Genomic DNA, 51,700 nt, shown 5'->3' with positions numbered 1-51,700 from the left:
CAACGTCTTGTGGGCGATGCTTCGTGACGGACAGTGCTATCAAGGTTCACCTCCCGTCACGGCTGCGGCTTGACATCACGATTGGGAAGTCCTTTCTCCGTGGGCGCTTGGCATCACGGTGCGATGCCTCGCGCCGCACATCGTTCTGGCGTCTTGAAGTTCGGATGGATCCATCTGGCCGCACAGCTGGGAATGTCGTCCCCCACCGCCCACGTAGGGGTGGGATCGCCCTTTGCGAGGTCAGCCCATGTGGACGGGTGCAGCGCCCTCCGCGTGCTCCTGCTTGCCGGAGTTCATGGCCAGGGCTGTGACCGCTGCGCCCACCAGGAACAGGGCGCCCGCGCCGACGAAGGCCGTGGTGTAGCCGTGCGTCAGTGCCTCACTCGCCTTCGACACCAGCCCGAAGTCCTTGGTGGCGAGGCCTCGGTAGAGACGGGAAGCCGCCTCAGGCAGCTTGTCGTCGGCTGCCGAAGTGGAGATCGTCGACAGAACCGCGAGACCGAGCGCGCCGCCGATCTGCTGGGCGGTGTTCAGGAGCGCCGAGGCGACGCCCGTGTCCAGGTGGTCCACGCCGCTGACCGAAGTCACCGTCAGCGGGACGAAGGCAGCCCCCAGTCCTGTGGCGGTGACGAACATCGCGGGCACCAGATGAGCTGCGTACGAGGAGTCGGTCTCCAGGGTGGCGAACCAGAACATGCCTGCCGCCCCAACGGTCAAACCCAGTGCGGCGATCAGTCGCGGTGCGAAGTGGGTAACCAGCTTGGAGCTGAGGCCTGCGGCTGCGGACATGCCGATGCTGAAAGGCAGATAGGCGAAGCCGGTTTGGATCGCGCTGTAGCCCAGGACCAGCTGCATGTACAGCGTCAGGAAGTAGAACGTGGCGAACATGCCCGAGCCGATCAGCAACATCGCGGTGTAACTGCCGCTGCGATTACGGTCCTTGAACATACGCAACGGCATCATCGGGCTCGGTACGCGGGACTGGAGGAGCAGGAATACGGACAGCAGCACGGCGGACGTCACGAAGGAGATCAGTGTCAGGCCGTTCGTCCAACCGTGCTCGCCGCCCCGGGTGATGGCGTAGACGAGGGCAATCAGGCCACCCGTGCCCGTGATCGCGCCGGGTACATCCAGGCGGCCGGGGTGGCGTTCGGCCTCGACCAGGGTCTTCGTTCCGGCGAGGACGGCCAGGCCGACAGGGATGTTTACGAAGAACACCCAGCGCCAGCTGAGAGCGTCGGTCAACGTACCGCCCAGCAGCATGCCGACCGTGGCGCCGATGCCGCCCATGGCGGCGTACACACCCATGGCCGTGTTGCGTGACCTGCCCGCCGGGAAAGTGGTGGTGATCAGAGCCAGCGCGCTGGGAGCGGCAAGCGCGGCGCCGACACCCTGCAAGACTCGGGCGCCGAGCAACAGCCCTTCGTTCGGGGCGAGTCCGCCCGACAGGGAGGCGAGGGTGAATATGAGGATGCCGACCTGGAACATCCGCAAGCGTCCGAACAGGTCGCCGGCTTTGCCTCCGAGCAGGAGCAGGCCGCCGAAGGCGAGGGCGTAGGAGTTGACGATCCAGGCCAGGTTCGCGTCGGAGACGCCGAGGTCGGTCTGTATGGAGGGCAGGGCGATGTTGGTGATGGTGTTGTCAAGAACCATCATCAGCTGAGCCGCGGCGATCACGCAGAGCGCGATGCCCAGGTGTCGGTTGCCCGGGGAGGCCTCAGCCGCATCGGCACCCGTCTGAGTGGGAGTGGTGATCGTGCTGTCGGCAGACAACGGAGAACTCCTTAGGAGGGCCGGAAGACGCGGTAATTCCATTAGAGCGAGAAAGGGAAGTGGAACATCAGGTTGAGTTCCGGGACGATCGAGACCGCAGGCAAACCCTGTTACCCATTGCTGATAGAGCTGGATGCGGCGCACAAGCCTGTCTCGAGGTCGAATGAAACATAACACCTCGGCTCTCGGCGACGGGCACCCCCAATTATGTGATTGTTTTCGCGCTTGACGTCGGTGACAGATTTGTGATCGAGCGGAAGGATATCGAAATTCCTTCGAGCGTTGATTGGTGACGCTGTCAAATCCAGGATCGTTTTTTGGGCGTTCTTGTATACGGAAATCGGCGACCGGAGTGCTGAGGCCGCCCCGGTCGAGGGAGAGCTGGACCGTGCGTGCGGCGCAACACGAGTGAAGCCGAAATCCGCTGCTCCACAGGGGCGAGCCCCCGGCTCGCCGGCTTCACCGACCTCGACCACCTCAGCGTCGGCATGCGGATGTCGTCCGTCAAAGTCCGCGTCGTCCCTCACCGCATGCGGTCCGGCGCGATGACGGACGAAGACTGGATCAAGCCGGCCCAACCGGTGCCGGATGCAGCGGCCGTCCTGGTCACATCCAGGACGGCGCCCCGTGCGACCTCCGCGGCTGACGTCTCGTCCTCAGCGTGACCTGGCTCTCATCGGTGCCGAGACCCGGTGTTCACTGAGGGCTCCGACACCGATGAGGCCTGTCTCGTGCCTGTCGCGTGCTGAGCGTGGCTGCGCGAGGGCTGCTTACGCGGGCAACGGTAGGTGGCCTATCACCTTCTCGCCCACCGCTGCGGACCTCCGGAGAGCCTTGTACCCGTAGTCCCGCATGGCCTCTTCGTAGGCGCCGATGCCGGCTATGACGTCCTTGTCGCCCCGCACGGCGGCAAGCAGTTGCCCTCCGAGAACGTGTGCGTCGCGCAGTGCGGTGTTGGCGCCGATGCCCAGGGCCGGGCTCATGGCATGGATGGCGTCGCCCACCACGGTGACGTTCGAGGGTTCCCAGGCACTGACGGGCAGACAGCTGCGCAAGGTCAGCGGCTGCACCGTGGCGGTGTCCCACAGACGGACCGTCTCCACCAGGGCCGGGTGCCAGGAGGCCACGCGTTCCAGCGCATACGCCTTCAGCTGCTCAGGGGTCGCGGTGAACAGTTCGGCGTCGGGCATCATGAGGCTCTCCACCGAGTTGAAGATGCTGAGCGCGTAGTTCTTGGTGGCCTCGTCCTGGAAGTCCGGGTGTTGTTCCTTGATCAGCGGAGAACCGGGGTTGCTGCGCTCCAGTGGGCCGAGCGTGAGTCCGGTCCAGTCGGAGGAGTAGGCCAGCGAAAAGGTGTTGAACAGCTGGGCCGGCAGCTTGGCCTTGGTCTCCTCGGTGATCGGGACCTTCGCGGCGATGTGCCGGGCGGCCAGGTCGACGACCTCCACCTGCGGCAGCCGCTGGGCCCGCACGCCGGAGTGGATGCCGTCCGCGGCGATTATCACGTCGGCCTCGACGCTCTTTCCGTTGGCCAGGAGCACAGTCACGGTGCCGTCCGGGTTGGAGCGGTATCCCGTGACCCTCATACCGAAGTGCACGGCCTTCTCCAGACCGATGTAGAGGATCCGGCGCAGTGTCGAGCGGCACACCACCAGGTGCTCGGGGATGTCGGTGGGCACCCCGGTGCCCTCGGTGGCGGATTTGTCGCGGCCCGGGCGGAGGTTGAGCTGTTCGTCGAACAGCAGCATGTCGTCGTCGGGCATGCCGGAGGTCGCGAGGAACAGCTCCCACAGCCGCGGTTCCAGGGCTGCGTGCAGGGCGGACGTGCCGGTGGAGTTGATGTGGATCCGGTAGCCCGCCTCACGGGCGGCGATGCCGGTGTCACGCTCGTAGACGGCCACGTCCAGGCCGTGCCGGTTCAGGTAGTGGGCCAGGGTCATCCCGGCAAGACCGCCGCCGGCGATGGCGATACGCGTCCCAGACAAAAGTACTCCCAGTGCAATTGGTTTCGTACGAGGGAGCACACTGGGCCTCTCCGAAAGAGAGAGCAGTTGACGCAGCCAGACGTAACAGTGAATGGCTGCGCCCCGGACTACCGACCGGGATGCAATTTTGTGTGCGATGGAGTTGTTCAGCGGAATTTCACCGGTGGGTGCCGGACCGAGTTTTTGCCCGCGGCACTTCTTCGTCGCGTCAGAGCGTGCGGGCGAAGAGGTCCAGCAGCGCCGCCCAGTGGCGTTCCGCGGCCTCGGGATCGTAGGCGGCGGTGTCCGCCTGGGTGAAGCCGTGGTGTGCGCCCGGGTACACCACGCAGTGATGGCGTACGCCCGCCGCGTCGAGGGCCTCGCTGAGACGCTCGATCTGCTCGGGGGGCAGTGCGCGGTCCTGGTCGGCGTGGCCGAAGTACAGCTCGGCCTTGATGCGGTCGGCGAGCAGGTGCGGGCTGTCGGGCGCGGCGGAGGCGAGGTTGGCGCCGTGGAAACCGGCCGCGGCGGCCACTCGGTCCGGATAGGTTCCTGCCGTGCGCAGCGCCAGGCCGGCACCCATGCAGTAGCCGGTGACACCAATCGGTCCACGCACGGCCATCGGGCATTCGGCCAGCCAGCGCAGGTAGGAGTCGGCGTCCCGCATCGTCGACTCCGGCGTCAGGGACTGGATGAGCGGCCCGAGTCGCTGGAAGAGCTCCTGGCGCTCGGCCGGGTCCACGAAGTCCGGCAGGTCGATCACCGGCGCTCGTCCGTGGCGGTAGAAGATGTTGGGTACCAGGACCACATATCCGGCCGAGGCCAGACGGGCGGCCATCTTCATCAGATGCGGGCGAAGCCCGAAGGCGTCCATGTAGAGCAGAACGCCGGGAAACGGGCCCACCCCATCAGGGTGTACCAGGTAGGCATCAGCTGTGCCGTCCTGCGTCGCGATGTTCACGGTCATCCCCTGCGTAGTACTCATACGCATCTCTCTCCCTTTCTTTTGATCGGAAATTGACGGATATTCGCAATGGGTACAGCTCGGCATTACGGCTCGGGGTGTCAGGTGGTCCCGGCGCTCGATTTTAGCCCGGCCTGGGACCTCTGCAGCGCCCATGAGGAAAGTGACGCTTCCCCTACTCTCTGGCCTTGACGCAGTACGGGAAACCTGGTCAGGGAATACTTGAATTGACAGAATGCCTGCAATCTGCTCACGGAAATGAAGTCTGAATTGAGTCGGCGCGGATTCGCGCCTGTCCGCACGGGGAGAGAAAGGGGAGTCGATACGCCTTCCAGGCTGTCCGTCCCCTCGCTGAGGCGGGTCGCGGTGTATGGATGTCGGCGCCCAGTTCGCGTTGCCGGAGTGCGCGCTGTCGCCGACGGCCGAGCAGGCGATGGGGCAGGTAATGGCGGTCGCCGGACGCCTTCAACCCATCCGGTCCCGGGCTTGCCGGCGTTCCGCAGTCTTGCGGTCTCGGTGAACATCCGTGGTACGTGTCCCGACGAGTACACCCACAGGATGCGCAGAGGGCGGTCGCCGATGTTCCGGAACAGGCGGGGAGCGGGGAGGGGCGTATGCGGTGTCGGACCGCTTCAGCTTGGTCACCTCACCGTTCACCACGACAGCCGCCTCGCCCTCAGGGATCGTGACGTGCTCGTCGCAGTTGTGCGAGTGCGGCGGCGCTCCTGAGTCCGGCGGGGTAGATGCTCATCCTGTTGGTGATGAGGTTCTCTCAACCCGCTGAGGACATGGTGATGAGCGGCGTCGTCACGACGAGGCCGCCGTGGTCCAGCGGGGTGCGGACGCGGCCTTGATGAAGGCGGTGATCCCCGGTTTCTCTCCGGTCCACGGTCCTGCGCCCTTCGACAGTAGGTTGCGTCCCGGTGAAGGGATGTCCTCCGCCGTGCAGCTTTACCTTGCAGTCCTGGAGGGGTGAGCAACCCCCTACCGGGCTGTACTGTCACCTGGCACTGCACGGCGTCGTGTTCCGTGCCCGTAAGCGCCTGCAACGTGCCGGGAAGAAAAGGCAGGTACCGGCCCAAGGACTGGCGACAAGCACGCCGGTTCGGCCGACACACCATCGACTCCAACGCCTTCCGCTTCCTGCGCGCCCCCTGCGGCGGTCGGGTCGAGCACGTCGCCGACTTTGACCGCGTCAACGAGCCCTACGGAACCTGCGTAAACGAGACGTCCCCGCCTCACTTCATCTGGGTGCTGTGTACCAACCGCTATCAGGAGAGCCCCGCCTCCTGAATCCTCAAAGCCTGAGAGGGCATCCAGCCATGACCAACGACCACGGCTACCCCGCCGTCCGCATGTATAGCGGGCAAGTGGTGCCAATGTGCCACCGGACCTACGGCCCCGGTCGTGAACCCGGTCGTTGGAGAGGCACCGATCGCCACCACCGCCGACCTCGGGCGAGCCCTCGATGGCGAGCGGCACCCCGCTGCCCGAGGGCACCGCCGCGACGGAAGGCGGCAGGCCCACCACTGACCCGGAGAAGGCAGTCATGTCCTTCCTCCGGGCGGCGCCAAGGGTTCCGGCATGTCGCTGGTCGTCGAGCTCTTCACCGGCGCGCTGGTCGGCGCGCCGACCTTCCCCGCGTTCCACTCGGAAAAGCACAGAAGCCGCAAATAGTTCCAGAACTCCGTGCTTTTTGCCTTCGAGTCGGCGCCCTCGACGACCCGAGCGCCTCAGCTGCGGCCGTCGAGGGCACTCTGAAACACCCTCCAGGGGCTCCCGGTCGCCGACGGCGCGAACGGCGTGTACTACCCCGGCGAGCGCAGCGCCAGCGTGGCCGGACCCGAACCGCGGGCCGCGCAGGGAGTACCGGTGGCGTCGAAGGCCCGGCGCGAACTGACGGAAAACGCGGCCAAGTTGGGCGTCACCCCACCGGAGCGGGGCCGGCCGACAAAGCCGCACGTTTCCGACGGTCTGGCAGCCCGGCAGCCCTTGGGTCATAGCCCATACCCCATAGCCCGTAACCCCATAGCCCATGAGCGGGAGGATGACCCGTGGACATCACCGAAGCCCAGCGCGCCACCTACGAAGCAGTCCTGCGACTGAAAGACGCACCCTTCGTTGCGGAGCGGCCGGCGTACTTCAGCCCGGCCGCCGCAGCCCAGGCCGAGAGCAACAACCTTCAGGCCTATGGCCACTTCGCCCAGACCCTGCTGCCTCTTGAGTACACCGGCTGGATCGACGAGTGCGGTGCGCACGTCGCTTCCTGCTACATCGGCGACTGGTCGCCGCTGCACAAGCTCGTCGTCCGGGGGAGCCAGGCGCAGGACTTCCTTGCCTGGCACGGCATGAGGGACCTGTCCCGCTTCGAGCACGGACAGATCAAGCATCACGTCCAGCTCGACGAGAATGGCTGGGTGGCGTCCGAAGGGGTCCTGTGCCGCGTGGGCGAGGAGGAGTTCTTCTACTCGGCCGGAAGCGGGGACTGGCTGCTGTGGCAGGCGAGTCAGGGCAGTTGGGACGTGGAGATCCAGGACGTCAGCCCCGAGCAGTTCATCTTCGGGATCCAGGGTCCGGCCGCCCTGAACACGATGGAGAAGCTGACCGGGGAGAGCCTGCGGGACATCGCGTTCAGCCGGAGCCGGATGTCCAGCGTCAACGGAACCCCCGTACGCATCCTCCGTACGGGCATCTCGGGCGAACTCGGCTATGAACTGCACGGCCCGGCCGGGCATGCCAACGAGATCTGGTCGGCCGCGGTCGAGAGCGGCGGCCAGTTCGGGATCCGCCAACTCGGCTTCCGGTCCCAGCCCGTCCAGCACATCGAGGCGGGCATCGCCACCAACGGCCTCGACTACATTTCCTCGTCCGTCGTCACCCCCGCCGTGCCCAGGCAGTTCAGGATGGCGTTCCCCGGAGGCAGCTTCGTACCGGAGAACGGCGTCACCGACTACTTCCGCAAGCCCGCCGAACTGGGCTGGGGCTTCCGCAAGGGTGTCCCCGACCGCGACTTCCTGGGCCGCGACGCGCTGGTCGCCGATGCCGCCAAGGCAGAGCCGTACAGGACGCTCGTCGGTCTGCGCTGGAACGCCTCCGACGTCACCGCCATCCTCGCCGCGACGCTGGGCGAAGGCGACCTGCCCGACGCCATGGAACTGCCCCGGGGGCGCGGCCCGGTCTACGACCAGGTTCTCGTCGGCGGACAGTGTGTCGGCGTCTCTACGGGCAGGACGATCAGCGTGAACCTGCGATCGACCATTTCCCTCTGCGTGATCGACCCGGCCCACGCGGCGCCCGGGACGGAGGTGGTGGTGGTGTGGGGGAAGCCGGGAACCTCGCAGCGCGAGATCCGGGCGACGGTGGCCGCACTGCCCTTCAAGCCCGACAGGCGGCGAACGGACGTCTCCGTGCTGTAGCCGAGGGTCCGTGGACGCGCGTCGCCGTGGCCCCGCACACGGCGCGCTGCGTGTACAACCGCAGGATGCGGGACGCGCGGTACGGTTCGCCGCCGGCGTGATCGGCTTCCTCTCGGTGGCTACGAGCACAGCGGCGGCTACGGGCACAACTGCCTCGGCGGCTCTGTGCGAGCCTGCCGAGGCTCTGGTGAACACTGGCCGAGGCCGATGCTCAACAGTCATCAGGCATGGCTGTACTGCCTGAGTCCGCGCCGTCTCCGACACCTCCGCAGGAGGCGGATGGGGCCTGGCTCCCAGCGGTTGGAGCCCGAGGATCCCGGTCCCCAGGAAGCAGGTGCCGACGAAAGCACCGATCGGGTTGAAGCGCCCGGATCGGAGGACACCGGGAAAGACCGAGGCGAACGTCGGGAGGAGCAGGGTGTCGGACGTCAGCTTTTGCCCGGTGAGTGTGACGTCCTCTCTGCGATCAGCTCCCGCCACGGGAGCCATTGACCACCCTCGCCCTTCACCAGCAGCTCGGTGCAGTCGGCACCCCGATGCGGCTTGTTGCTGACTCGAGCGGGGCGAGACTCCGTTCCACGCCCTCTCGGAGCGGGATCCGCAGGCCTCTGCCGGGCAGCTGACCAGAGCTTCAGCGCCGGGTCAGTCGCAATGCGGTGTCGACTCAGGTCGGCCGCCTGTGTCCCCCCGAAGCAGTGCTAGAACGATTTGGCAAACTCTTGCCCTCGCCAACAAAATCGATTTAGTATCCCGTCCCCGCAACAAGGTGCGGGACCAAGGAGGTTGCCGCCGATGTCGACCACGGAGAGTGCCGCCGCCCGGCCGTTGAGGACATTCCCATGGCCGGAGGGCCTGCCTCGGGCGGACCGATGTCTGGTGATGGGCATTCTCAACGTGACGCCCGACTCCTTCTCCGACGGCGGCCTGTACGCGCGGACGCGGCAGGCGGTCGACCGTGGGCTGGACCTGGCCGCCCAAGGCGCGGATATCGTCGACGTGGGCGGTGAGTCCACCCGGCCGGGAGCGCGGCCCGTGGCCCTGGCCGAGGAACTGGCCCGGACCGTCCCGGTGGTGCGCGAACTCGCCCGCGCTGGGGTGTGCGTGAGCGTCGACACCATGCACGCGCCTGTGGCCCGGGCCGCTGTCGAGGTGGGAGCGTGTCTGATCAACGACGTCAGCGGTGGCCTGGCCGACCCGGGCATGGGACCGGTGGTCGCCGCGGCGGGTGTCCCGTACGTCGCCACGCACTGGCGTGCGCCCAGCCGGGAGATGGACCGCCATGCCGACTACGGTGACGTCGTCGCCGATGTCACCGTCGAACTCGACGCGCGGGTACGGCAGTTGACCCTCCAGGGGGTCGACCCGGCCCGCATCGTCCTCGACCCTGGACTCGGCTTCTCCAAGCGGACCGAGCATGACTGGACCCTGCTGGCCGGCCTGGGGACTCTGCGGCAACTGGGTTTCCCGCTGCTCGTCGGTGCGTCGAGGAAGCGGTTCATCGGTGCGGCCCTCGCGAACGGGGGCGCCGGTGATGTGCCGCCCGGAGGGCGCGACTCGGCGACGGCCGCCGTCTCCGCGCTCGCTGCCGCAGGGGGCGCGTTCTGCGTTCGCGTGCACGACGTCCGCGCGAGCCTGGACGCGGTTCGCATGGCCGCCGCGTACGCGGCGTCTCGACTGTGACGGGCCGCCCGTGGAGCCCATGAGCGCCTGTGGCGTGCATGTGGCGCACGCAATGCATTCGTAACGCCGTAGTCACCGGAACGAGGGTGCTGCGCTAACGTGCTTAATCGATCTAGTTTGCTTCGGGCATTCCGAAAAGGAGCCGCAAATGACCATCCCCTCCCTCCAGGACGGCATCGACAAGGCCGGATCGGCGATCAATCTGCTGTGGAAGCCGGACGCCGAGCCGTGGACCCCCGAGGTGGTCGCGCGCGAGTACGTCGGCTGGCGTCAGGAGCAGACCGCCTGGCACGAGGGCGTGGCTCTGCTCAACCTCTCGCACCACATGTACGACATGTGGATCGAGGGCCCGGACGCCACGCAGGTGCTGGCCGACCACGGCGCCAACAACTTCGAGAAGTTCGCCATCGGCCAGGCCAAGCAGTATGTGCCGGTCACCCGCAACGGCCACATCGTCACCGACGGGATCCTCGCCCGTGAGGGCGAGAACAAGTACCTGCTCAGCGGCATCCCGGCCGCGCAGCACTGGGTGCAGTACCACGCGGAGAAGGGCGGCTACGACGTCGGCTTCGTCACCGACCCGTCCTCCGCCTTCCGCCCGGGCGGTGGCGACCCGAAGCTGTTCCGCTACCAGATCCAGGGCCCGCTGGCCGCGGAACTGGTCGAGCGCGCCTTCGGCGGGCCGCTGCCGGAGACGAAGTTCTTCCACTCGACCGCAGTCACCCTGGACGGACGCCCCATTCGCGCCCTGCGCCACGGTATGGCCGGCCAGGCCGGCTTCGAGTTCATCGGCCCCTGGGAGCACGCCGCGTACGTCCACGAGAAGTTCCTGAAGACCGGCGAGCCGCTCGGCCTGATCCAGGTCGGCGCCCTGGCGTACGCCACGCCCAGCGTGGAGAGCGGCTGGATCCCCTCGCCGGTGCCCGGCATCTACACCGACCCGGACCTGCTGGAGTACCGCAAGCAGCTGCCCCTGTTCGGCATCGAGGGCAAGCGTCCGCTGAACGGCAGCTACTTCCGCGAGAACATCGAGGACTACTACGTCTCCCCGTACGAGCTGGGCTACGGGAAGATGATCTCCTTCAATCACGATTTCCTCGGGCGCGACGCCCTGCTCAAGGCCAAGGACGAGCCGCTGCGCACCAAGGTCACCCTCGTCCTCGACGCGGACGACGTCCGCACCGTGATCGGACAGGGCGAGGACCCCGGCTTCGTCCTCTCCTACGCCCGTCAGCGTGTGGAGAGCGCCGCAGGTCTGGTCGGCACGACGATGCAGAGCGCGTCGATCGACCCGGTGGGCACCGTCCTGGCGCAGACCCTGATCGACGCCGATCACGCGGCGCCGGGCACCGAGGTGACGGTGGTCTGGGGCGAGCACCCCGGTGCCGGCACCGACCCCGAGGCCGACCTCGGCTTCCCCCGCATCCGTGCCACCGTGCAGCCCTCCCCGTTCAACCAGCACGCGCGCACCCTCTACCGCCGCGACCGCTGACGACAGCCGACCGCACGCGCATCGCGCCGGCCCTCCGCGCCCTCGTGACGGCGCGGGGGCGGCGCAGGGCCCTCACCTCTGCCTCAGCGGTGCCCCGGGTGCCCAGGAGACGCCCCCGGACGAGAAAGCGAGACGAAAGACGATGACTCCCGCCAGTACGGCACGAACAGCGGTCAGCACATCACTACTTGAGGACTTCTCCCTGGAGATGACGGGGAAGGACGTCCCCAAACTGGAGGAAGCCGGCGACTCCATTCCCCAAGGCACCCGGATCAATGTCACCTTCCTCGGCAACGAGGACCTGCAGATGCGCCTGGACGCGGCCCGGGTCGTCAAGCGGCTCGGGTTCGTGCCCGTACCGCACATATCCGCCCGTCGCCTCGGGTCGAGCGACGACTTCGAGCGCTTCCTGGCCGCGCTGCACGCCGACGGAACGTCCGACAACGTGTTCGTCGTCGGCGGGGACCCGGCACACCCCGAGGGCCCCTACGCCGACTCCCTGTCCCTGATCGACACCGGGCTGCTGCAGGAGTACGGAGTCCGGCACGTCAGCATCAGCGGATACCCCGAAGGGCACCCCGAGATCGACGGCACCACGCTGTGGTCCGCGCTGTGCGACAAGTACGCGGCACTCACCGCGCAGTCCCTGGAGAGCGGCATCATCACGCAGTTCGGGTTCGACGTCGACCCGGTGCTGGCCTGGGTGGAAGAGGTTCGGAGCCGCGGCATCGGGGCCCCGATCAGGATCGGGGTGCCCGGTCCCGCCGGGGTGCGCCGGCTCATGTCCTACGCGGCCCGTTTCGGGGTCGGGACCAGCGCCTCAGTCGTCAAGAAATACGGCTTCTCCCTGACCAACCTCATGGGTACCGCGGGGCCGGACCGTTTTCTGCGCGACCTCGCCGCGGCCCACGATCCTGGCCGCCACGGCGAACTGAAGATCCACTTCTACACGTTCGGCGGACTCAAGGCCACCTCTGAGTGGGCCGCCCGCTTCCGGAAGGAAGGCCTGGCATGACCCTCACGCAAGACGCCCCGGCCCGCACCGCTCCGAGCAAGCCGCACACCCAGCAGGCCTCGCTCATCGTGCAGGGCGCCGACGCGACAGGCATCGTCGCCGCCGTGACATCGGTCCTCGGCGCCCACGGCGCCAACATCGTCTCCCTCGACCAGTACTCCGACAACCCGCAGGGCGGCGCCTTCTTCCAGCGCACGGTCTTCGGCCTCGACAACCTCCGGGTCGCGCTGCCCGCTCTGCGGACGGACCTCGACCAGCACCTCGTGAACGCGTTCGGGCTGAGCTACACACTGCGTGATCTGTCCGTGCCCAAGCGGGTGGCGATCTTCGCGTCGAAGTCCGACCACTGCCTGCTCGACCTGCTCTGGCGCCACCGGCAGGGCCAACTCCCTGTCACCGTCGCCATGGTGGTCTCCAACCACCCCGACGTGGCCGAGGAAGTCCGCAGTTTCGGCATCCCCTTCTTCCACGTGCCCTGCCAGGGCGCGGACAAGTCGGTCGCCGAGGCGGAGCATCTGCGGTTGCTGCAGGGCAACGTCGACTTCGTCGTCCTCGCCCGCTACATGCAGATCCTCTCCGGCGACTTCATCGAACAGGTCGGCGTGCCGATCATCAACATCCACCACTCCTTCCTGCCCGCCTTCATCGGTGCCGGTCCCTACGCCAAGGCCAAGCAACGCGGCGTGAAGCTGGTGGGTGCCACCGCCCACTACGTCACGCAGGACCTCGACGAGGGGCCGATCATCGAGCAGGACGTCGTCCGCGTCACCCACGCCCACACCGCGACCGACCTCACCCGTCGTGGGGCCGACGTGGAACGCGCCGTCCTCTCCCGCGCCGTGCTGTGGCACGCCGAGGACCGCGTCATCCGCGACGGCAACCACACCATCGTCTTTGCCTGACGGCGGGACTCGGGACATCCCGCGGACAGGGATACCGCCCGGTGCAGGGAGTAGGCGGTCTTGTCGTGCGCCGCATCCCGTTCGGCCGAGCCGGCCGTTGCGACGGCCGGCCGGTCACGGCGCCGTACAGCCGCAGTCATGGTGACAGCACACCAGCCCCCTTTTCACCCGGGCGAATCGTTCCTCATCACAAGAAAGCGGTTCGCCACCATGACCACCACGATCAACGGCATCAGCATCGCTCAGCGGATCCGCTCACAAGTCGCCGAGGAGGTCGCCACAGCTGCGGGTTCGGGGAGGATTCCCGGGCTGGCGACCATCCTCGTCGGCGACGATCCGGCCAGCGCCGTGTACGTTGCCGCGAAACGGCGCGCCATCGAGGAAGCCGGCATGCGCGACTTCCACCGCCACCTGCCCCAGCACGCCACCCATGACGACGTGGCCGCGGTGATCGACGAACTGGCCGCCGACCCGCAGGTGTCCGGCATCCTGCTCCAGCTCCCCCTGCCCCGGCAGCTAGACGCGGCCGCGCTGATCGACCGTATCCCCGTCACCAAGGACGTCGACGGCCTCACCACCGCCAGCGCGGGCCTGCTGGCCCGCGGGGAACGTGGCCTGCGCCCCTGCACACCCAGCGGTGTCATCGAACTCCTCGACGCCGAGGACGTTCCCCTCAAAGGCGCCCGCGTCGCTGTGGTCGGCTGGGGCGAACTCGTCGGCAAGCCCTTGACCCACCTGCTGCTGCGGCGCGGAGCGACCGTGACGGTCGCCCACGAATTCACCACGGACCTCGCGGCCGTCACCCGGCCCGCCGACATCGTCGTGGTCGCCACCGGCGTCCGCGGCCTCATCGGTCCCGAACACGTCAGGCCTGGCGCTGTCGTCATCGACGTGGGCATCCACCGCACTCCCTCCGGTCTGAGTGGCGACGTCCGCTCCGCCGAACTCGACGGCATCGCCGGTCGCATCACTCCGGTCCCCGGCGGTGTGGGTCCCATGACCATCGCCATGCTCATGGTCAACACGCTGCGCGCGGCGCAATGGGGTGCCGAACACGAGGCCGTCGTGGCCTGAGCGCTCCGCGCGGTGAAACCCCACCGCTCGCTGCACGGCAGGCCACATCTCAGGAGGTGAGGAATGGAGCGGTTCCCTCCCATGGCGCTTCTCGGCGGGCATCTCGCAACCGGTCTCGTCGACGTCACCAGCGATCCCTCGGCGCTGGATTCCGAGGGCTTCTGGGCTGTCGCGGCCACTTTCGAGGGTCGCCTGACGTGCGCCCGGTTTCGCGACGTGCGACCGGTCGAGGGCCGCGGTCTGCCGGCGTCACGGTGGCGCGGGCCGGATGCCCGGACATGGTCCACTTCGCTCGACCGCATCGCATACACGAACGGGGTGACACGTATCCGCGAGCACATCGCTGCGGGTGAGGTCTACCAGGCGAACCTCTGCCGGGTCCTGTCCGCGCCGGTCACGGCGGACGCCGATGTCACAGCGCTGGCCGGACTGCTGGTGCGCCACAACCCGGCACCCCACGCCGGCGTCATGCGCATCCCGCGGTACGGCATCGAGGTGGCCACCGCCTCCCCGGAACTCTTTGTGCGGCGGGCCGGCAGAGACATCACCTCGGGCCCGATCAAGGGAACCGGCCAGACCGAGGCGGACCTGCTGGAAAAGGACTACGCGGAGAACGTGATGATCGTCGACCTGGTCCGCAACGACCTCGGCCGCGTGTGTGTTCCCGGTTCCGTGACCGTCCCCGATCTGTGCGCAGTGGAAAGGCATCCAGGGCTCGTGCACCTCGTGTCCACGGTGAGCGGGCGACTGCGCGACGGTGCGGGCTGGCCCGAACTACTGGCAGCGACGTTCCCGCCCGGATCGGTCACGGGGGCTCCCAAAGCGAGCGCCCTGCGGATCATCGCCACACTCGAGAAGTCGGCGCGCGGCCCCTACTGCGGCGGAATCGGCTGGGTCGACGCCGACCGCGGTCGCGGAGAGCTGGCCGTCGGCATCCGCACCTTCTGGATCGACCGGTCCGAAGGACTCCTGAAATTCGGCACGGGAGCCGGAATCACCTGGGGCTCGGAGCCCGAGCGAGAGTGGCAGGAAACCGCGCTGAAGGCGCGCAGGCTGCTTTCCATCGCATCAGCGGAACGTCCGGGCACGTTTTCACGGCACGACCTTCGGACGGAGTGGCCTTCTTTCGGACAATCCACCGGCGCCGACTCCCTGAGCAGGGGTTGGCGCTGACGGCAGATGCGGGATCCTGAGGCAGGCTGCGTTCAGACGCGCACTCGGACTGGGTGCCTCCGGCCCGAGTGCACCTGGGGCTGCCCTGCCCGGATCGACGACGTACCTCTTCGCCATGATCGCGGGTGCCGCTCTCGGCACGTGTCTGGGGCCCACGACGACCTGGACGGCGCGCTGCTCCTCTTGGCGGTGGTGGAGTGCTCGCCCTTGTGGCATCAGCGGGGGAGTGGGTGCGGCCTGCTCGGCCCTTCCCGGTCAGATCGAGGTGAACGAGGTGAACCTGCCGACGGCCAACCTCGGACGACCTGCCCAAAGGGGCTGTCGGCACGAGCCGGGGTCGGCATCTCTTCCGCAACCCCGGTAACCGGCGCCGCCCACGCAGGTGCACGGCGGGCAGGTGCGGGCCGACGGACGACGTGGGCACACGGGGCCTTTCGAAGGGAACGGATCCTCAGCCCTTGACGGCGGAGCTGGCGACGCCCTGGACGAACCACCTCTGGAAGAAGGCGAAGACGATCAGGACGGGCAGGACGAGCAGGACGCCGAAGGCGAGCGTCTGGCCGTAGTCGGGGGGCAGTTGGGCCTGGAAGACACTCATCTCCAGGGGAAGGGGGCGTACCGAGGGGTCGGAGACCATCAGGACCGGCCAGAGGAACGAGCCCCACTGGGTGAGGAAGGTCAGGATCGCGACGGAGGCGAAGGCCGGCTTCGACATGGGGACGACGATCGCGAAGAAGGTGCGCCAGGGGCCCGCGCCGTCGATGCGGGCGGCTTCCTCGATGCTCGGCGGGATCGAGCGGAAGAAGGTGTGGAACTGGTAGACCGAGAAGGCGTTGGCGATGAACGGGAGCGCCAGGATGTAGAGCGTGTTGCGCTGGTCGTTGAACATGTAGAAAAGCGGTACGGCCACTGACTCGAACGGGACCAGCATCAGTAGCAGGACGAGGGTGAAGACGGCGTTCCGGCCGCGCCACTTCAGCCGTGAAAGTCCGTACGCCGCCATCGAGTTGACGAACAGGCCGCCCGTCACCACCACGAAGGCCAGCGTCACCGAGACGCCCATGAAGCGCCAGAAGTAGCCGGTGCTGTCGGAGTTGAGACTGTCGAGGACGGCCGTGTAGTTGTCGAGGGACAGGTGGGTGGGCAGGAAGCCGGCCAGGCCGTTGAGTACTTGGTCGGACGGCTTGAGGCTGCCGACCAGCAGGTAGAGGACAGGCAGCACGAAGATGAACGCCAGGACGGACAGGACGGCGTAGTCGAGGAACCGGCGCAGGGGTGTACGGGTGAGGCCCGTGTTGGTGCTCATGGTCAGTCCTCGTTGTCGGGCCGGACGACGCGGCGCTGGACGATGGTCAGGGCGACGACGATCAGGAAGAAGACGACGGTGATCGCGGACGCTTGGCCGATGTTGTTCTGGTCGAAGGCGGTGGTGACGGCCTGGTACATCACGGTGCGGGTGGCGTCCTCGTTGAGGCCGCCGCCGCGGATGAGGACGTAGACCTGGTCGAAGACCCGGAAGGACAGCACCGAGGTGAGCATGGCGACGAAGACGAGCGTGCCGCGGATGCCGGGCAGGGTGACGTGGCGGAACTGCTGCCAGCGGGAGGCCCGGTCGAGTTCGGCGGCTTCGTAGAGCTCGCCCGGGATCTGCTGGAGGCCGGCGAGCAGGATGACCATCTGGAAGCCGACGCCCTGCCAGATGGACAGCACGATGATCGAGGCCATCGCGGTGGCGGAGTCGCCGAGCCAGTCGAAGGCACCCCAGTTGCCGAAACTCAGCGCGTGCAGCGCCGAGTTGAGCATGCCCTGGTCGCTGCGGGCGAGGATGAGCCGCCAGATCACGGCGACCAGCGCCATCGGGAAGACCACCGGCATGAAGAAGAAGGACCGGAACAGTCCGATCGCCTTCAGCTTGCGGTTGAGCAGGATGGCAAGGCCGAGCGCCAGGGCTGTCTGTACCGGTACGACGACCACGGCGAAGGTCAGGTTGTTCAGCAGGGCCCGCAGGAAGGGGCCCGACAGGTCCGGGTCGGTCAACAGCCGCCGGTACTGCTCCAGGCCGAAGAAGGACGGTGCGAGCGGGGAGCCGAGGCGGACGTTGTAGAAGGAGAGGACGACGGCGTAGCCGAACGGGATGCCGACGAAGGCGATGAGTCCTGCGACGGCGGGCGTGGACATCAGCAGTCCGTGCAACCAGTCGCGGTTCTTGCGCACAGGGCGCACGGAGCGCGCCGGACGCGCTTCTCGCGCGGGCTTGGCGGCGGTCACGGGTGGGGCCTTCTCCCGGGCGTGGGGCGCGGGGTGCGCCGGATCGACGGATGTCACGGGATGGTCCTGTTCCCGGCCGGGGGCGGGCGTGGCACAAGCGGGCCCACCCCCGGCCGATGCTCCTACGGGATCTTGTAACCGGCGTTGTCGGAGAAGTCCTGGTCGATGGCGCGGGCGGCCTTGGCCAGGGCGGTCTTCGGGTCGGCGCCGCCGTAGACCGAGTTGAGGGCCTCGCTGAACTTCGCGGTGACGGTGGGGTATCCGGCGGTCACCGGGCGGGTGACGGCGACGCAGGACTTGCTGATGTCGCTGTCGCCGCACGGCTTGGCAAGCTGGTCGGCGAAGAGCTGGAGAGGGCCGCCCTGCTTGTACAGGGAGCTCGCGGCGAGTGCCGTCTTGGTGGCGGGCGGGGCGCCGTTGGCCGTCGTCATCGCGGTGACGTTGGTGTCGTTGAGGAGGTAGTCCATGAACGTGCCGGCGGCCTTGGCGTTCTTGCTGTCGGCGCCGATGCCCCACGCCCAGGAGCCCTGGCCGGTCTTGGGGCCGTTGCCGAAGTCGGGCAGCGGCAGCACGACGAGGTTGTCGCCGAGGGCCTTGCTGTAGGTGGGGTACATCCAGTGGCCGACCCAGCTCAGGGCGACCCGGCCCTTCGCGAAGGCGTTGCCGTCGGTGTTGGGATCGACGTACGTCTTCCAGGACTGGAAGGTCTTCAGTGCCGACACGACCTTCGACGAGTCGAGGACGCCTTCCGCCTTGCCGTCCTTGAGCAGCGAGCCGCCGGCCGACCAGACGATCGGGGCGAAGCCGTAGGTGCCCCACTCCGTGGCGAAGCCGTTGTTCTCCTGGACGTCGAGGGTCTTGCCGTCGGAGTCCTTGGCCTTCAGCGCCTTGAGCGCGGCCGTGAACTCGTCCGCCGTCCAGGCGCCGTCCAGGCTCGTCGGGTACTTCACCCCGGCCGCGTCCAGCAGCTTCTTGTTGCCGTAGATCCCCAGCCCGGAGTCGTACATGCCCAGGCCGTAGTGCTTGTCGCCGATCTCCCCCTGCGCCTTGCTGGCGTCGGTGGCGTTGGCCATCGTCTTGACGGAGACGTAGTCGTCGATCGGGGCGAGCTTCTTGTTGTAGACGAAGTTCGCCATGGTCGGGCCGTCGAACTCCATCACGTCCGGCAACTTGGACGCGTCAGTGGTGGTGATCGTCTTCGTGTAGTCGTTGGCGGGCAGCAGCGTCAGCTTGACCTTGATCTTGCTCTGCGAGGAGTTGAAGGACTTCACCGCGGCCTGCAGCGCGGCGTCCTCGCTCTTCTGGCCCTGGTGGGCCCAGACACTGATGGTGCCCTTGCCACTGCCCGCCTCCGCGGAGGCGCCGGTGCCGCCACCCCCGCCGCAGGCGGCCAGTGCCGCCAGGGGCAGGGAGAGAGCCAGGCCCGTACAGGCTGTGCGGCGGTACTTTCTGCTGGTCGAGCTCATGGTGTGTGCCTCCGTGCTGTGGCGAGGGTTCGTGGTGCGGGAGTGCTTTCGAGGCGTGGGGGAGTGGGGCTCAAAAAAGAGGGCTACTGCGGTCCGCGCGGACGGGGCGGGGCGGTGGTCTCGCGCAGGACGAGGCGGGTGGGCATCTGGACGTGTCCCGGGGATTCGGCTTCGGGCTCGTCGAGCTGGCACAGCAGCAGCCGGGCGGCCTCCGCGCCCTGCTCGGCGACCGGCTGGGCGACGGTGGTCAGGCCGACCACGTCGGAGAGTTCGTGGTCGTCGAAGCCGACGACGGACACGTCGTCCGGTGCCTTGAGCCGGTGGCGGCGCAGGGCGCGCAGGGCGCCCATCGCCATCTCGTCGGACTGCGCGTACACGGCCGTCGGCGGACGGGAGGCGGCCAGCAGTTCGGTCATCGCCCGCTCGCCGCCGTCGACGGTGTAGTCACCGTCCGCCTCCAAGGCCGGATCGTGCTCTATCCCGGCGTCGGCCAGGACGTCCAGGTAGGCGTTGCGGCGCTCGATGGGGGTGGTCCAGTGCAGCGGCCCGCTGGACCCCGAGATCATGCCGATGCGGCGGTGGCCGAGGTTCACCAGGTGTCGTACGGCAATTTCGGTGCCCGCCCGGTCGTCGATGCCCACGACGGTGAAGCCGGGCCGGGCGCCGCCGACCGTGGTGGCCAGCGGCACCCCCAGTGAGCGCAGCGCGGCCGACTCCTCCTCGTCAGGGATGAGGAGCGACAGCACCGCGTCCACCCGCTTGCGGATCGGCAGCCTGGTGAAGAAACGCTTCCGTGTCTCCGGCGAGCCCAGGTTGTACAGCAGTACGTCGTACCCGGCGGCGCTGAACACCTTCTCGGCGGAGTCCAGCACCGTGCCGAAGAACCAGCGGCCCACGTACGGGACCAGCACGCCGATGGTGCAGGTCCGGCCGCTGGCCAGGCTGGAGGCGGAGCGGGAGGCGGTGTAACCGAGCCGGGCGGCGACGGCCTTGATCTGGTCCCGCACCCCGTCGGAGACGCCCGGGCGACCGCGCAGGGCGCGGGACACGGTGGACGCGGAGACGCCGGCCTCGCGGGCGACATCGTTGATGCTGGCCGTCACGGCTCAGTTCCTCCCGTTGATTTCACGTCGGTGTGATCTGTGGGTGACGTGACCGTAAACCTGCCCACCTTGTTGCGCAAGCGTTTGCGTTCATATTTACTTGGGCCGATCTCAAAATGAGTCCGTTTTGATCGATGGACAGCGCATGCGTTTGGGCGCTGTGAGCCGACAGGAACTGCCCATGCGATACGCCCCACCCGGCCTCTGCCTGAACGACTTCGCCCTGCTCCGGGACGAGGACGGCACGTACGCGGTGCTGCATCTGCAGGGGCCCTGGACGGCCGCGTTCGACCACCTGCGGATGGAGACCTCTTTCGGCCGGGCCACCTCCACGGATCTGGTGGGCTGGCAGCCGCAGGGGCCTGCGTTCGGGGTCGGCCTGCCCGGCCGCTTCGACCACCAGGCGGTGTGGACCATGCACCCGATCCGGCACGGCGACGGAATGGCGATGTTCTATACCGGCGTGAGCGGACTGACGCCGGGCGGCTGGCCACTCCAGTCCGTCGGCCTCGCGTTCTCCGACCGCACCGACGGCACCGGTTGGCGGCGCCACGGCACCGGACCTGTCGTCGAGGCGGACCCGCGCTGGTACCGCACTGGGGACCAGATGGGCTGGCGCGACCCCTTCGTCGTACGCGACGACGAGAGGGACGGTTGGGTGATGGTCGTCTGCGCCAACGACGCCTCCCTGCCCGTCGATGCCGGCGGTTGCGTCGCCTGGGCCATCTCCGACGACCTGGAGCACTGGACCGTCCACCCGCCGCTCATCTCACCCGGCGACGTCGACGAGTTGGAGTGCCCGGTCCTGGAGCGCCTTGATGACGGAAGCTGGCTGCTGATCGGCTCCATCGGCGCGACCCGTGGCTTCGAGTCGTGGACGGCCCCTCGGTTGCGTGGCCCCTGGACCCGCCGCGGCCCTCTCGGGCCGACCGGCTCCTACGCCCCACGCGTCATCGCCGCCCCCGACGGTTCCCGAGTCGTGTTGCACACCACCCCCCGCCAGGCCGGCCTCACCGACACCGGGGAGCGCTGTCGGGGCATGCTCGCCCAGCCCAAGTCCCTTGTCGTACAGGGTGATTCCGCACCCCGCCTGGAATGGTGGCCCGGCCTGGAGACCTGGCTCGGCGAGGAGACGGACCGCCCCGCCCTGCACGCGGTCGGCGACATCGGCATCGCCGGGCCCGTCGAGATCACCCTCCGCACCGACACCACGGACGGCCCCCGACCAGCCCTCGCCCTCGGCTGCGACGGCAAGAACATCTGGATCACCGGCCCCGACGGCAACCGCCTCGGCGAGACCGTCCTGACCGAACCCGCCACCACCCTGCGCATCCTCACCATCGGCGAATACGTCGAGGTCTACGCCGACAACGTCTTCGCCCTCACGGCCCTGTCCTACTCCGGGAGCCCCGCCCCGTGGACAGCCGTCACTGAAGAGCACCGCCGTACGATCCCGGTACGCCCGATCCGGCTGCCCGACCCCCACCGCGACGACGCCTCGTCCGTCTGGCCCGGACCTTGAGTGACGCGCGGGAACCCGCTCACGGGCCGTTTCCACGACCGAGTCCTGCACGCGCCGCCACCCCGGACGGAAGACCGAAGGTTCTCGACGCCGACGCCGGTTCCATCGGCCACCACGCCGGAAGCGTCTGGGCCCACGACACCGCCGTCGCCGTACACGGCCTGGTGCGCGCGGGCTTCCCCGGCCATGCCGCTCGTCTCGCGGAGCGGCACCTGCCTTCGACTTCCGGCTCCCCGAACCGTTCGCCGGCACACCTCACTCCTCGACCCGCCGCCCCGCGCCGTACCCGGCCTCCTGCCGCCCGGAGGCATGGCCGCCGCCGCATCCATCACCCTGCTCCAGGCCCTGCCCGGTATCGAGGCGGACGTGCCCAACCGACTCCTGACCATCCGGCCGGTCATCAGCGGGGTGACATCCCGTTCGGTGACAGGGCTGTCCGTGGACGGTCAGCCGCTCGGCTGCAGTCCCTCCGGCCGGGCCCGTTCCACCGGAATCGCGACCAGTTGCTCGTCAGACACGGACGCCTGCTGCCCGGACAGGGCACTCCCGACAGGCTCCACGGTCTCCAACTCCACGGCGGTGTCGGTCACTTGACGTCTCTCCCATGATCGTCGGATCCGCCGTTGGATCTACACTCCCTCGGCGGACTGCGCGACCCGCGCTCAGGACCGCAGAGGGCAACGCTCCCGCGTGGTCCTCGTGAGGACAGTCGCGCGTCGCGTGACCGAACTGGTACCACCGCCCTTCCCCGCACGGGCACGACGACTCGGCGAGGACTTGGAAGGCGCTCTGCCTGCACTTCGGTGAGCGGCACCCGCAAGCGGGCAGCGTCACCGACGTGCTCGTCCTGATCGTCACCGTGGTCGTGGTGGCGGTGTCCATGCCCGACCACCTCGTACGAGCCATGGTCCGGATCAGCGGCCGGTGATTCCCGCCCGGACACCCCAGAGGGTCGAGCCAGTCAGGGTGGCTTCAATCGGCAGGAGCCAGATCGACAGGGCCGGGCGAGGCCTGCAAGGCAAGAGCGAGGTGCTCGAGATAGCCGCGCATGAGTCCGACGAGGTCGAGGCCGCCACCGCTGAGTACCCACTGGAGCTGCAATCCGTCGCTCATGGCGATGTAGCGCCGGGCGACTGCCTCATAGTCGATGTCGACTCTGAGGAAGCCCTGTTCGGCGGTGCGGCGGAACTCTCCCGCGATCGCCCGCACCACTTGGTCGTAGTGCGTGGCGTACAGGTCGTGGGCGCGGCTGGCGGGGCCGGCGGCCTCGGCCGACATCAGGACGAACAGTTCGATGAGTCCCGGTTGGGTGACCATGCGCTCAGTGATGCTGAGCATCACGCGGAAAGGGCGGGTGCCGTCGTCGGGGCGGGGCGCTTCCCCGGCCCAGGCGGCGAGCAGCTTGAAGCGGCGGTCGGCGACCGCGACGAGCAGGTGCTTCTTCGTGGGGAAGTGATGCCGCAGTCCGGGCTCGCTGAGGCCGACGTCCGCAGCGATCTGGCCCATCGACGTGCGGTGATAGCCGGCCTGGGCGAAGCGCTCGGTGGCGGTGTCCAGGATGGCCTCCTGCCGGGCACGGCCCACTGCGTAGCTTCCGGTTCTTCTCTGCCTCGGCATGGCGGTATCGTATCCAGCCATAAAAACCATTGCCCTGATGGTTTTTACGGCCTACGCTGACCCGGCCGGCGACCGGACCGACGGGTGATTCCGGTCGAGTCGGGTAACACACCCGCCCTTCGCGGCACCGTTGCCATGAGAGAGCGAGGACGCACATGGACCAGGTGCGCCGCCGGAGTTTCAGGACAGATCGCCCGTCCCGCCCCCGAGGCCGTTCCGCTTGATCATCACGTTTCTCCAGGACCTCGGAGGTCGACCATCCCAAGGCCGGGGACTGGTCTACGAGCCACCGCAGGGCCGGCCTGCTGCTCCGCACTCGGCGGCACCTCTGCCGACGGACAGGGGCAGGTCGGCGGTTCGCAGGTCCTGGTCCTGGGTCAGTTCAGTGCCCTGTTCTTCGCAGTGCGATTCGCCCACAGCACGGTGGTGAACGGCCCCGCCTTCCACTCCGACATCGGCTGCAGCACGGCCCGGCATCCGGGCGGCCTGCTCGGCCTGGGAATCCTCATGCTCGTTCCGCCGGCCGCGGTCGCAGCACACTGAGCCTTCTCGGCTCACCGAGCACCACCGTCCCCCACAGCGGCCGCACGGACACCATCTGCGCGGCGTACCGGACGGCCACCCACTGCCTGCGATGCACCTGAACGACGACAGAACAAACAACCCGGCCCTTGAAGGAAAGAGACAGGGGCCCTCGCCGGAAAGTCGACATGCCTCACCACCACTGGACCGCACAGGTGATCGCTGCCCCCTCGGCTGCCTCGGCCGCCGCCTCCGATTCACCTGGACCTGGCATATTGCTGCGCACCGGTTTCACCGTTCGCGGACCGGTGCGCGGTGCCCGCATGTTGATCACGGCCCTGGGCGTGTACGAGACGGAGCTGAACGGCACGGTCGTAGGCGACGTTGTGCTTCCCCCCGGCTGGACCAGCTATCACCATCGGCACCGCTACCAGACGTTCGATGTCACCGGGCTGTTGCGGCCGGGACCCAACGCCTGGGGCGCCCACCTGGCCGACGGCTGGTACCGGGGGCTGCTCGGCTTCAACGGCGGCACCCGCAACCTCTACGGCTCGCGCACCGGCCTGCTAGCGGAACTCCACATCACCTATGCCGACGGCACCACCCAGACCGTCATCACCGGACCCGGCTGGCATGCCGGCAGCGGACCGATCGTCGTGACCGGGCTGTACGAGGGCGAGACGTACGACGCCCGCCTCGAACAGCCCGGTTGGAGCGCACCGGGATTCGACGACTCCGCGTGGCCGCCGGTGCAGATCCTCGGCGGCTTCGATCCGTCCGTTCTCTTCCCCGCCGACAGTCCGCCGGTTCGCCGGGTCGAGGAGTTCGGACCGGTCTGCGTGAGCAGGAACGGCCAGGGGCGCATCGTGGTCGACTTCGGGCAGAACCTGGTCGGCCGGCTGCGCATCCGCGTCCGTGGCGAGGCCGGCCACACCGTCACGCTGCGCCACGTGGAGGTCCTGGAGAACGGGACTCCCTCCGCCCGCTCGCTGGGGGGCGCCGAGGCCACCGACCGCTATGTCCTGCGGGGCGACGCGGAGGCGGAGGAGTGGGAGCCCCGCTTCACCTTCCACGGCTTCCGTTACGCCGAACTCGAAGGCTGGCCGGGTGAGTTGGGCCCCGGGGACATCGTCGCCGTCGTCCTGCACAGCGACCTGCGCCGCACCGGCTGGTTCGCCTGCTCGGACCCCTCCCTGGAGCGGCTGCACGAGAACGTCGTGTGGAGCATGCGCGGCAACTTCCTCGACGTGCCCACCGACTGCCCGCAGCGCGACGAGCGTCTGGGCTGGACCGGCGACGCCCAGGTCTTCGCCCCCACCGCCGCCTTTCTGTACGACGTCCGGGACTTCCTCGCCTCCTGGCTGCGGGACCTGGCCGCCGAACAGGCCGCGGACGAGGGCGGTGTGCCGCCGGTGATGAGCCCCGCGGTCCCGCTGCGCTTCCAGAGCGCCCCGCCGCCGAGCGGCAACCGTCCCATGGCCGGCTGGGGCGATGCGACCGTCGTCGTCCCGTGGACCCTGTACGAACGGTACGGCGACACCGAGGTGCTCCGTGTCCAGTACCCGTCCATGCGCGGCTGGGTCGACAGCGTCGACGCGGTCGCCGGACCGGCTCATGTGTGGGGCGAGGGCTTCCAGTTCGGCGACTGGCTCGACCCGACCGCGCCTCCGTCGATGCCCCCGAAGTCGAGCACTTCCGGACCGCTGGTCGCCACCGCCTACTTCGCGCACTCGGCCCGGCTGCTGGCCCGTGCCGCGGAGGTGCTGGAGGAGAAGGACGACGCCGTGCGCTATCACGCGCTGGCCGACGAGGTGCGCGAGGCGTTCCGGGAGCGTTTCCATCGCGGCGGCGGCCTGCTCCACGAGGAGACCCAGACCGCGTACGCGTTGGCGCTGTGCTTCCGGCTGATCGACGACGACGCCGAACGCGCGCGAGCCGGTGCGCAGTTGGCCGCGCTGGTCGCCGCACGCGGCCACCGCATCGGCACCGGCTTCCTCGGCACCCCGCTGATCTGCGACGCGCTCACCGACACCGGCCACGTCGATACTGCCTACCGGCTACTTACCCAACGCGAGTGCCCCTCCTGGCTGTACCAGGTGGACAGTGGCGCCACCACGATCTGGGAACGCTGGGACGCCGTACTACCCGACGGCAGTCTCAACTCCTCGCCCCTGAACTCCCTCAACCACTACTCCTACGGGGCGGTCGCCGACTGGCTCCACCGCACCGTCGCCGGAGTGGCACCCGCCGGGCCCGGCTACCGCCGGATCCGGTTCCGCCCGCTCCCGGGGGGCGGCATCACCTGGGCCGACGCGGCACACGAGACGCCGTACGGCCGTGCGGAGTCCGCCTGGCGGATCGCGAACGGTGAACTGCGGCTGGACATCCTCGTCCCGGACGGCGCCACAGCCACCGTGGAGCTGCCCGGCAGTGCGCCCGTCGAGGCCGGCCCCGGCGGTCACACCTTCCGCACCCCCTGGCCCACCACCGCAGAGGACCTCCGATGACCGACCCGTCCTACCCCATCGATCCCGAACTCGCGCCGCGACTGGAGTTGGTCGCCCTGTTCGACTTCGCCGACCACGAGGCCGCTCGCGCCGGCATGATCCGGGGGCTGGTCTACCAGCCCCCGTACGAGCCAACCGTGCCGCTGACCATCCGGGACGAGCTGGTGCCTGGGCCCGCGGACGCGCCGCCCGTCGCGGTGCGCATCCACCGTCCCGCGGGCCAGGACGAGGTCCCGGGACTGCTGTACCTCCACGGTGGCGGATTCGTCCTCGGTGGGATCGCCACCTCGGACGCCGACGCCCGCCGCATGGCAGCGGAGACGGGAGCGGCCGTCGTGGTGGTGGAGTACCGTCTCGCGCCCGAGCACCCCTACCCCGCCGCGGTTGAGGACTGCTACGCCGCCCTGGAGTGGCTCGCCAAGAACGCGGCCGGCCTCGGCATCGACGTGCACCGGATCGGGGTCTTCGGGGAGAGCGCGGGCGGGGCCCTGGCCGCCGCGCTGACCCTCCTCGCCCGGGACCGGGGCGGCCCGGACCTCTGCTTCCAGTGCCTGCTCACCCCCGTGCTCGACGACCGCCTGCTCACCGAGTCGATGCGCGCATACACCGACACCCCGGGCTGGAGCAGGCCCGACGCCCAACTCAGCTGGGACCACTTTCTCGGAGAGGGCGTGCGGGGAGGGGACGGCGTGTCCTCCTACGCGGCGCCCGCCCGTGCCGAGAACCTGTCCGGACTGCCGCCCGCGTTCGTCGGCGCCGCCCAGTTCGACCCGCTGAGGGACGAGGCCATTGCCTACGCTCAACGGCTCGCGCAGGCTGCCGTGCTCACCGAACTGCACCTGTACCCCGGCACGTTCCACGGTGCCAACCAGGGCAGCCAGGCCACCGTGGCCACCCGGATGAACACGGACGTGATCGCCGGCCTCCGCCGAGGACTTCACCACCCGCGTTGAGCAGCACCTCCGGCGAGATCCGATGTCGCCCGGCGAGTGACGGGGACAGCGAGCTCCTCGCTCGGCACCGGCAGGTCGAGGGAATCAACCGCGGCGCCTTCAGGGCCCCATCCGCCGCGAATTGCCGCTCCGGTGGCTGGGGCCGAAGACCTCGGGGTGCACGGTCGCCTGAGTCGACATGAGTGTCCAGACAGCGATGCCCTGCCCACCTGGCAGCCGTAGATCCGGCCCTCTAAAGCGGGATCCCGCAGACGTCCATGCGAAGTTCCCCTGTCCGGTGCGGCCGCCGTGCAACGCGCTTCTCGTACTGGTGGCCGATGGTCGGCCGAGTCGGTCCCGGAAGCCTTCACGGATGTCGAACCGCACGAGCGAGGGCGGATCGGCTGATGTCGCTTCCGTTGTCCCCGAACAGCCGCCGCCCGACACGGGACCCGCTCGTCAGCCGTGCCGTGGCTCGCGTACCACCGCGACTTCTCCCGGTGCCAGCGTCACCGAGCCCGGCGTCGCCTTGCCGGTGAGGAGTTCGACCGCGTCCTCGGCGACCGTCACTTCCGCGCCGAGGCCCGAGTGGTCGATGAGGAACAGGTAGTCCGCGGACGGCGATCGGCGGCGCACCGCCTCGACGCCCTCCGGTGCCATGCGGACCGTTTCCACTCCGGCCTCGGTGTATACCGTGGTGATGAGGGACGTGAGGGTGGCTGGGTCCGGGTGCGTGGCCAGGTACCAGGCCGTGCCCTCTCCGTACGCCTTCCGGGTCACGGCGGGTATGCCTGCCAGCAGCCCGTCGGCGTACTCCGTCACCGCCTCCGCTCCCGCCAGGCGCAGTCGTTCCGACCACAATGAGCCCCTACCGCCCTCGCTGAGTCCGACCGTCTCGCCGGGTTGGAGCGGGAAGTACTCGTCCGAACTGACGCCCAGCACCTCGCGGAACGCTCCGGGATAACCTCCCAGCCGGACATGGCAGTTCTGGTCGACGGCTCCGCTGTGGAAGCCGACCACGAGGGTTCCGCCCCGCTCGGTGAACCCAGCCAGGTTCGCCGCACCCTCGTCGTCGACCAGGTACAGCCCCGGAACCAGAACCAGGCGGTACGGCGACAGGTCTGCGTCCGGGCGTACGAAGTCCACGGCGACGCCCGCCCGCCACAGCGGGTCGTACCAGGAGCGCACCAGGTCCACATAGCGCAGCTCGCTGTTGGGCTGGGCGGGGAATTCCAAGGCCCAACGGGCGTTCCAGTCCCAGGTGATGGCGACCTCGGCCGTGCCGGTACTGCCGCGCACCTCGGCCAGTGCCCTGAGGTCGGCGCCCAGTCGGACCACGTCCCGCCAGATCTGGCTGTCGGTCCCGGCGTGCGGAACCATCGCCGAGTGCCACTGTTCGGCGCCGGCCTTCGAGGCCCGCCACTGGAAGTAGGCGATGCCGTCCGCGCCGTGGGCCACGTGCGCGAGGGCGTTGCGGCGCAACTCACCGGGCCGTTTGGGCCGGTTGACGGTGTGCCAGTTCAGCGCGCCGGTGGAGTGCTCCATCAGGAACCAGGGGCCGCCCGCCAGTGACCGCATCAGGTCGCTGCTCAGCGCGATCTCGATCTCCGGTTCGGGGTCGGTGGACATCGTGTAGTGGTCGTTCGCCACCACGTCCAGCTCCGGCGCCCAGCGCCAGTAGTCGAGCGCGTCGGTGATCGCCATGAAGTTGGTGGTGACGGGAGTGGCGGGGGTTGCCTTCCGCACCACGTCACGCTCTGCCCGGTAGAGCGACAGCAGTTCGTCCGAGCTGAAGCGGCGCCAGTCCAGCAGATGGGACGGGTTGGGGCCGGCGCCGCTCGCCCGCGGGGGCAGGATCTCGTCCCAGTCGTAGTACCACTGGCCCCAGAAGGTGGTGCCCCACGCGTCGTTCAGCGCCGACAGGTCGTCGGCGTACCTCGCGCGCAGCCAGTCCCGGAACGCCGCCGCGCTGGTGTCGCAGTAGCAGGAGTTGTTGTGGCAGCCGTACTCGTTGTGGATGTGCCACATCGCCACCGCCGGGTTGTCGGCGTACCGCTCGGCGAGCGCGCCCGTGATGCGCAGGGCGGCCTCGTGGTAGGCGGGGCTCGACGGGCAGAGCGTCTGGCGGCTGCCGTACGACAGTCGGCGGCCCTCCTTGTCGACCGGCAGCGCCTCCGGGTGGGCGCGGTAGAACCACGCCGGGGGCGCCGCGGTCGGGGTCGCGAGGTCGGCGGCGATGCCGTTCTCGTGCAGCAGGTCCAGGATCCTGTCCATGCGAGAGAAGTCGTACACGCCCTCCGAGGGCTCCAGCAGGGCCCAGGAGAAGATGCCGACGCTGACGAAGTTGACACCGGCATCGCGCATGAGGCGCATGTCCTGGGCCCACACCTCTTCGGGCCACTGTTCTGGGTTGTAGTCGCCGCCGTAGGCGATGCCGGGGACGGAGAGGACGGGGTGTGTGGTCATGGTGCGGCTCCGGGTTCGGCAGAGTCGGTCATTTGGGTCGGGACGTGGCTGCGCCGGTCGAGGGCAGGGGTGTGCGCGAGGACGACGGCGCTGGGAGTCGCGATGTCACCGGCGGCCGCTCGTCGGACTCCTTCAGCCACGCGCAGCTCCCGCCCGGAAATCCGTGAAGGCTTCCGCGACCGCGGCGCCTTCGCGGACGAAGACCGGGATGCGTTCCAGCGGCGCGGAAGCGTCGAGGGTGGTGCCGCCTTCGTGGAGTTCACCGGTGGCGGTGTCGGTCCAGCGTGTGCCGGCCGGGAGGTGGACGGTGCGGCTGCGGGCGCCGGCCTCGGTGACCGGGGCGACGAGGATGTCGGGTCCGAGGAGGAACTGGTCGTCAATGGTCCAGGCATGCGGGTCCTCGGGGAAGCCGAAGAACAGGGGGCGCATGACCGGCGCCCCGGTGCGGTGTGCCTGTTCGGAGAGCTCCAGCAGGTAGGGGCGCAGCCGCTCGCGCAGGCGCAGGTGCGCGGTCAGGACCGGGTATGCCTCTTCCCCGTAGGACCAGACCTCGTTGGGCCCGCCGGTCATGTCCGCTGAGAAGGTGGGGTGGTTCGGGGCACGGTCGCCGTGCAGGCGCATGAGGGGGCTGAAGGTGCCGTACTGGAACCACCTGACCAGCACCTCCCGGTAGGTCGGGTCGGTGGGGTCGCCACCGAGGAAGCCGCCGATGTCGGTGTTCCACCACGGGATGCCGCTCATCGCGACGTTCAGCCCGGCCCGGATCTGCTGGGCGAGCGACTCGAAGGTGGGCTGGATGTCGCCGGACCACAGGGCGGCGCCGTAACGCTGACTGCCGGCCCAGGCTGATCGGACGAGGCTGAGCGGGCGTTCGTCGCCGGCCTCGGTCAGGCCGTCGGCGACTGCGCGGGCGACCAGCTTGCCGTAGAGGTTGCCCACCTGGACACCGGGGCCCGTCGAGTAGACCGCGCGGGCGGCCAGTTCGAGAGGCATGTCCGGCTCGGAGGCGTCGAGCCAGAAGGCGGAGACGCCGAACGAGCGGTAGTGCTCGCTCAGCTGTTGCCACAGGTGGCGGCGGGCGGCCGGATGGGTGGCGTCGAAGTAGGCCATCGGCTGGTGATCCGTGCCGTGACCGCGTGCGGGCCACGGGAAGGTCAGCGGGCCGCCGTGGCTGTCGCCGACGAGGAGTCCGGCGTCGCGCAGTGCGTCGTGGTTGCGGCTGCCGGGTTCCACGGTGGGCCAGACGGACACCGCCAACTTGACCCCGAGTGACTCCAGTTCCTTGATCATGGCATCCGGGTCGGGCCAGTCGGTGGGGTCGAAGCCCCAGTCGCCCATGTGGGTCCAGTGGAAGAAGTCGCAGACCATCACCGACAGCGGCAGTCCGCGGTCCTTGTACTCCCGGGCGACGGCCAGGAGTTCGTCCTGCGTGCGGTAGCGCAGCTTGGACTGCCAGAAACCGGCCGCCCACTCGGGCAGCAGCGGCGGGCGTCCGGTGGCCTCGGCGTATGCCTCCATGATGTGGGCCGGGGTGTCGCCCGCGGTGATCCAGTAGTCGATCCGGTGGGCCGAGTCGGCGACCCAGCGGGTGGCGTCCCTGCCCAGCTCGACCCTGCCCGTCGCGGGGTTGTTCCAGAGCAGGCCGTAGCCGCGGGAGGAGTGCAGGAACGGGATGGTGACCACCGTGTTGCCCTGGATCAGATCGATCACCAGGCCCTTCTGGTCCAAGCGGCCGTGCAGATGCTGGCCCAGGCCGTGTATCCGTTCGCCGTCGTATCCCTCGAAGCGCTGCTCGATGCGGTGGGTGCCGTCGGTCATTGGCAGGTAGGAGCGGGCCGGCGGGCACCCCTGGTAGGGGCGCTTGTCGGAGAGCAGCTCACGGCCCGTTGCGGTGTCCAGGAAGCGCAGCGAACCGTCCCCGTCGGCCTCCACGGTGAGGCGGCCGTTGACGATGCGGGCGCCGCCGTCGGCGTGCACGGCCACCGTGGCGGCACGGGCGGTGACGGGAACGTCCAGGGCGCCGGGAAGTGTGTCGTCCGGAGCCTGGCCCGGGCAGGCACGGACCCGTACCGAGTGCGGTCCCCAGGGCTCGATGCGGAGGACTTCGTGCGGGGTGCGTCGTTCGAGGACGCCGCCTTGTGCGGTGAAGACGGTCATGACTGGCATTCCTTATCGGATCAGGAAATTGACGGTGCTCGACGGTGACGGTCGGGTGCCGTTCCAGGAGCGGGGAGGACAGCCCGCGGCCTCTTGTCGGAGCAGCCCGGCAGCGGGGCCCTCTCGTCGACCGCGTCCTCGCCACGGGTCACCTGAGGGTTCGGGAGAGGATGCCGACGGAGTCGGCGCCGGCCCCGCGCGTGAGGTGCCTGTCCTGGGCCCACACCTCTTCGGGCCACTGTTCTGGGTTGTAGGCGGTGCCGGGGACGGAGAGGTCGGGGTGTGTGGTCATGGTGCGGCTCCGGGATCGGCAGAGTCGGTCACTTGAGTCCGGACGTGGCAGTGCTGGTGACGAAGCCGCGCTGCAGGATCAGGAAAAGGATCAGTGAGGGCAGGATGTACAGGACGGCGCCCGCTCCGACGACGGTGTAGAGGCCGGTTCCGTGCTCGTTGACGTAGCCGGTGGCCATCTTCACCGCGAGCGTCGTGCGGTCGTCGTCCAGCAGCAGGGCGGGGGCGATGTAGTCACCCCAGCTCCAGCTGAAGGAGAGGACCAGGCTGGTGGCGATGACCGGCCAGGACTGCGGGAGGAAGATCCGCCAGAAGACGCGGATCTGGCCGCAGCCGTCGATGATCGCCGCCTCTTCCAGTTCCTTGGGCATGTTGGTGAAGAACTGCCGGAAGAGGAAGATCAGGTATGGCGCTCCGGCCAGCCCCCACAACACCCACGGCACATAGGTGTTGGTCAGCCCGGCCTTGGCGAACAGCAGGTAGGTCGGGATGAGGGTGATGATCTGCGGTGTCATCATCGTGGACAGCAACAGGCCGAAGATGATCCGTTTGCCCGGCCCGCTCAGCCGGGCGAAGCCGTAGCCGGCCCAGGCCGAGGCCAGGGTGATCAGCACCGAGTAGATTCCGGCGATCGTCAGCGAGTTACGGGCGTAGCCGAAGAAGTCGAAGAGCGTCAGGGCCAGATGGAAGTTCTCCAGGGTCGGGTGGTGCGGCCACCAGTGGATGGGCACCGCTCGCAGTTCGGAGGGGTCCTTGAACGCGCTGATCAGGAGCCAGCCGAAGGGGCTGAGCACGAGCACCAGGATCGCGACCAGGAGCATGTAGACGACTTTGCGTCGGGCCAGGACCATCAGTTGTCTCCGATCGTCCGGGGCTTGTTCTTCGCAGGTTCGGGATCGACGGAGTAGAAGACCACTCCCTTGCTCAGCCTGAAGACGAGGAAGGTGACGGCCAGGACGAACGCGAAGAGCACCCAGAGCAGGGCGGAGGCATAGCCGTAGCGGCCGTTGGAGAAGTACTGCTCGAAGACGTCGATCATGATCAGCTGGTTGCTCTGGGGTACGGCCCCCACTCCCTTGGGCGTGGGATCGACCGCGATGAGGAGCGGCAGGAAACTCTGCAGAGTCGCGATGATCTGGGTGACCAGCTGGAAGAACAGGACGGGGGAGAGGAGGGGCAGCGTGATCCGGGTAAAGGACTGCCACCAGCTGGCCCCGTCCACCCGCGCCGCGTCGAGCAGTTCCGCGGGGATGTCCTGGAGCCCCGCAAGTGAGATGATCATGACATTCCCGCAGCCCCACACGGTCAGCGTGATCAGCACCCAGCGGGCGTACGGATCCTGCAGCCAGGCGAGCCCGTTGACGTCGAAGATGTCCAGCAGGCCGTTGGCCGACCCCGAGTCACGGTCGAAGATCAGCTTGAAGGTGAGGGCGGCACCGACCGGTGGCACCACGGCGGGCAGATAGACCAGTGTGCGGAACACGCCCCGGCCCCGGATCGGCTGGTTCAGCAGCACCGCGAGGAACAGACCTGCCGCGATCGTCAGCGGCACCGTGATCGCGGCGAACAGGCCGGTGCGGGCCAGCGACGCCAGGGTGTCCGGGTCGGAGAAGACCTCCCGGTAGTTGGCCAGCCCCACGTAGCGGGCGTTCGGGGACAGCCCGTCGGAATTGGTGAAGCTCAGCCACAGCGCGTAGCCCAGCGGAAAGACCGTCATGCCGAGGAAGCCCAGCAACCAGGGGCCGGTGAACATATAGAAGGCCCCCGTCCGGCGGGCCCGCAGTGAGCGGGGCCGGCGCGCTCGCGTCGAGCGGGGCCGGGTGACGGCCGCCCGCATCGGCGAACGCGCGTCCGAACCTGCGAGTTGATCGGTGCTCACCCCACCAGCTCCTTGCCCCGCGCGAGCTGTTCGTTGATCTGGGAGTTGAGCTTGCCGGCGATCTTCCCGGCCGGGGTGCCGGACTTGACAGCGTCCGGCAGCACCTTGGTCAGCACCACGTTGAGGGCGTCCACCTGGGCGTACGGGCTGACGGGCAGCACCGAGAAAAAGGCCAGCTCCCGTTGCTGGACCTCGTAGGACTGCTTGTGGAACGCAGTGTCCCGCGGCATCTTCGAGCGCAGGGAGTTCAGCGAGGGTATGCCCCAGCCGCTGGTCGCCCGGTCCTCGGCGGGCTTGCCGCCGAAGTACCACTCGAAGTACTTCCAGGCGGCCTCCTTGTTCTTGGCCTGCTTGGGGACCCAGTAGCCGGTGCCGCTGAAGCAGGGACTGACGCGGTGGCTGCCGAGCTGAGGTGCGGGGGCGAACCGTGAGACGCCGGCGATCCTGGTGTCGCCGCCGATGGTCCCGCCGTACCAGTAGCCGTCGGTGGCCATCGCCATACGGTCGGCCTGGTAGGTGGGCCAGTCCCAGCCGTCCGGGTTGGGGTTGACGACGCTCGGGCCGATGTCGGCCTTCGCGTAGTCCAGGTACCACTGCAGCGCCTTGAGCGCCTCGGGCGAGGAGAAGTCCACCGTCGCCAGGTCCTCGGCGAACAGGCTCCCGCCGGCCGACGCGGCCATCCACATGACCTGGGTGAGGGGGCCGCCCAGGGGTGTGCCGCTGAGGCCGTACACCTTCACCTTGCCGAGCCTGCGCCTGACCAGGCGCTTGCCGAGGTCCAGCCACTCGTCGCAGGACAACGGTTCGGTGTCGCTGGGGAGTTGAAGTCCGGCCGCCTCGAACATGTCGGTGCGGTACCAGAACATGCAGTCCTGCGAGTAGTCCTTCGCCATGCCGTAGCGGGGGCCGGTGCCCTGCCTCTTGGACGTGTGGTCGTAGCGCCACACGTCGTTGGCCGGGGCGAGGTCGGAGGGCTTGAGTGCGCTGCTCTTGGCGAAGTATGCGTCCAGGTCCGTCATCAGACCGCGCGCGGCGAAGTAGGGCACGTCCGTCGCGCCGATGCCGCGGACCACGTCCGGCGGGTTCTTGCCGGCGAGCATGGCGTTGAGCTTGGTGACGTCGTACGTGACGATGTCGAGGTTCATGCCGAGCGCGCGCTCGGCGTTCTGCTTGTCCTTCTTGGTCCAGGCGACGTCCATGATCGTGAGCGTCTCCTTGGCGCCCTTGACGCCGCTCCCCGAGTCCACGGAGGCGGCACATCCGGGCAGGGCAGCGGCCGAGAGAGCGGCGCCGGCGGAGGCGGCCAGAAAACGGCGCCGGTCGAGGGAGCCTCTGGGGGAAACGGGCATGACAGTGAAGCCTTTCGCGCGGGTGGAGGGCAGAGGTGTGCGGAACGGCGCTGACGCGCGGTGGAGGACGCGCGGGGGAGGGAATCGGGCCGGGCGGAGGAAGTGCTGGACACCCGGAATCGGTGTACGGCCTCGTCGGCTGCCGCCGAACACGCCGGTCCAGGAAGACAGTTGAGGGGCCGGTGCTTCGTCCTGTGTGGCGTAACGCCCCGAAACGCCTGCGACAGGAAACCGGTTGGGTGAAACTTCCGGCGAACGCTAGGTCCGTCTCGGAGTGGTGTCAAGAGTTCGGAACACCCCAAAAGCATCGCTCGGACCGGATGTTGACGTACGTCGACATCACCTTGGCGCAAGCCTCTTGACTCATCCGGCACGACGGTGGCAGCTTCTTGTATCGCTACAAGAAACCGGTTGCTAACACATTCGACACCTCGGACAAGGCAGCCGGGTCGGGATCGCGACGCCGTCCCTGCTCGCGCCCCGCGACAGCGCCTCGCAACAACGCCCCGTGCCCAACGCCCCCACGCACCTCTCCATCCACGCAGGAGCACTTCCGTGTCCCACGCCACCGCGGTCATCAACCTCGACATCCAGGGCCCGACGATCAGCCGCCACCTGTACGGCCACTTCGCCGAGCACCTCGGCCGCTGCATCTACGGCGGCTTCTGGGTCGGGGAGGACTCGCCGATACCCAACGAGGGAGGCATCCGGCTCGACGTCGTCCAGGCGCTGCGGGCCCTGAACATTCCCAACCTCCGCTGGCCCGGCGGCTGTTTCGCCGACGAGTACCACTGGAAGGACGGCACAGGCCCCCGCGACCATCGCCCCCGGATGGTCAACACCCACTGGGGCGACGTCGAGGAGAACAACCACTTCGGCACCCACGAGTTCATGGCCCTGTGCGAACTGCTGGGCGCCGAGCCCTACATCAGCGGCAATGTCGGCTCCGGCACCGTGCAGGAGATGAGCGAGTGGGTCGAGTACCTGACCCGCGACGGCGACAGCCCCATGGCCAGGCTGCGCAGGGCCAACGGCCGCGAGGAACCCTGGCGCGTGAAGTTCTGGGGGATCGGCAACGAGACCTGGGGCTGCGGCGGCAACATGCGCGCCGAGTACTCCGCGGACCTGGCCCGGCAGTACGCCACGTACTGCCGGGACCACGGCGACAACAAGCTGTACCGCATCGCCTCCGGCGCCTCGGACGACGACTACAAGTGGACCGAGACCCTGATGCAGCAGATCAGCTGCTTCGGCTGCGAGGCCACCCCGAAGAACTTCTTCCAGGGGTTGTCCGTGCACTACTACACGATCGCCGGCCCATGGGAGGCCAAGGGCAGCGCCACCGTCTTCGACACCGACGACTACTACCGGACCATGGTCGCCGCCCGCCGCGTCGACCGCATCCTCACGGGCCACTCCACGGTCATGGACGTCTACGACCCCGGGCGTACGGTCGGCCTGGTCCTCGACGAGTGGGGCACCTGGTGGGACGTCGAGCCGGGCACCAACCCGGGTTTCCTGTTCCAGCAGAACAGCCTGCGCGATGCGCTCGTGGCCGCCACGCACTTCGACATCTTCCACAAGCACGCTGCACGTCTGCACATGGCCAACATCGCCCAGACCGTCAACGTCCTCCAGGCGATGGTCCTCACCGACGGGGACGCGCTGGTCCTGACCCCGACCTACCACGTGTTCGAGATGAACAAGGGCCACCAGGACGCCACTTCGCTCGCCGTGCACCTGCGCGGCGAGGACGCGCAGCGGGACCTGCTGTCCGCGTCCGCGAGCGTCAAGGACGGGACCGTGCTGATCTCCCTGTCGAACCTGCACGCCGAGGAGCCTGCCGAGCTGACCCTCGACCTGCGCGGCCACGCGGTCGGCGAGGCGGTCGCCCGCATCCTCACGGCCGACCGGATCCAGGACCACAACACCCCCGGGGCGCCGCGGACGGTCGCCCCGCGCCCCTTCGACGACCTCAAGACCACCGAGCGGGGTCTCGCCCTGACATTGCCGCCCCACTCCTTCCTGACGGTCAGGCTGCCCCTCGCCTGACCTCCGCCCCTCCATTCCACCTGACTGACCAGGAGCCGCAGTGAACACGTACCCGACCCGTCGCAGAACCCTCCAGGCCGCCGGAGCAGCCGCCCTCGCCGCCGGTCTGTCCTCCCTGACCGCCACGGCGGCCCACGCCGGCGAGACGGCCGACGCCCCCGCGCCGCAGCTGGTCACCTACCCGATACCGTCCGGCGTCGGCACCCAGGCCAGTTTCAGGGTGCGGGTCCGTACCGCTCCCGACGGCGCGTGGCAGACGCTCTCCTGCTACGCGCCGGGAGTGAAGGAGATCAACCCCACCACCGGCTCCGGCAAGGTCTGGGGCTCCTCGATGGTGTACTTCGACTTCTGCGGGCCGGTCGAGGTGGAGGTCACCTACCTCAAGGGCGGCACCACCAAGGCCCGGGTACGGCCGGACTCGTACGGCATCACGCCCGAAGTCGGCGGCGACACCGTGGTGTTCACGCTCGACGAGCCGAAGGACGTCATCGTCCAGATCAACGACGAGATCTTCGACTGCCTGCACATCATCACCAACCGGGTCGAGAAGCACGCCCCGTCCGCCGACGACCCGGACGTCCTCTACTACGGTCCGGGCCTGCACACCGTGCCCGGCAACATCCTCACCGTCCCCAGCGGCAAGACCGTCTACCTGGCTGGCGGAGCCGTCCTCAAGGCGCAGCTCGACGTCAAGGGCGTCGAGAAGGTGACGGTCAAGGGCCACGGCGTCCTGCTCGCCCCGAACTCCTCGGTCGGCGGCCTGCGGATCGAGAACAGCAAGAACTGCCGGGTCGACGGCGTCATCTTCCTGGGGAGCGGCATCGGCTGCGGGCAGGCCGAGAACGTCCACGTCCACAAGACCCGCGTGTTCACCTGGGGCACATGGGGCGACGGCTACCCCATCTACTGCTCCAAGAACCTCACCTTCGACGGCTGCTTCGCCCGCACATCCGACGACAGCTTCTCCATCTACGCCCACCGCAACGACTTCTACGGCGACACCCGCAACCTCACCATCAAGAACTGCACCCTGTGGGCGGACGTGGCCCACCCGATCAACGTCGGCACGCACGGCAACTCCGACGACCCCGAGATGATCGAGAACCTGCTCATCAAGAACGTCGACATCCTCGACCACCGCGAGCCCCAGATGAACTACCAGGGCTGCATCGCCCTCAACGCAGGCGACTCCAACCTCATCAAGAACGTCCGCGTCGAGGACGTCCGGGTCGAGGACTTCCGCTGGGGCCAACTCCTCAACTTCCGGGTCATGTTCAACACGAAGTACAACACCTCGGCCGGCCGCGGAATCGAGGACGTCTACATCAAGAACCTCACCTACACCGGCACCCACGCCAACCCGTCCCTGTTCTTCGGCTACGACGCCGACCACGCGATCGAGAACGTCACCTTCGAGAACCTCGTGGTCAACGGCGTCGTCATCGCCGACACGATGCGCAAGCCCACCTGGTACTACACCACCGACACCGTGCAGTGGTACGCCAACGAGCATGTGACGAACCTGAAGTTCCTCACCACCGCCGAGGCCCAGGCGGCCGCCGCGTCCTGAGCGCCTTCGTGGGTCCTACGCGACCAGGCCGACGCTCACCACCCTGCCAAGAGGAGCCGGAACCCGTATGACCGATCCGCTGACGACCTTCAGCCCGGGTGAGGGCCGAAGGCCTCCGAGGGCCGCGTTCAGCTCGGACGCGCCCCGGCTGATCCTGGACGGCGACTGGAGATTCCGACTGTCGCCGTCCACCACCGAGGCCCCGACGGTCATCGAGCGGCCGGACTTCGACGATTCCGGATGGGACGAGCTGCCCGTCCCTGCCCACTGGCAGCTGCACGGCCACGGCGCTCCGATCTACACCAACATCGCCTATCCCTTTCCCCTCGACCCCCCGTACGTCCCGGACGACAACCCCACCGGTGACTACCGCCGAGTCTTCGACCTTCGCGAGGAGTGGAGCGGCCTGGGAGCGGTCCTGCGCTTCGACGGGGTGGACTCCTGCTTCACCGCCTGGCTCAACGGGCAGGAACTGGGGTGGTCGACCGGCAGTCGCCTGCCCGCCGAGTTCGACGTCACCGGCATCGTCCGGCCGGGCCACAACGTTCTCGCCGTCCGTGTCCACCAGTGGTCACCGGGAAGCTACCTGGAAGGCCAGGACATGTGGTGGCTCTCCGGTATCTTCCGGTCGGTCACGCTTCTCGCGCGTCCTCTGGGAGCGCTCGACGACTTCTTCGTGCACGCGGACTTCGACCACACCACTGGCCGCGGCACCCTGCGCGTCGACACCACCCCCGCACCCGCCCGGCTCACCGTCGAGGAGCTCGGCCTGTGGGACGTCCCCGCCCAGGGGCCGTACGACCTCGCGGCGGTCGAGCCCTGGACCGCCGAGACTCCCCGGCTGTACGCCGGTGAGCTGCGGGCCGGGGGAGAGACGATCCCCCTGCGGTTCGGCTTCCGTGCAGTCGCGGTCGAGGACGGGATGCTGAAGGTCAACGGCAGGCCCGTCCTGCTGCGGGGTGTCAACCGGCACGAGTTCCACCCCGACCACGGGCGCGTCCTCGACGAGGAGACCATGCGCGAGGACATCGTGCTGATGAAGCGCCACAACATCAACGCGGTCCGCACCAGCCACTATCCGCCGGACAGCCGGTTCCTGGAACTGTGCGACGAGTTGGGCCTTTGGGTGATGCTTGAGTGCGACCTGGAGACGCACGGCTTCTCCCTGCTGGGTGACTGGCGCGGCAATCCCAGCGACGATCCACGCTGGCGCGAGGCGTACCTGGACCGCATGCGGCGGACCGTCGAGCGGGACAAGAACCACCCCAGTGTCGTCATGTGGTCGCTGGGCAACGAGGCCGGTGACGGCTGCAATCTCCAGGCCATGGCGGAGTGGGCCAAGCGGCGCGACCCCGACCGGCCGGTGCACTACGAGCACGACTGGGGCAGTCGCTACACCGACGTGTACAGCCGTATGTACACCTCCCACGAGGAGCTCGACGCCATCGGGCGACGCGCGGAGGAGCCGCTCGCCGACCCGGTCGCCGACGCGCGGCGGCGTGGGATGCCGGCCGTCGTCGTCGAGTACGCACACGCCATGGGCAACGGTCCCGGCGGACTCGCCGAATACCAGCACCTGTTCGAGAAGCACGAACGATGCATGGGCGGCTTCGTGTGGGAGTGGATCGACCACGGCCTGCGCCAGGACGGACACTTCGCCTACGGCGGCGACTTCGGGGAGGAGTTGCACGACGGCAACTTCGTCTGCGACGGCCTGGTGTTCCCCGACCGCACCCCCTCGCCGGCCCTGGCCGAGTACAAGAAGGTCGTCGAACCGGTCCGCATCACCATGGCACCCGACGGCATCGAGATCGCCAACCTGCACGACTTCCGAGACCTCTCCCATCTGGTCCTGACCTGGTGGGTGGAACACGAAGGGGAAAGGACCGCCTCCGGCGATCTGCCGCTTCCGGCGATTCCCGCGGGCGGCCCTCCGGCCCGGCTGCCGAACCCCACGACCGACGCCACCGGCACGCTCACCGTCAGCGCCCGCCTCGCCGAGGACGAGCCCTGGGCTCCGGCCGGCCACGAGGTCGCCTGGGCGCAACGTGTCCCCGAGCAGACTTCCGGGCGCCGACCGACCCGCGGGACCAGGCCGGACCCCGGCCTGTTCGACACCCGCACCGGCCGGTTGGCCCGGCTGGGAAACCTGCCCGTCACCGGCCCCCGACTCGACCTCTGGCGCGCGCCGATCGACAACGACCGGCTCGGTCACGATCCGGTCGCGGACACCTGGCGGCGCTTCGGCCTGGACCGTCTGCACCACCGCCTGCTCGGCACGGACACCGAGGACGACGCGCTGGTCGTACGCACCCGGGTCGCCCCGGCCGGCACCGACCTCGGCATATACGCCACCTACCGCTGGCAGGACACCGGCGAGGGACTGCGCCTCACCACCGTGATCGAACCGGACGAAGGCTGGCAGGACATCCCGCTGCCCAGGCTCGGACTGCGGCTGGCCCTGCCCGCCTGGATCGACCACGTGACCTGGTACGGGCTGGGCCCAGGGGAGGCGTATCCGGACAGCCGCCGCGCCGCTCGCCTGGGCCGGCACAGCGGTACCGTCGACGAGTTGCAGACTCCGTACGTCTTCCCCCAGGAGAACGGCAGTCGGGCCGACGTCCGCTGGGCGGAACTGACCGGCCCGCGCGGCGGACTACGCGTCACCGGTGCCCCGACCTGCCACCTGACCGCCCGCCGCTGGACCAGCGAGGACCTCGACACCGCCCGGCACACCGACGAACTCCGGCCCGGGGACGCCGTACACGTCAACATCGACCTCGCCCAGCACGGACTGGGGTCCGCCGCGTGCGGCCCTCGTGTCCTGCCGCAATACGAGCTGACCGCCCGGTCCGCCCCCCTCAGCGTCACCTTCTCGGAGATTTCCGGCAGGTGATCACCGAGGCGCGTGCCCCGGCCGGTGCACGCGCCTCGGCACCCCCCACAGTTCGACCGAGTCGACCTCATCCCCCGATCAGAGCCGTTCGGGCCCGTTCGATTGGAGTCGTACATCCCATGAGCCACAACGATCTCCCCCCACTTGGGCAAGGCACCCCCCAACGCCCCCGCCCCGAACCGCTGAGCCGACGAGGCATCCTGCGCGCCGCCGGCGGGCTCGGGCTCGCCGGCGCGCTCGGCGTGGCCTCCGTAGGCTCCGCCGACGCCGCCGGCAAGCGGCACGGTGTCCGCGACCTGGCCCTCGCCGCCGCACCGTCCGTCTGGACACACCCCGGCGCCCTCCACAACCCCGGTGACATCAACCGGGCCCGGGTCAGGGTCGCCGCGGGCACCGACCCCTGGTACGCGGACTGGCAGGTGCTGACCGCCAACGCGCATTCCGCGTCCACCTGGACGGCCAACCCCCAGGAGACCGTCTACCGAGGAGGGAGCTACCCCCAGAACTACCCGATCCTCTACAACGACATCGCCGCCGCCTACCAGAACGCCCTGCGCTGGCTGATCAGCGGCGACACGGCGCATGCGGACTGCGCGGCCGCCATCTGCAACGCCTGGTCGAGCACCCTGACCACGATCTCGGGCAGCACGGACGGAATTCTGGTCGCCGGCCTCCAGGGGTGGCAGTTCGCCAACGTGGGTGAACTGCTGCGCGACTACGACGGATTCGACCTGGAGGCGTTCCAGCAGATGATGCTGAACGTCTTCTACCCGATCAACCACGGCTTCCTCAGAGACCACAACTTCACCTGCATCACCCACTACTGGGCCAACTGGGACCTGTGCAACATCGCGTCGATCCTGGCCATCGCGATCCTCTGCGAGGACGCCGACAAGTTCGACGAGGCCATCACCTACTTCCAGAGCGGCGCGGGCAACGGCTCCGTCGAACACGCGATCCCGTACCTCTACACCGACGACGACGGCTACGCACTGGGCCAGTGGCAGGAGTCCGGCCGGGACCAGGGGCACTGCCTGCTGGGGGTGGGTCAGATGGGCGCGATCTGCGAGATGGCCTGGAATCAGGGCGTCGACCTGTACGGCTACGAGGACAGCCGCTTCTTCAAGGGCGCCCAGTACGTCGCCAAGTACAACATCGGCCTGGACGTGCCCTACACCACCTACAGCTGGGGCAGCGGCACCAGCTGCACCTACAACGAGCAGACGGAGATCTCCTCGTCCGGGCGCGGCGGCACCCGCCCGGTGTGGGCGATGCTCCACAACCACTACAACCGGATCAAGCGCCTCGACGACAAGTACATCGCGGCCATGTCCGCCCTCGTCGGTATCGAGGGCGGCGGCGGCGACTACGGCTCCACCAGTGGCGGCTACGACCAGCTCGGCTTCGGCCAGCTGATGTACGCCAAGTAGTCCGGGGCGGCCCCGCGCTCCCCCCGGGGTCGCTCTTCGCATCGTTCGCGCAACGCCACACCCACGCAGGAGTATTTCCGTGCCCGACGCCAACCCCCCTGCCGAGACGGTTGTGGAGGTGGACACCCGCGCCCTGGGCAGGGCCATCTCGACCGACTTGTTCGGGGCGTTCTTCGAGGATCTCAACTACGCGGCGGACGGCGGCCTGTACGCCGAGCTGGTGCAGAACAGGTCCTTCGAGTACAGCCCGGCCGACCGGCCCGAGTGGCACTCCCTCACCGCCTGGGAGCTGCTGGAGCGGGACGGCGCCGCCGGATCACTCACGGTCGCCACCGACGACCCGCTGCACCCCGCCAACCCGCACTACGCGGTACTCACCAGCACCACCGTCGAGGGCGTGGGTCTGTGCAACGAGGGGTTCGACGGCATCCCGGTCCGGGCGGGGGAGGCGTACGACGTCAGCCTCTTCGCCCGCCTGGCCGAGGGCGCCGTCGGCCCAGTGGTCGCACGGATCGAGAGCCGGGACGGCGAACGCGTCCACGGGCAGGCGGAGTTGGGTCCACCAGGCGGCTCCTGGAGGCGCCGCACGGCGGTCATCACCTCGGAAGTCACCGACCCCGACGCCCGTTTCACCCTCGCGGTGACCGGACCCGGCACCGTCCACCTGGACCTGGTCTCACTCTTCCCACAGAACACCTTCAAGGGGCGCGCGAACGGCCTGCGCGCCGACCTGGCGCAGGCCATCGCCGACCTCAAGCCCAGGTTCCTGCGCTTCCCCGGCGGTTGCCTCGCCCACGGGCAGGGCCTCGGCAACATGTACCGCTGGTCCGAGACCGTCGGTCCGCTGCACGAGCGCCGGCAGCAGTTCAACATCTGGCACTACCACCAGTCGATGGGCCTCGGTTACTTCGAGTACTTCCAGTTCTGCGAGGACATCGGCGCCAAGCCGGTGCCTGTCGTCCCGGCCGGGGTCTGCTGCCAGAACAGCGAAGTCACCGGACAGGCGGGCCTCCCCGACGAGGACATGGGCGCCTACGTCGCCGAGGTGCTGGCCCTGGTGGAGTGGGCCAACGGTCCCGCCGACTCGCCCTGGGGCGCCGTGCGCGCCGCCGCCGGACACCCCAAACCGTTCGGCCTCGAATACCTGGGCGTCGGCAACGAGGACACCATCACCGACACCTTCCGCGACCGCTTCTCCCGCATCCACGACGCCCTGCGCGAGCACCACCCCGAGATCACCGTCATCGGCACCCTCGGCCCGGCAACCTTCGGGGAGGACTGGGAGAAGGGCTGGGCCTTCGCCCGCGAGCGGAACGTCCCCGTCGTCGATGAGCACGCGTACAAGTCGCCGCGCTGGTTGCTGGAGAACAGCCGCCGCTTCGATCGCATGGACCGCGAGGGCCCTCACCTGTACATCGGCGAGTACGGCAGCTGGTGCAACGACGGCCGTGGCGCGCTCGCCGAGGCCCTCTACATGATCGCCATGGAACGCAACGGCGACGTCGTCCGCATGGCCTCCTACGCCCCGCTGCTCGCCAAACGCGACCACACCCAGTGGCTGCCCGACCTGATCTACTTCGACAACACCAACGTCTGGACCACCCTCAACTACCACGTCCAGCAGATGCATTCGCTGAACTCGGGCGACACCGCGCTTCCCGTCACGGTCACCGGAGCGCCCCAGGCACCGGCCGTCCAGGTGAGCGACCGGCACGACATCCGCATCGGCACCGGATCCGACACCCGCGCCGAGTTCACCGATGTCTTCTGCGGCCCGGTCGGAGAAGAGCTCGTACCGGCCCCGGAGTTCCACAACTGGGGCACCCAGGAAGGTACTTGGGGTATCGATGGCGCGACCGCGGCCGGCTCGGGCGCCGGTCTGCTCCTCACGGACGCGGTGCGGGGAACGTCGTACGCCTTCTCCGTGCGGGCGAGGAAGACGGACGGCGTCGAGGGGTTCGTCCTCTGCTTCACCGGGACGACCTCCGACCGGCGGTACCGGTGGAGGCTCGGAGGCTGGGGCAACCGGGCGACCTGGCTCCAGCGGGTGGACGACGGTGTGGGGGAGGACCTCGGCGAGCGGGTGCTCGAAGGAGTGGCGAGCGGCCGCTGGTACGACCTGCGGGTGGAGGTGGACGGCCTGCGCGTGCGCTGCTACCGCGATGGCGCACTGTTGCACGACGTCGAGGATGTCCGGCCGGACCCGGAGGTCTTCGCCGTCTCGGCCGTCCGTGACAGTGTCGCCGGTGACGTGATCGTCAAGATCGCCAACACCACTCCCGACCCCGTCACCGTCCGGCTCCGTCTGTCCGGCGCGGAGGGCACCACCGGCTACGACCGCACCATGCTCACCGTCCCCCCGGACGCCACCAGCCGATACGGGCCCGCCCCGGCAACCCCCGCCCACGACCGGCTGACCGCCCCGGTCTGCGTCGTGCCGGGGCACTCCTTCACCGTCCTGCGCACGGACGCGCGGCTTAGCATGCGAGTGGATTCCCAGATCACCGACCGGGGGCGAGCGTGGTAACGATCCAGGACGTGGCAAAGGCGGCCGGAGTCTCGCCGATGACCGTTTCGAACGTCATCAACGACCATCCGAACGTCCGCCCGTCGACGCGCGAGAAGGTCCTGGAGGCGATGGCCCGGCTCGACTACCGGGTCAACGTCGCCGCCCGCAACCTGCGCAAGGGCCGTACCGGGGTCATCGGTCTCGCCGTCCCCGAGGTCAACAGTCCCTACTACGGACGGCTCGCGGTCGGCATCGTCGCCGCCGCCGAACGGCGCGACCTCCGGGTGAGCATCGAGCAGACCGCTTCCCGGGAGAACGAACTGGACGCGCTCTCGCTGTCCCGCAACCGCCTGTACGACGGGCTCATCCTCACCGCGGCGGGCATGAGCCAGGCCGACGCCGAGCGGCTCAAGGTGGAGCACCCGGTGGTCGTCCTCGGTGATCGGATCTTCGGCGGTCCTGTCGACCACGTCGCCATGCCCAACCTGGAGGCGGCCCGAGCGGCCACCAGCCATCTGATCGAGCGGGGCTGCCGACGCGTGGCGTTCCTGTGCGGGCTGCTGGAGGAGGTCGACACCTCCAGCTTCCGCCTCACCGGCTACCAGCAGGCGCTCGACGTCGCGGGCCTTCCCGCGGACCGCGCCCTGATCCAACAGGTGGACCGGCTCGGCATGCGCGAAGGCGCGCAGCGTGCCCGGGAGATGGTGGAGAGCGGGCTCGACTTCGACGGAGTGTTCTGCATCACCGACTCCCTGGCCATGGGCGTTCTGCGGGGCCTGACCGACGCCGGGATCCGAGTGCCCGACCAGGTGAAGGTGATCGGATTCGACAACGTCTCGGAGAGCGAGTTCTTCATTCCCTCCCTCTCCACCGTGGACCCGGACCACGACGGTATGGCCGAGCGCGCCGTCGACCTCCTGGTCCGCCGCATGGAGCAGACCGGGCCCTCGACGCGGCACCACGACTTCGTCGGCGACTTCGCCCTGGTGATCCGGGAGTCGACGGGCAGTTGACCCGCCGCGCCTTGCGAGCACGAACCACGAGCACGAACAAGGGAGAACCCTGTGAATCCCGTGGCCGACGCACCACTCTTCCGTGACCCGATACACGACGGTGCCGCCGACCCGGTGGCCATCTGGAACCACCGGGCCGGTGAATGGTGGCTTGTCTACACCAACCGCCGCACCACCGCCCCCGGCCCCGGCGTCTCCTGGGTCTACGGCACCGACCTCGGTGTGGCCGCATCCGCGGACGGCGGCCGCACCTGGACCTACCGTGGCACGCTTCCCGGGCTGGAGACCGAATGGGGCCGCAACACCTTCTGGGCGCCGGAGATCCTCTGGCACGAAGGCCTTTACCACATGTACGTCAGCTACATCCAAGGCATACGCGACGACTGGAACGGTGCCGCCTCCATCCGCCACTACACCAGCCCCGACCTGCAGGACTGGACCCCTCACGGAGCTCTGGACCTCGGCTCCGACCGGGTCATCGACGCCTGCGTGTTCCCGCTGCCGGGCGGCGGCTGGCGCATGTGGTTCAAGGACGACACCCACGGCTCGCTCACCTGCGCCGCCGACAGCTCCGACCTCTACCACTGGCGGCCTACCGGGCTGGCCGTCGGCCACCGCTCGCACGAGGGCCCCAACGTCTTCGAACTCGGCGGGTTCTACTGGATGCTCGTCGACGAGTGGCGAGGCCAGGGCGTGCTGAGGTCCGACGACCTGACCACGTGGGAACACCGGGGACTGATCCTCGACAAGCCCGGCAGCCGCCCCGACGACGGGACCATCGGCCTCCACGCCGACGTGGTCGTCCAGGGCGGGACGGCGTACGTCTTCTACTTCACCCATCCGGGCCGTGTCGCCCCCGTCACCGACGACGACGGCACGTACGCCACCCGCCGCTCCTCTCTCCAGGTCGCCGCCGCACGGGTCGTCGACGGCAGCCTGCGCTGCGACCGCGACGAACCCGTACGGCTCGATCTGTCCGCTGCTTTCTGACCGGCGGCACTCCGTCGGTCAGTTGAGGGTCCACTGCTGGTTGGTCTGGCCGTTGCAGGTCCACAGGACCAGTTTGGTGCCGTTGGCGGTGGCCGCCTCCGAGGCGTCCAGGCAGAGGCCTGAAAGGTTGTTGGTGACGGTGCCGTCGGAGTGGATGGTCCATTTCTGGTTGGTGCCGCCGGTGCAGTCCCAGATGATGACCTTGGTTCCGTTGGAGGTGCCTCCGCCGTCGGCGTCCAGGCACTTGTTGCCGTAGACGACGAGTTCGTCGCGTGCGGTGTGCGTGAAGGTCTGGTTCTGCCCGCCGGCGCAGTCCCAGATCTCCGCCTGGGTGGCGTCGGTGATGGTGTTCTTCTCGATGTCCACGCAGCGGTTGGAGGCGGCGCCCACCAGGGCGGTGCCGTCGGTGCCGGGGATGTTCTGGACGCGGATGGCGTCGATGTCGGGCGCGGTGCTGCCGGAAACTGCCGCGAAGCGCACGGTGTTCGTGCCCTTGGCGAGGTGAGCGAGTACGGACACGGTCCGGTAGGTCGACGACGAGCCCGTCGGCGGGAAGGAGACCATGTACGTGTACTGGCCGCCCACCTGGATGGTGGCCTGGCGGTCTGCGCTGCCGCCGTTGGCGTAGGTGACGTCGATCAGCTTGGTGCCGGCCGAGGAGGCGGTCACGCCGGTGAAGGCGGGCGTGGTGGCCGTGGTGGTGTCCTCGTACGTGGCCCCGGACGCCTCGGTGCCGGAGACGGTGAGCAGGACGGCGTCTCCCGCCGGGACGCTGGTGGTGTAACTCGTACTGAAGGAGCCCGCGTTGGTGCCGTTCCACACGTCGCGTACGGAGGCGGCGGCCGAGGTGAGACCCAGATCGGCCCAGCGGACGGTCATGGATGCGGCGGAGCCGGTGCGGTTGAGCAGGAGCACGGCGCGCTTGCCCGTACCGGCCAGGACCTTGCCGTAGACCTGAAGGTTGCGGGTGTCTTCGGCGACCTTGACGCCCTGCAGTCCGCGTGGGTCCTGGTCGATGGCGATGACCTCGCGGTTGGTGAGGATGTCGCTGGTGGTGGTGCTCATCGTGGCCAGGTTGTTGCCGGCCAGCAGCGGGGCGCCCAGGATCGACCACAGGCCCATGTGCAGCCGGTTCTGGGCGGCGGTCAGGCCGCTCATGCCGGTCATCATCATGTCGGGGTCGTCGTAGTAGCCGGTGTGCTGGGCGGCCGGGTGCAGTGCCCGGTCGAAGTTGGTGAGCATCATGGCCGTCGTGGGGGTCTGGCCCCACAGGATGACGTCGGTGCTGGTGCGCCACAGGTCGCCGTAGCCGGTGGCCCAGTTCCACGGCAGTCCGCTGCCCCACTCGCAGAAGGACAGCACGAGCTTGTGGCCGGTGACCGCGGTGGCGGCCTGGTTGGCTGCGGCGATGGCCTTGTACGTCGTCTCCTGGTCGAGGCCCTCCACCCGGCCGCCGCACCAGTCGATCTTGACGTAGTCGAAGCCCCAGCTTTGGAAGGTCTCCAGATCCTGCTGGTAGTGGCCCTCCATACCGGTGTTGGGGGCGGCGGCGCGGGTGGTGGGGTAGTAATAGCCGCAGCCGTTCTTGCCGGCGTCGGTGTAGATGCCGGCCTTGAGGCCCTTGCTGTGGATGTAGTCGGCGACGGCCTTCATGCCGCTCGGCCACAGGCCGGCGTCGACGGCGATGGTGCCGTCGGAGTTGCGGTCGCCCTGCCACCAGCCGTCGTCGAGGTTGACGTACTGGTAACCGGCCGCCGACATACCGGAAGAGACCAGAGCGTCCGTCTGCTGCTTGATGACGTCGAAGTCGATGCTGCTGGCGAAACTGTTCCACGACGCCCAGCCCATGGGCGGTGGGGTTGCTCCGATCTGGCTGGTGCTGACGGCGGCCGGCTCGGCGGACAGCGGGGCCGGCCGTTCGTGACCTGCCAGGGCCGTCAGGCCGGCCAGGCCGAGGGCGAGAACGAGGACACGAGCGGTCAGCCGACCGGCCCATCTTCGGATGGTGGTGTACGACATGGAGGCCCCCTCTGTCAGTAGCCGACGCGGAAGGTCGCGTCCTGCCGGTCCGTGGTCGTGGAGATCGGGTCGATGCGCAGCACGTAGTTCGCGTGGCGGATGTAGCGGGTCGGGTTGTTGTACGACCGGAACGAGGACCAGCTCGCGTCGGCCAGCCCCGGTGTGCGGTAGAAGGTCGCGTCCGCGGCGAACGCCGACGTGCCGTCGTTGACGTCGAGTCGGAGCTGGTAGTCGTAGTGGCGGAGGTACCTGGTCGGGTAGTTGACCGACTGGAACGAGATCCCGGCGGAGTCGGCGAGACCGGGGACCAGCTTCCACTGTGAGTCGCTGGGCGGGTCGATGGGGTATTCGTCGATGCGGCCGACGAAGTTGGAGTGGCGGACGTAACGGGCCGGGTAGTTGTAGGACTTGAGACGGTTCCAGGCGGGCGTGCCCCACTTGGCGACGAGGTTGTCGTACTCGGTCGTGCTGATGGCCGTGATGCCGCAGTGCTTGGAGTTCAGGGGCTGGGTGTAGGTCTTCTGGTCGAGGGCGGTCCACGTGCCCGAGGCGAGATCGGTGGACTGCCAGGCGTAGAAGACGCCGTTGGGGGTGTAGGTGTCGCCCCACAGGTACCAGGTGCCGGAGGTCTGGGACCTGACGAGGGTCGGGGCCTCGGTGCCGCCGTGGGCGACACCGGTGGTGAACTCCGTGAAGCTGCCGGGGGCGAGGGAGGTGGATCTCGCCCCGACGAGTGTCTGGTCCTTCTTGAAGTAGAGGTAGTTGACGCCGCCCGCGCCGACGGCCATGTCGCCGTCGATGACGTCGTAGCCCGGGTCGAAGAAGACCTGCGGGTCGGAGGCGGTGAGGAAGTCGCTGGTGTAGTTGACCATGATGACGTTGTGGCCAGTGTCGTTGACGGCGGAGTAGATGACCGCGTACTGGCCTCGCGCCGGGTCCCAGAACGCCTCGGGCGCCCAGCAGTGCGTGTTCATGCTGTGCAGCTTCAGCCGGTGGTAGCCGGTGAAGGTGCGCAGGTCCGTGGTGTACCAGACGTGGATGTACTGACTGACGTAATTCCAGTCCGTGCCCTTGAGGTCGGTGGCGAGGACGACGAAGGTGCCGTCCTGCTTGCGCAGGATGAACGGGTCGCGCAGGCCGAGATCGCCTTCGGTGGGCGTGACCAAGGGGCTGTTCTGGTTGAGCGGCATCCAGTTCAGCGAGTCCTGGCTGACGGCGAGGTGGAGGCCGTAGTCGGTTCCCTCGCCGAGGCTGGTCGACTCGGTGAAGTAGCACATCGCATACGCGGATCCGGCGGCGTGGGCGGTCCCGGCACCGAGGGCGAGTGCGCCGGACACGGCCAGGGGGGTGGCTGCGGCCATGCCGAGGAAGTGGCGGCGGGAAGGGAGGGGGCGAGCGGTCATGCGTGCTCCAAGGGGGTGTGCGGGGCCCTCAGGACGACATTCACGAGGAAGATTCGGTCGTTATATCGAACGGGGTTCGGTGAGCCGGTCGAAAATTAGAGCCTGGCCATGTGCGCGTCAATCGTGCTGTCGGTCTTTTGTGATTCCTGTGAACCCCGGGGCGTCAGGTGGAGACGCCCCGGGGCGTCGAAGTCAGCGCTTCGTGTAGATGAAGCCGACCTTGTCCAGCTCGTCGCCGGAGCGTCCGTGGAAGCCGGCGATCTGCCAGCCGGACGGGGCGGTGCGG

35 protein-coding genes and 1 pseudogene are annotated in these 51,700 nt (G+C 68.6%); 19 read left to right on the top strand and 17 right to left on the bottom strand.

Annotation, left to right across the window (positions count from 1 at the left end; genetic code table 11):
- Positions 1–240: 240 nt before the first annotated feature.
- The 4 genes and pseudogenes from AB0I51_RS43095 to AB0I51_RS43080 form a co-directional block, all read right to left on the bottom strand.
- On the bottom strand, positions 241–1,773 hold the full coding sequence (locus AB0I51_RS43095; protein WP_362984099.1) for an MFS transporter: 1,533 nt from the start codon (positions 1,771–1,773) through the stop codon (positions 241–243).
- Between the two features lie 770 nt (positions 1,774–2,543).
- Complete coding sequence (locus tag AB0I51_RS43090; RefSeq protein WP_362984097.1) at positions 2,544–3,758, bottom strand: NAD(P)/FAD-dependent oxidoreductase; 1,215 nt, start codon at positions 3,756–3,758, stop codon at positions 2,544–2,546.
- A 208-nt stretch (positions 3,759–3,966) separates the two neighbouring features.
- Positions 3,967–4,722: a dienelactone hydrolase family protein gene (locus tag AB0I51_RS43085; protein WP_362984095.1), complete on the bottom strand. Its 756-nt coding sequence runs from the start codon at positions 4,720–4,722 to the stop codon at positions 3,967–3,969.
- Between the two features lie 444 nt (positions 4,723–5,166).
- Positions 5,167–5,427: pseudogene (locus AB0I51_RS43080) on the bottom strand (cupin domain-containing protein); the annotation flags it as partial.
- Positions 5,428–6,755: 1,328 nt separating this feature from the next.
- Between AB0I51_RS43080 and AB0I51_RS43075 the strand changes: the two are divergent.
- The 7 genes from AB0I51_RS43075 to AB0I51_RS43045 all read left to right on the top strand — a co-directional run bounded on the left by AB0I51_RS43075 (position 6,756) and on the right by AB0I51_RS43045 (position 15,453).
- The gene (locus tag AB0I51_RS43075) at positions 6,756–8,117 is read left to right on the top strand and encodes an aminomethyl transferase family protein (RefSeq protein ID WP_362984093.1); all 1,362 of its coding nucleotides are present in this window, start codon (positions 6,756–6,758) and stop codon (positions 8,115–8,117) included.
- Between the two features lie 792 nt (positions 8,118–8,909).
- Positions 8,910–9,797 (top strand): dihydropteroate synthase, encoded by an 888-nt coding sequence (gene folP / locus AB0I51_RS43070; protein WP_362984091.1) that lies wholly within the window; start codon positions 8,910–8,912, stop codon positions 9,795–9,797.
- A gap of 148 nt (positions 9,798–9,945) precedes the next feature.
- On the top strand, positions 9,946–11,289 hold the full coding sequence (locus AB0I51_RS43065; RefSeq protein WP_362984089.1) for an aminomethyl transferase family protein: 1,344 nt from the start codon (positions 9,946–9,948) through the stop codon (positions 11,287–11,289).
- Between the two features lie 142 nt (positions 11,290–11,431).
- Positions 11,432–12,304, top strand: coding sequence for a methylenetetrahydrofolate reductase (locus AB0I51_RS43060; protein WP_362984087.1), 873 nt, complete (start codon positions 11,432–11,434; stop codon positions 12,302–12,304).
- Positions 12,301–13,206, top strand: coding sequence for a formyltetrahydrofolate deformylase (gene purU, locus AB0I51_RS43055; protein WP_362984085.1), 906 nt, complete (start codon positions 12,301–12,303; stop codon positions 13,204–13,206). Before AB0I51_RS43060 ends, purU begins: the two co-directional genes overlap by 4 nt.
- A 210-nt stretch (positions 13,207–13,416) precedes the next feature.
- A complete protein-coding gene (locus AB0I51_RS43050) occupies positions 13,417–14,280 on the top strand; it encodes a bifunctional 5,10-methylenetetrahydrofolate dehydrogenase/5,10-methenyltetrahydrofolate cyclohydrolase (protein WP_362984083.1) in 864 nt (287 codons plus the stop codon).
- A 63-nt stretch (positions 14,281–14,343) separates the two neighbouring features.
- Positions 14,344–15,453, top strand: coding sequence for a chorismate-binding protein (locus AB0I51_RS43045; protein ID WP_362984081.1), 1,110 nt, complete (start codon positions 14,344–14,346; stop codon positions 15,451–15,453).
- Positions 15,454–15,904: 451 nt separating this feature from the next.
- Here the strand turns inward: AB0I51_RS43045 and AB0I51_RS43040 are convergent, their stop codons facing one another.
- From AB0I51_RS43040 to AB0I51_RS43025, 4 genes are all read right to left on the bottom strand, one after another.
- On the bottom strand, positions 15,905–16,759 hold the full coding sequence (locus tag AB0I51_RS43040) for a carbohydrate ABC transporter permease (protein ID WP_362984079.1): 855 nt from the start codon (positions 16,757–16,759) through the stop codon (positions 15,905–15,907).
- Positions 16,760–16,761: 2 nt separating this feature from the next.
- The gene (locus tag AB0I51_RS43035) at positions 16,762–17,778 is read right to left on the bottom strand and encodes a sugar ABC transporter permease (protein WP_362984077.1); all 1,017 of its coding nucleotides are present in this window, start codon (positions 17,776–17,778) and stop codon (positions 16,762–16,764) included.
- A 65-nt stretch (positions 17,779–17,843) separates the two neighbouring features.
- Positions 17,844–19,187, bottom strand: coding sequence for a sugar ABC transporter substrate-binding protein (locus AB0I51_RS43030; RefSeq protein ID WP_362984075.1), 1,344 nt, complete (start codon positions 19,185–19,187; stop codon positions 17,844–17,846).
- An 83-nt stretch (positions 19,188–19,270) separates the two neighbouring features.
- Positions 19,271–20,290 carry a LacI family DNA-binding transcriptional regulator gene (locus AB0I51_RS43025; RefSeq protein WP_362984073.1) on the bottom strand — a complete coding sequence of 340 codons (1,020 nt, stop codon included), beginning with the start codon at positions 20,288–20,290 and terminating at the stop codon, positions 19,271–19,273.
- A 181-nt stretch (positions 20,291–20,471) separates the two neighbouring features.
- Between AB0I51_RS43025 and AB0I51_RS43020 the strand changes: the two genes are divergently transcribed.
- A complete protein-coding gene (locus AB0I51_RS43020) occupies positions 20,472–21,812 on the top strand; it encodes a mucin-1 (protein ID WP_362984071.1) in 1,341 nt (446 codons plus the stop codon).
- Between the two features lie 309 nt (positions 21,813–22,121).
- Positions 22,122–22,406: a hypothetical protein gene (locus AB0I51_RS43015; protein ID WP_362984069.1), complete on the top strand. Its 285-nt coding sequence runs from the start codon at positions 22,122–22,124 to the stop codon at positions 22,404–22,406.
- Positions 22,407–22,784: 378 nt separating this feature from the next.
- On the opposite strand, the gene AB0I51_RS43010 is transcribed toward AB0I51_RS43015, so the two are convergent.
- Positions 22,785–23,429, bottom strand: coding sequence for a TetR/AcrR family transcriptional regulator (locus AB0I51_RS43010; protein ID WP_362984067.1), 645 nt, complete (start codon positions 23,427–23,429; stop codon positions 22,785–22,787).
- 402 nt (positions 23,430–23,831) lie between these two features.
- Here AB0I51_RS43010 and AB0I51_RS43005 point away from each other — a divergent pair, with 402 nt between their 5' ends.
- From AB0I51_RS43005 to AB0I51_RS42995, 3 genes are all read left to right on the top strand, one after another.
- Positions 23,832–23,972: a hypothetical protein gene (locus AB0I51_RS43005; protein ID WP_362984065.1), complete on the top strand. Its 141-nt coding sequence runs from the start codon at positions 23,832–23,834 to the stop codon at positions 23,970–23,972.
- 167 nt (positions 23,973–24,139) lie between these two features.
- Entirely contained in the window at positions 24,140–26,458 is a 2,319-nt protein-coding gene (locus AB0I51_RS43000; RefSeq protein ID WP_362984063.1) for a glycoside hydrolase family 78 protein, read from the top strand.
- On the top strand, positions 26,455–27,411 hold the full coding sequence (locus tag AB0I51_RS42995) for an alpha/beta hydrolase (protein ID WP_362984061.1): 957 nt from the start codon (positions 26,455–26,457) through the stop codon (positions 27,409–27,411). Before AB0I51_RS43000 ends, AB0I51_RS42995 begins: the two co-directional genes overlap by 4 nt.
- A 438-nt stretch (positions 27,412–27,849) precedes the next feature.
- Here AB0I51_RS42995 and AB0I51_RS42990 read toward each other — a convergent pair whose 3' ends face one another.
- From AB0I51_RS42990 to AB0I51_RS42965, 6 genes are all read right to left on the bottom strand, one after another.
- Positions 27,850–29,856 carry a beta-galactosidase gene (locus AB0I51_RS42990; protein WP_362984059.1) on the bottom strand — a complete coding sequence of 669 codons (2,007 nt, stop codon included), beginning with the start codon at positions 29,854–29,856 and terminating at the stop codon, positions 27,850–27,852.
- Positions 29,857–29,988: 132 nt separating this feature from the next.
- A complete protein-coding gene (locus AB0I51_RS42985; RefSeq protein ID WP_362984057.1) occupies positions 29,989–32,013 on the bottom strand; it encodes a TIM-barrel domain-containing protein in 2,025 nt (674 codons plus the stop codon).
- Positions 32,014–32,161: 148 nt separating this feature from the next.
- Positions 32,162–32,305 carry a hypothetical protein gene (locus AB0I51_RS42980; RefSeq protein ID WP_362984055.1) on the bottom strand — a complete coding sequence of 48 codons (144 nt, stop codon included), beginning with the start codon at positions 32,303–32,305 and terminating at the stop codon, positions 32,162–32,164.
- 28 nt (positions 32,306–32,333) lie between these two features.
- On the bottom strand, positions 32,334–33,155 hold the full coding sequence (locus AB0I51_RS42975) for a carbohydrate ABC transporter permease (protein WP_362984053.1): 822 nt from the start codon (positions 33,153–33,155) through the stop codon (positions 32,334–32,336).
- A complete protein-coding gene (locus tag AB0I51_RS42970) occupies positions 33,155–34,183 on the bottom strand; it encodes a sugar ABC transporter permease (protein ID WP_362984051.1) in 1,029 nt (342 codons plus the stop codon). The genes AB0I51_RS42975 and AB0I51_RS42970 overlap by 1 nt, the downstream gene beginning before the upstream one ends.
- Positions 34,180–35,532: an extracellular solute-binding protein gene (locus AB0I51_RS42965; protein ID WP_362984049.1), complete on the bottom strand. Its 1,353-nt coding sequence runs from the start codon at positions 35,530–35,532 to the stop codon at positions 34,180–34,182. Before AB0I51_RS42965 ends, AB0I51_RS42970 begins: the two co-directional genes overlap by 4 nt.
- A gap of 555 nt (positions 35,533–36,087) precedes the next feature.
- On the opposite strand from AB0I51_RS42965, the gene AB0I51_RS42960 reads away from it, so the two are divergent.
- The 7 genes from AB0I51_RS42960 (at position 36,088) to AB0I51_RS42930 (ending at position 47,992) form a co-directional block, all read left to right on the top strand.
- Positions 36,088–37,584 (top strand): alpha-N-arabinofuranosidase, encoded by a 1,497-nt coding sequence (locus AB0I51_RS42960; protein WP_362984047.1) that lies wholly within the window; start codon positions 36,088–36,090, stop codon positions 37,582–37,584.
- A gap of 40 nt (positions 37,585–37,624) precedes the next feature.
- Positions 37,625–39,154: a right-handed parallel beta-helix repeat-containing protein gene (locus AB0I51_RS42955; protein ID WP_362984045.1), complete on the top strand. Its 1,530-nt coding sequence runs from the start codon at positions 37,625–37,627 to the stop codon at positions 39,152–39,154.
- Between the two features lie 67 nt (positions 39,155–39,221).
- On the top strand, positions 39,222–42,050 hold the full coding sequence (locus tag AB0I51_RS42950; RefSeq protein WP_362984043.1) for a glycoside hydrolase family 2 TIM barrel-domain containing protein: 2,829 nt from the start codon (positions 39,222–39,224) through the stop codon (positions 42,048–42,050).
- A 119-nt stretch (positions 42,051–42,169) separates the two neighbouring features.
- Positions 42,170–43,480, top strand: coding sequence for an alginate lyase family protein (locus AB0I51_RS42945; RefSeq protein WP_362984041.1), 1,311 nt, complete (start codon positions 42,170–42,172; stop codon positions 43,478–43,480).
- A gap of 79 nt (positions 43,481–43,559) precedes the next feature.
- Positions 43,560–46,007, top strand: a complete 2,448-nt coding sequence (locus AB0I51_RS42940) for an alpha-L-arabinofuranosidase C-terminal domain-containing protein (protein ID WP_362984039.1) — start codon at positions 43,560–43,562, stop codon at positions 46,005–46,007.
- On the top strand, positions 46,001–47,002 hold the full coding sequence (locus tag AB0I51_RS42935) for a LacI family DNA-binding transcriptional regulator (RefSeq protein ID WP_362984037.1): 1,002 nt from the start codon (positions 46,001–46,003) through the stop codon (positions 47,000–47,002). The genes AB0I51_RS42940 and AB0I51_RS42935 overlap by 7 nt, the downstream gene beginning before the upstream one ends.
- Positions 47,003–47,062: 60 nt before the next feature.
- Complete coding sequence (locus AB0I51_RS42930) at positions 47,063–47,992, top strand: glycosyl hydrolase (protein WP_362984035.1); 930 nt, start codon at positions 47,063–47,065, stop codon at positions 47,990–47,992.
- 18 nt (positions 47,993–48,010) lie between these two features.
- Here AB0I51_RS42930 and AB0I51_RS42925 read toward each other — a convergent pair whose 3' ends face one another.
- Entirely contained in the window at positions 48,011–50,011 is a 2,001-nt protein-coding gene (locus tag AB0I51_RS42925; RefSeq protein WP_362984033.1) for a ricin-type beta-trefoil lectin domain protein, read from the bottom strand.
- A gap of 14 nt (positions 50,012–50,025) precedes the next feature.
- Positions 50,026–51,414, bottom strand: coding sequence for a glycoside hydrolase family 43 protein (locus AB0I51_RS42920; RefSeq protein WP_362984031.1), 1,389 nt, complete (start codon positions 51,412–51,414; stop codon positions 50,026–50,028).
- Between the last annotated feature and the right edge of the window lie 286 nt (positions 51,415–51,700).

This window comes from Streptomyces sp. NPDC050549, from assembly GCF_040655035.1.
GTDB lineage: Bacteria > Actinomycetota > Actinomycetes > Streptomycetales > Streptomycetaceae > Streptomyces.
The sequence above is the reverse complement of the archived record's forward strand: the minus strand, read 5'-3'. Positions and strand labels throughout refer to the sequence as shown.

Excerpts from the sequence above, each read along its gene's own strand:
- AB0I51_RS43085 (WP_362984095.1), bottom strand. The coding sequence starts at position 4,722 with ATGAGTACTACGCAGGGGATGACCGTGAACATCGCGACGCAGGACGGC.
- folP (WP_362984091.1), top strand. The coding sequence starts at position 8,910 with ATGTCGACCACGGAGAGTGCCGCCGCCCGGCCGTTGAGGACATTCCCA.
- AB0I51_RS43065 (WP_362984089.1), top strand. The coding sequence starts at position 9,946 with ATGACCATCCCCTCCCTCCAGGACGGCATCGACAAGGCCGGATCGGCG.
- AB0I51_RS43060 (WP_362984087.1), top strand. The coding sequence starts at position 11,432 with ATGACTCCCGCCAGTACGGCACGAACAGCGGTCAGCACATCACTACTT.
- purU (WP_362984085.1), top strand. The coding sequence starts at position 12,301 with ATGACCCTCACGCAAGACGCCCCGGCCCGCACCGCTCCGAGCAAGCCG.
- AB0I51_RS43050 (WP_362984083.1), top strand. The coding sequence starts at position 13,417 with ATGACCACCACGATCAACGGCATCAGCATCGCTCAGCGGATCCGCTCA.
- AB0I51_RS43045 (WP_362984081.1), top strand. The coding sequence starts at position 14,344 with ATGGAGCGGTTCCCTCCCATGGCGCTTCTCGGCGGGCATCTCGCAACC.
- AB0I51_RS43040 (WP_362984079.1), bottom strand. The coding sequence starts at position 16,759 with ATGAGCACCAACACGGGCCTCACCCGTACACCCCTGCGCCGGTTCCTC.
- AB0I51_RS43030 (WP_362984075.1), bottom strand. The coding sequence starts at position 19,187 with ATGAGCTCGACCAGCAGAAAGTACCGCCGCACAGCCTGTACGGGCCTG.
- AB0I51_RS43020 (WP_362984071.1), top strand. The coding sequence starts at position 20,472 with ATGCGATACGCCCCACCCGGCCTCTGCCTGAACGACTTCGCCCTGCTC.
- AB0I51_RS43015 (WP_362984069.1), top strand. The coding sequence starts at position 22,122 with ATGGCCGCCGCCGCATCCATCACCCTGCTCCAGGCCCTGCCCGGTATC.
- AB0I51_RS43010 (WP_362984067.1), bottom strand. The coding sequence starts at position 23,429 with ATGCCGAGGCAGAGAAGAACCGGAAGCTACGCAGTGGGCCGTGCCCGG.
- AB0I51_RS43000 (WP_362984063.1), top strand. The coding sequence starts at position 24,140 with ATGCCTCACCACCACTGGACCGCACAGGTGATCGCTGCCCCCTCGGCT.
- AB0I51_RS42995 (WP_362984061.1), top strand. The coding sequence starts at position 26,455 with ATGACCGACCCGTCCTACCCCATCGATCCCGAACTCGCGCCGCGACTG.
- AB0I51_RS42990 (WP_362984059.1), bottom strand. The coding sequence starts at position 29,856 with ATGACCACACACCCCGTCCTCTCCGTCCCCGGCATCGCCTACGGCGGC.
- AB0I51_RS42985 (WP_362984057.1), bottom strand. The coding sequence starts at position 32,013 with ATGACCGTCTTCACCGCACAAGGCGGCGTCCTCGAACGACGCACCCCG.
- AB0I51_RS42980 (WP_362984055.1), bottom strand. The coding sequence starts at position 32,305 with ATGACCACACACCCCGACCTCTCCGTCCCCGGCACCGCCTACAACCCA.
- AB0I51_RS42975 (WP_362984053.1), bottom strand. The coding sequence starts at position 33,155 with ATGGTCCTGGCCCGACGCAAAGTCGTCTACATGCTCCTGGTCGCGATC.
- AB0I51_RS42965 (WP_362984049.1), bottom strand. The coding sequence starts at position 35,532 with ATGCCCGTTTCCCCCAGAGGCTCCCTCGACCGGCGCCGTTTTCTGGCC.
- AB0I51_RS42950 (WP_362984043.1), top strand. The coding sequence starts at position 39,222 with ATGACCGATCCGCTGACGACCTTCAGCCCGGGTGAGGGCCGAAGGCCT.
- AB0I51_RS42945 (WP_362984041.1), top strand. The coding sequence starts at position 42,170 with ATGAGCCACAACGATCTCCCCCCACTTGGGCAAGGCACCCCCCAACGC.
- AB0I51_RS42925 (WP_362984033.1), bottom strand. The coding sequence starts at position 50,011 with ATGTCGTACACCACCATCCGAAGATGGGCCGGTCGGCTGACCGCTCGT.
- AB0I51_RS42920 (WP_362984031.1), bottom strand. The coding sequence starts at position 51,414 with ATGACCGCTCGCCCCCTCCCTTCCCGCCGCCACTTCCTCGGCATGGCC.